This is a genomic window from Sphingopyxis jiangsuensis, assembly GCF_016734905.1.
GTDB classification, from domain to species: Bacteria; Pseudomonadota; Alphaproteobacteria; order Sphingomonadales; family Sphingomonadaceae; genus Sphingopyxis; species Sphingopyxis jiangsuensis.
This window is the reverse complement of record NZ_JAERPO010000001.1, coordinates 1083606-1139380: the sequence shown is the minus strand read 5'-3', so window position 1 is coordinate 1139380 and position 55775 is coordinate 1083606. Positions and strand designations below refer to the sequence as shown.

The window sequence follows — 55775 nt, the reverse complement described above, 5'->3', positions numbered from 1 at the left end:
ATTTGCAATCATTGATCAGAGCCAGGCGATGACGGTTGCGGCGAAGGCGGCGGCGGAGAAGAAGGCCTTCGGGCACCGATCATAGCGTGTTGCGACGCGCCGCCAGTCTTTGAGGCGGCCGAACATGATCTCGATGCGGTTGCGGCGTCTGTAGCGGCGCTTGTCGTAAATATCCTGGCTGGAAGTCCCGCCGGCGGCTAATCCGACCGATGACGTCCGTGCCATCGGTTGCCAGCTTCGGGTATGATTGATAGCGTTCGGCGGCATGGGTAGATTTGTCTTTTTACTCAGTCGTGCGGGGCCCCTTTGGCGTTTTCTCGGAAGCGGTCTGTTGCTGATGGTAGCCGCAGCGACGACGCCCACGGCTTCCGCCTGCGGCACGGACAGCGGTATTCTCATTCGCCATGTTCGATTGATCGACTTTTCCGGAACTGAGCCGAGAATAGACGACAACCAATCGGTGTTGGTCCGGGGCGCGCAAATTGTTGCCGTTGCTCCATCTACCGATCTCGAAGCTTCTGTTGGCGACCGGATTGTCGAAGGTGGCGGCCGGACGCTGGTTCCGGGTCTCGTAGACATGCACGTTCACATCTGGGACGAGGCTGAACTTGGAGCTTATCTTGCCTCCGGCGTGACAACAGTACGCAATATGTCGGGCATGCCCTTCTTGCTCGAGATGCGGGATAGCATCGCAGTAGGGGCTTTGGCCGGTCCGAAGATCTTCACAACGGGGCCAATCCTCAACAGTCGTGGCCCCAACGCCCAACTCAATCATCAGATTGTCGAGACTGCGGACGAAGCCCGAGCAGCAGTGCAGGCGCAATATGACCAAGGCTATAGGCGGATCAAGGTTTACTCGAACCTCAACGAGCCTGCCTATTTGGCAATTCTCGACGAGGCCGCGCGGCTGGAAATGCCCGTCACGGGACACACACCGGAAGGTCCGCGAGCGCGCGGCGTCCCGCAGCAGCGCCCCTTCGCGATCGATTTTGCCGATATCGTCGACGACGGTTTCGAGACGATCGAGCATGTCGAGTCGATTGTCTGGCATGGCTTGAGAAACAGGCATGATCGGGTCGCGGCAAGGGCGCTGGCGCGGCACATCGCAGCGCAATCCGTTCCGGTCACACCGACACTCATCGCATTTGCCAATTTATCGCGCATTGCCGACACGCGGGGCGCACATCTTCACCGAGCCGGAACCGAAACGCTCAATCCGTTCATCGGCTCGACCGAAATGGAGCAGTTCGCGCGATGGTCGTCAGAAGATAGCTCGCGGGCGCGGGAGCAACTCGCCTTTTACCGCGACTTCACCCGGATACTCTCCGAAGAAGGCGTGCTGCTTGTCGTCGGCTCGGATGCAGGCATCGCAACCAATATTCCCGGCGTCGCGCTCCATGACGAGCTTGATTTGCTGATCGAATCAGGTCTCACGCCGTACGAGGCCATTCGGGGAGCGACCGTGAACGCCGCGCACGTGCTGGGCAACGGCACGTCTGTTGGCCGAATCCGACCCGGCTATCGTGCCGACCTGCTCCTTGTGGACGGTGACCCGCTGACGCAGATCGATGTCCTGCGACGTCCCGTTGCTATGGTGGTCGATGGCCGCCTTTTTGACAAAGGCGATCTGGACGATCTTTGGCAATCAGCCGCGCGGACTGACGCCGACCGTACTGCGCGCAACGTTCTCGGCGCGATGGCCGCGCAGGGGACTGTTGTGGAGGTTCCGAACTGAATTGCTGTCGGCTAACTTTACGGCTGGAATGATGGGTTGTGTTTCCTAAAGCCGCCTAACCGCTATCGTTTAGAGTTTCGGACGCCGTCTGGCGGCGGAAAGTCGGTGGTGCCCGACCCGCGGTGGTCATGGGCTGAACTATTGGGAAAGAGGCTTTGTGCCGGTCGTGGGGTAGCCAAGTGCCGCTCAAAACGGACGTGTACGATAGTGGACCGTCTGGATTTGGATCGCGAAGGCGGACGTGGGAAAGGCGCGCGGGCACGCCGTTTCTGCGTTGTTTCCCGGCACTTTAAGTTTGGACCAATGCTGTCCTATCCTGCTCAACGTCCCAACAGACGATCAACTCGGGCTTGTTTGACGCGTTAGACCGGGCCGGCGGTTCGCTGTCGCCTGAACCGCAGAGGCTGTGGCGCTCTATTGGGCAAGCCATTTCTCGGCGCTGTCCGCTTCGTTCATCTCGAAACTTCTGATCTCGATCCCCGGGATCAGCGCTCCTTCGATTGCCGCGGCGTTCCGCAGCCAAGCGGAGTCGCTGAGCACCGCGCATTTATCGAATTTACCGAGGAGGCCGAACAATTTCGGGAGCCGGGTCATTTCGACGCCGATCGCTCCCAGCGTCGGCCACGAAAAGTCCGAGATTCGGTATAGCATGCGTCCGTGTTCGATGCCCTCCGACTGTTCGATCAACTCGTCGAGGGCTTCTCGCATGCTGTCGGCATCGAGCTTTCCGGACAATTCGATATCCATACGACTGGCGGACACTTTGACGATGTTGAGCATGGTTGAATCCTCCGGCTGGCGGGGCGTCGGACGGCGACGCGAGCACGAACAGCGCAGGCGAGGACGGGTTGCCGCCTTTCTTTCATCATAGCGATGACAAACGCACCGTCAAATTGCGGCGGCCGTTTGGCGAATTCACTTGCACGAGCGTTCGATTGTGATCGCTCATGGCACGAGCACTGCGGCACCCTGCAGACGGCCGTGCCGTAAGTCGGCAAGTGCGGCGTTGGCGGCGGCCAGCGGATATTGCGTCGCGTGCGTCCGTACTTCTCGGTACGGCACACCCCGCAGGCATGGACCGCAACGAGGATCTCGCCGGGACCTGGAACGGGCATTGCGCGCTGTTCGCGACGCAACGGGACATCCGGCTCCTCGCACACCATCACATCACAATAACGCGGTTCCGATCTCGACATCCTGATACCTCATGATTTTCAGTATCGTACATGCTATTACAATATCAGAAAAATTATAGGTAATCCATGTGTTGATATTTGTTGAACAGATATAAGTATAGAAAGAGAAAGATAAGACATCTAAACAATCCTTCCTTTTGTCTCTAAATTTTGCTATCTGGATTATATTCGGATGGACTAGGGCGTCACGAGCAGTGATCGACTGGAGAACTTTGTCGATTACGGAATTCTATCTCGCGAGCCATGGAGTCGCCCAGCCTGCCTTTACGCGCTGGTGGCGTTTTGTTCTGCGAGAGAAGGTCATCATCCATCACCGGGCCTCCGATCGCTCGACCGGCCGCGCAACAGGAGGGAATAATGCGCAGTATTCTTCTGCATATTCACGATGACGATTGCCTTGAGCCGCGCAGGCAAGTCGCGCTCGATCTCGCGCGTGCGTTCAGCGGGCACGTGACATGTCTGCAGTCGGCCCCGATCGAAGCCAGCTACGGTGACTATTATGGGACCGCATTTGCGCAGGTAATGCCGATCATCGAGAAAGGTTCATCCGCGCTTCGCAACCGTGTGGAGGGGGCAATGCGGCAGGAGGATGTGCCATGGAACTGGGTGTTCGAAAATTTCGATGCCTATGGCGCGATCCGTCAACACGCCCCCATGCATGATCTGTTAGTACTGGGAGCGTGCGACTTTCGTAGAGGGAGCAAGGGGTATTCCGCGCTGGCGGCAGATCTTGCAATCGATCTGCGTACACCGGTCATGCTGGTCGGCGAAGACTCGGGTGGGTACGATCCTGCCAAGCCGATCGTGCTTGCCTGGAACGGGTCGGCAGAAGCCGCCAACGCCATGCGCGCCGCGGTACCGTTGCTCGCGATGGCGTCGAAGGTCATTGTCGTCACGATCGAGGAAAAGGACGATCACTGGCGAGTTCCGGCCACTGCAGCAGCGGCCTATCTGTCGAGGCACGCCATCGCGGCCGAAGTGGCCGAAGAACCTGTCTTGAAAACAGGAATTGCGTCGACGCTGCGCCACCTTTCTGACCGCTTGGAAGCGGGGTTGATTGTCATGGGCGCCTACGGGCGAACACGCTTTCATGAACTGGTGCTGGGCGGCGTCAGTCGCGACATGTTCAGCAATGTGGCGACGCCCCTGTTCCTGGCGCACTGATCTTCACTTCGGAAAGAGAGAAGCAATGGCAAACATGTCGCAAATCAAACGAGGGTTGGAGAATCAGCTTGCCGAACTTCAGGCGCGTCTTGCCCGGATTGCGGAGGACCTTGCCGAACCGCTCAACCCGGACTCTTCCGAACAGGCGGTCGAGATGGAGGATGACGCGTCGCTTCAAGGCCAGGGAGCATTGATCACGCGGGAGATCGCGTCGGTCGAGCGAGCCTTGGCGCGAATTGACCAGGGCAGCTATGGGGAGTGTGTGCGATGCGGCGGAGACATTGCGCCGGAGCGGTTGGAAGCACGCCCCGAGGCCGCACTATGTATTGCGTGCGCGCGGCGCGAGCAGCATTGAGATTTCGCCGCATCGTCGGACAATGCGGCGAGGAACATTTGACTAATCGCGTACGATGAGGACGTCGCACGGCGCGTCGCGCATGATGGCATGCGCGTTCGAGCCCAGGATACGTCGGCCGATTGTCGCTCTCTGCGCCGCGACGATTATCAGATCGGCACCGATATTTGTCGCGATCTGTGTCACTTCGCTCGCAACATTTCCGGTGGGCGGGAACACATCTGACAGATGGGCGGCAAAGCCATGATCCATGGCGATTTGCCGCAACCAATTCTCGGTTTCGATAAACTCATCGGCCTCCCATTGCGGCGGGAGGTGACGGACATAGGATTCGGGGAGCGATAGGCGCACATGGATCAGCGCAATCGACGGTCCCGACGCATCCACCAGCGTCTTGCAGCGCCGACCGATCAGATCGGTTCCGATAGGGTCTGTCCTGTCGATCGCCGCCAGCAGCCTCTTATACATTTTTGCCGCCTTTCCATAAAGTTCCGGGCCAACTCTGCAGTAACCTTCTTCAGGACTCAGTAGCCGGCCGCATTGCGCGGATACTCTGCGAGGCAAGCTCCTCATCGATGCCGAATTCGGTCAACAGCGTCTGCGCAAGCCGCAAACTCCCCTCAACCGTCTCGGGTATGGCGACGTTCGCGCCTTTTTCGAGCAACCTTTGTGCGTGGGCCGTGTCGCGCGCGCGCGCAAAGATCGGAAGCAGGGGGGCGATGCGGTGGATCTCGCTCGTAAGATTTTCGGTGGCATCCTCGTCTGCAATTGTCACGACGACCGCTGCTGCACGGTCCAGTCCCGCCGCGCGTAGCGTATCCAATCGCGATGCGTCGCCGACGCGCACCGGGCGGCCGGCCGAAGCCGCCGACCACGCCAATGGGGAATCGCGGTCGATTGCAACATAGCGAAGACCCTGCCTGTCGAGTATCTCGGCGATCGTTTCGCCCACGCGCCCGTAACCGGCTATGATGACATGGCCGTCGCATTCGTCGCTCGACACAGTGATCATATTTTCGTCGGCCGTCGGCTTCGCCCAGGCATTCGATACCCTTCGCGCGATTCGGTCGAGCGCAGGCGTCGCCACCATGGTCAGCCCGACCACCATGAGCATGAACTGGCCGACCGGTGCGGGCAAGAGGCCGACCGTCACCGAAAGCCCGACGACGAGAAACCCAAACTCGCCGGCCTGCCCCAATAATATCGCGACTTCCGCAGCGCGGTGGCGCGGCAGACCCCAGACCAAACACAGCCCAAAGTTGATCGTGATTTTCAGAAGTATGAGGCCTGTTGCCGATGCGACAATCCAGGCCGGATTGTCGATCACAAGGCGCCAGTCGATCCCCATGCCGACCGACATGAAGAACAGGCCGAGCATGAGGCCCTTGAAGGGTTCGATGTCGACTTTTACCTGATGTCGGAACTCGGTTTCGGCGACGAGCAGGCCTGCGAGGAAAGCACCGAGCGCCATCGAAAGACCAGCATAGCCGGTCAGCGCCGCCGTGCCGATGGCGAGCACGAGCACAATCGCCACAAAGGCCTCCCGGCTGTTTGTGCCGGAGACGAGGCGCAATAGCGGGCGCAGCGCAATCCGGCCGATGATGTAGATCAGGCCGATGGCCGCTAGCGCTTGAAGCAGCGCTAGTGTGAAGCCAAGCGCGATATTGCCAATCGCAACGGTACCAAGCACGCTCACGGCGAACAGGATCGGGACGACGGCCAAATCCTGCATCAACAGAATGGCGAAGGCCGCGCGTCCCGATGGCGTTCCGAGCCTTCCGCTCTCAATCAGCAGATGGGTGACGATGGCAGTCGACGACAGCGCCAGGCAGGCGCCGAGGATGATAGCGGTTGCGGGGCTATTGCCCCACAAAAAGGCTATTCCCCCGATGACCATTCCCGTGGCGATGACCTGCGCACCGCCGAGGCCGAAGACCTGGCGCCGCATCGCCCACAAGCGTTGAAGCGAAAGCTCGAGTCCGATGACGAAGAGAAGGAATATCACGCCGAGTTCGGCAAAAATGGCGACACCCTCGAGGTCGGTGATCACAAACCAGGAGACCGCGTCGATCTTGTCGGCGAGAAGGCCAAGACCAAAGGGGCCGATTACGCTGCCGATAAAGAAATAGGCGATCACCGGACTGATTGCCCGCTGCAGCAGCGGCACGATCAGGCCCGCGCTTAGAAGGAAAAGCAGAACCTCCCGAAGATAAGGAATGTGGACCGGAATCTCCATTCGCAGATGCGCTCCTTCTTTCTCAGCATAGGAAGTGTGACAGTGACGACACAAGTTTCTTCAGTGCAGGCTCGGGCCGGGACGGGTCAGGACTCAAACCCTATTCACCAAGGAGGAAGCTTGCATATGCGCCGAATAGATAGGTCATCAGCAGCGAAAGGCTTATCCAGCTAATGGTCCCGCGTATGCGGCTGTCGGGCCTGAACAGCAAGGCCACGATGAAAATGCCCGACATGATGACGGCGGCAAAGGCAGTGACAGCGTGGGCGCCGGATACAGAGGACAGCAACGGCCCTGAGCCGTAGACGAGATCGTCGATGGCGATCGCAAGAACATCGAACAGATTGCTCCCGAGTAGATTGCTGATTGCCATGTCGATTGCGCCGATTCGCAAGGCACTGAGGCTGACCACAAATTCGGGGACTGACGTGCTGGCCGCGATGAGCAGGGTGCCGACGAAGGTTGTCTGCCATCCCATCGTCTCGGCAAGTTCGACGCCAATCAGCGGAAGCCAAAACCCGGCTGCGATCACCACGGATGCGGCGGCGACATAGCGCCGCGCCGCCTGTCCCAGCGTCAGCCCTGCACCGACATCTTCTTTCGCAAATGGGCGCGTGACGCGCCGCTGGTAATCGAACGAGGCGCGCATGGCGACGAGATAAAGCAGGATCAGGAAAGGTGTGAACAGGCTGATGTGCAGTACGCGGCCATCGAGGCCAGCTTGATTCAAGAGGATCGCGGCTCCGACCGTACCGATCATGATCACGCCAAATCCGGCCGTCAGAATATGGCCCTGCTCGATGCGTCGGTAAACGGGATGCGTGCGTGACAACTCGTCGAGGAGCACGAGCATCAGGAGATTGAAGATGCAACTGCCGAGCGCGTCCCCCACCGCAATATTTGGCGCATCGGCAACCGTTACTGCGCTCACGCCGGTGATCAGCTCGGGGAGCGAAGTGGCGGTTGCCAGCAGCGAGAGTCCTACCCAGGTGCTCGACAATCCGGTGAGCTCGGCAATCCGATGCCCATATTTGACCAACTTGGGCCCTGCCACGGCGATTAGCGCCGAGCAGAGTGCAAATTTTATCCAGACGGACGCTACATCCATGGAGCTGCCCTTGGGTTGGCGGATATCACAGCAAGCCTGACAACATAAGCGCGACGCCGGAAACAGCTCCAATTGCCGGGACGATGCGGGGGATGGAAAATTCGGCGGCCGGCGCTGTTGTCCGGCTTTTCAACCGCAGGAGCGCCAAGTTTACGAGGATGAATACGATGAGAACAATCTGCGATGTCCGTTCGGCGAGCGTTTCGATGGGAAGGGCTTGCGTCAGCACGGCGATAATCAGCACGACCAACGCCGTTGCGACGATTGGCGTCCTCGTCAGCGGTGAAATCGCGGAGAGTTGTCGAGGAAGGTGGCCACCGCGCGCCAGCCCGAAAAACACGCGGGAGGCCATGATGATCTGGATCAGAATTCCGTTCATCGTCGCGACGATCGCGATGACCACGAACAGATCGCGCAGCAGCGTCGGCGCATCTGCGAACACCAGCGCCAGCGGCGCTGCACTCCCCGCCAGTTCGACCATCGGGACGCTCAGGATCACGGCCGTCGTCGTGGCCGCATAGAGCAGGGTTGCAATCACGAGGGTCAAGATAATCGCGCGTGGATAGGTCCGCGCGGGCTCCTGCACCTCTTCGGCCACATTGACCATGTCTTCGAAACCGACGAAGGCAAAAAAGGCGAGCAGCGATGCGGCGCCGATCCCGGCCCATGTGTCTGAGCTGAAGTCAGGAACCAGGTCTGCAGCCGCTGCACCGGTTGATCGGGTGCCAGCAAGACCCCAGCTTATGACGAGCAGCAGTCCTGCTATTTCGACAAGCGTTACGATTGCGGCAACCGTCACCGACTGTGCAATCCCCCATGCCGCTAGCAGGCCCATGGCAACCACTACAGATATGGCGAGCACCGACACGGGGAGGCCTGTGATTCCCTGAAGATAGGCCCCCGCCCCGATAGCGATGGCAGAAGCCGATACAATTCCCGATAATGCCACCAGCAGGCCCACAGGCAGTGTCAGCCGCCGCGTTTCGAATCCGGCTTCGACATAAATGGCTTCACCTGCGCTGACCGGAAAGCGGCCGGCAAGCTCGGCGTAGGAGAGCGCGGTAAAGGCGGCGACGACAGCGGCGATCAGAAAGGCGAGGGGGGCGTGCGTGCCGGCATCCTCGGCGGTCGCGCCGACGAGAACATAAATCCCGGCTCCAATGGTGACGCCAAGCCCATAAAGCGTCAGCAGCGGCAAATTCAATGCACGCAGAAGGGTGGGCTCAGAAGGCTCGGAATCGAAGTTCCGGTCGGTGCCAATCTGGTCCAACGCGATTGCTCTCCCATGTCTATCGAGCCGCACCGACGGCCGTTCCCGGTTCGCGCTCAGTGGGCGAGGAGCAATGCGAAGCGCCCGCAACGCACGAGATATTGCGTCGCTCCTCCGAAGATGGTCTCGCGCATGCGATGGTGGCCAAAGGCACCCATGACGATCAACTCGGCGTCCATCGCCTCAGCCTCTTTTTCGATGCGCTCTTCGGCCTTTAGTCCGACCCGCTGCGCCACTCTGCTATTCGCCTTGATGCCGCGGCGCGACAGGAACAACAATGCGTCGTCGGCGGACGTTCCCGAAGTCTCGCCAACCGAAAGCAGCAGGATTTCGCGGCTGGCGCTGAGCAGCGGCAAGGCACCGCGCAGCGCGCGGGCGGCCTCGTCACTGCCGTTCCAGGCAATGAGCATTGGTGCATCGGCGGGGATCGCTTTCGAATGGCCGGGAAGTGCGAGCACGGGAGCCGGCGTTGCAAGCGCAAGATCGGCCGCCAGCATTGCCGGTCGTCTGCGATCATCCTTCCCCGCCTCGGGAAGGCCCACGATCGCGAGGTCTGCCAATATAGCGGCGCCGGCCAGAGACGGTATCACACCGTCGCGTGCGCCCAGAATGTCCCACGACAGATCGTCAGCGTCGAGGCGCTCGCGTAGGCGCGCATCGAGCAATGCGTCGTCCTGTTGCGCCTTCGCAAAGGCCTCGGCCGCAATCTGGGCGCCGCCAAAGGGGTCACCGACCAGATATTGCTGAAACGGCGTTGCAATCATCACCGAGAGATGAGCGCCATGGCGCTTCGCCAATCCTATGGCGGCATCCAGCCGCCTGTCACAGGCTGTATCATGGTCGGCATGAACGAGGATGCTGCGCATGATTATCTCTCCCTCGCCATGAGTATAGCATGGAACGCATCGATTGTCGGTCGGGGCAAGTGATGGAAGTCGTAAGATTTGCTGTGTCTACAAGGAGCTTCTTGATTGCCGTGCGGCAACCTCGCCAGGGGAGGTTGCCGGCGCCGCGCGGTCAGCGGCCAATATCGACATCGACACGGGCTCTCTATCCTGATGGACGATATCCCGCATGCGCTGCCCACAGGAGCATGTTTTGATTATTGAAAAGCATGTTTGAAGTTTGTATATTCAGTTCTCCAAATTATAAATGATGTATAATACATCATAGAGGGGCTGAATGATCACATCGCAACAAATGCGGGCTGCCCGTGCCCTGCTGGGGATCGATCAGCGACAGCTTGCCGAGTTGGCGGGTTTGTCGCTCCCGACGATCCAGCGAATGGAAGCATCGGATGGTCAAGTGCGCGGTGTTGTCGACACGCTCGTGAAGGTGATTTCGGCGCTTGAGACCGCTGGCATCGAGTTGCTCGGTGAGAATGCGCCGAGCATCGGAACCGGACGTGGCGTCCGTTTCCGCGACACTCTCGTCCCGTCGAGCGAACCGCCCGACAGGTCCGGACGATCCCAGCTCTCGCCCCGCTACGCGGGCAAGTCCGGCGTGCAGTGAGCGCGCGAAGCCTGACACCCAAGCTGTTGAGCGTGTGGCGCGAGGGCTATTCCTTCGCTACCTTTCGCGCCGATGCGCTTGCCGGCCTGACGGTTGCGATCGTGGCGCTGCCGCTTGCGATGGCATTGGGTATCGCAAGCGGCGCGTCCCCCGACAGGGGGCTCGTCACCGCCGTGGTCGCGGGCTTCCTGATCTCTGCTCTTGGCGGGTCGCGCGTCCAGATCGGAGGGCCGACCGGTGCGTTCGTGGTCGTCGTCTTCAACGTAATTGCTGCCCACGGCTATGACGGATTGCTTATAGCGACGCTGCTGGCAGGACTGATCTTGATTGCCGCGGGCGCGCTCGGCCTCGGGCAAATGATAAAATATGTCCCGCATCCAGTGGTTACCGGTTTCACGGCAGGCATCGCGGTGATCATAGCCTCGAGCCAGGTCAAGGATTTCCTCGGCCTTTCGGTCGCCGAAGTGCCGGCGGACTTTCTTGCAAGGTGGCACACCCTTTTGGAAGCGCTCGACACGTTCGATCCAGTGACGCTGGCGGTCGGCATCGCGGCACTGACAATCATCGTCGGCCTGCGAAGACTGGCACCACGGTTCCCGGCATTCCTGATCGCGATCGTGGCGACGTCGGCGGCCGTCGCGCATTTTCGACTGCCGGTCGACACCGTAGGCACAAGCTTTCCCGGCATAACCGCCGGTCTGCCGGTGCCCTCCATTCCCGATCTGTCGCTCATGCGCATCAGCGCTTTGCTGCCTTCGGCCTTCACCATCGCCTTTCTCGCCGGAATCGAAGCATTGCTATCGGCCGTCGTAGCCGACGGTATGGCCGGAACCCGGCATCGCCCGAATCAGGAACTCGTTGGACAGGGCGTCGCGAACCTCGGTTCGGCTCTGTTCGGCGGACTTCCGGCAACCGGTGCGATCGCGCGAACTGCGACCAATATCCGATCGGGAGCAAGAACGCCCGTCGCAGGCATCGTGCATGCAATGGCGATTCTGTCCTTCATCCTGTTTGCCGGGCACCTCATGTCCTTTGTGCCAATGGCGTCGCTCGCGGCGATTCTTTTCATCGTGGCCTGGGGCATGAGCGAGCATCGGCGGTTTCTGCTACTGCTCCGGATGCCCAACAGCGACAGGGCCGTGCTGTTGCTCACCTTCATATTGACGATATCGGTCGACCTGACGGTCGCTATCGCGGTCGGCGTTACGCTGGCTTCGCTTCTCTTCATGGCGCGGATGGCGGAGGCGGTGGAAGTCGGGCGCGGCATGCCGACCGAGTCAGGTCGCGACGCCGAGGACATCGACCAGCGCGATGATCTGCCACCGGGGGTTGAGGTATTCCGCATTGCTGGACCCTTCTTTTTTGGCGTGGCCGGTGAGTTGCTCGACACGCTTCGCCGGCTCGGCGAGGCACCACGCGTCATCATCCTGCGTATGCGGCTCGTTCCGCTGCTCGATGCCAGCGGTGCGCAGGCAATCGCGGACTTCGTTGATCAGGCTTCGGCTGCGGGAGCATATGTCATCCTGTCCGGCGTGCAGTCGCAACCAGCGGCAATTCTTGCGCGCATGCGCCTTGGGGAGGGTGCGAGCCGGTTATTCTATGCCTCCGATTACAAAAGCGCGCAGGCGCTCGGTATCGAACTGGCGGAGATTGCCGAAATCTGACGGCGCTGGCCGCAGAGCAAAGTCAGGAGCCTGCGCAGATATACAAGGAGCGGTACATGAACGGTGACGAAGAATATGTTTACGACGAAGAGAGTGGCGAGTGGGTGGCGGCTTCCGAACTGGTCCGGCTCCGTGAAGCCGCCAGTCATGTCGATGTGCGCGATGCCGCAGGCAACCTCCTCGCCGACGGCGATAGCGTCGTTCTTGTCAAGGATCTCGCGGTCAAGGGCGCAGGCAGAACCCTCAAGGTCGGAACGGTGATCAAGTCAATCCGGTTGACCGGCGATCCGCAGGAGATTGATTGCCGACACGAAAGCATCCGGGGGCTCGTTTTGCGTGCCGAGTTCGTCCGAAAACGTTGAACCTCCGGCGGGCGCCGCGCGCCTTCTACCCCGCATCGAACCGGTTCGCCCTTTCCTTCATGCCTCCGCTGATCGTCGCCGGACGGGCCACCAGCATATAGCTGGATGCACCCAACCTTCGGAACACAGGGAACGCGCCGCTGCGCACAAAACGGCGCTCCTGTTCGCGCGCCGACCCGCCGCAACATCTTGACGATGTCCAATGCTCGCGTCGCTGCGGGATCGGACGCGGCTCCGCGAGACGCTACGCAATAAGTCGGCATGAAAGGTCATCGCGCTGTGCCTTAAGCCCACCATTACTTCCGATCTGAAGCCGCCTAACCCTCCTCCACGATCCTAGGGCTGTGTCTCTTGAATTCTCAGCGGGATTTTCAGGTAATGGACGCCATTGTTTTCGGCTTCGGGGAAGCGCCCCGCGCGAATATTGACCTGGATTGAAGGCAGGAGGAGCTTCGGAGCCGCAAGCGTTGCGTCGCGTGCCTCGCGCATGGCGGAAAATTCATCTTCCGAAACGGATTCATGGACGTGGACGTTGCTGTTTCGCTGTTCGGCAACGGTCGTCTCCCAGCGATATTCATCGCGCCCCGGAGCCTTGTAATCGTGACACATGAAGAGCCGTGTCTCCGGCGGCAGTTTAAGAAGGCGGCGAATGGAGCGATAAAGTGTTCGTGCGTCGCCGCCCGGGAAATCGGCACGCGCCGATCCATAGTCAGGCATGAACAGCGTATCGCCGACGAAGGCTGCATCCTCGACGCGATAGGCGACATCTGCGGGCGTGTGTCCGGGAACATGCATGACCTCAAACGTCAGTTCGCCGACCTTGAACCGGTCGCCATCGGCGAACAGCCGGTCGAAGTCCGAGCCGTCGGGCGTCATATCGTCAAGGCCGAACATAGGACCGAAGATCTTCTGAACATCGCGGATATGCTCTCCGATGGCAATGTCCGCGCCCGTCTTTGCCTTGATATAGGGCGCAGCCGACAGATGGTCGGCATGGGCATGGGTTTCGAGGATCAGGACGATCCGCCACCCCTCATCGGCCGCGGCCTGGAGAATGCGATCGGCAGATCCGAATTTGGCCGCGCCACTGGCGAGGTCGAAATCGAGAACCGGATCGATAACCGCCGCCTCCTTACTGGCCGGGTCGGCGACGAGATAGCTGATCGTATTGGTCGCCTCGTCGAAAAATGGTGTGATGACGGCTTTGGCTTGCATCATGATCTCCTTATCCTTGACAATATATTAGAAGTATCTAAATTAGCAATACCTGATGAAAGGAATTGCGATGCTGCGCTCACCGATGAACCTCGCAAACTTCGAGGCGAAGGCTGCAAAGGTCGCCGACCTGCTGAAGGCGATGGGTAATGCGCGCCGCCTGATGCTGCTCTGCAAGCTCGTCGAACATGGCGAAGTGGCTGTCGGGGGCCTCGCGCACGATGTGGGCTTGTCGCAATCGGCATGTTCGCAGCACCTCGCCCGGATGCGCGACGAAGGACTGGTGGCCTTCCGACGCGAAGGCCAGACGCTCTGGTACAGGATTGCCGATCCCAACGCCGAGGCGCTGCTCGCGACACTCTACAAACTTTATTGCAAGGATTGATTCAATGTCCCTACCGATCATCGACGCTGATAAAGCACGAGAGCTTGTCGATCGCGGCGCGACCCTTGTCGACATTCGCGAGCCCGATGAATATGCGCGCGAGCATATCCCCGGGGCGAGGAATGTTCCGGTCGGCCGTCTCGGGGATCTTCCACCAGGCTCGCTGGTCTTTCACTGTCGCTCGGGCGCACGAACGTCGGCCAACCAAAACATTCTTTTCAGCGCTTCGCGCGGCGCGCCGTGTCACATCCTTGGCGGCGGGCTCGATGCATGGCGGCGTGCGGGTCTGCCGCTTCGTCTCGATCGGCGGCAGCCGCTTGAAATCATGCGCCAGGTCCAGCTCGTCGCGGGCGGCCTGGTGTTGGCCGGAATTGCGCTCGGCCTGACCGTGTCCCCGGCCTTTCTCGGGATTTCAGCCTTTGTGGGGGGCGGACTGATGGCGGCTGGCGCGACGGGATGGTGCGGTATGGCGCTGCTGCTTGGCCACATGCCGTGGAACCGTGCTGCGCGTTCCGGCTGAATATCGTGTCGCTTGCCGATATTCTGCCGGTCGTCGCTTCGGGGGCACTGATCGGCCTCGTGCTCGGGCTCGTGGGCGGCGGCGGATCGATCCTCGCGGTCCCGCTTCTCATTTATGTCGTCGGCGTCGATTCGACCCATGAAGCGATCGGGACCGCGGCGGTCGCTGTCGCGGTCAATGCTCTCGCCGGACTCGGCGGTCATGCACGCAGGGGCAATGTCAAATGGCCCTGTGCTTTCACTTTCGCTCTGGCTGGCGTCGTCGGTGCCGCGATCGGGGCAGAATTGGGAAAATCCGTCGACGGTGCGAGGTTATTGTTTCTGTTCGGTCTGTTGATGGTCGGTGTCGGGCTTTCCATGCTGCGCAAGCGCAAGAGGCCCGACGATCCGGGGGTGCGTCTCACGCGACGCAGCGCCCCCCATTTGCTTCCACGTCTCGTGCCGATCGGCTTCGGTGTTGGCCTGGGGGCTGGATTTTTCGGAATTGGTGGCGGATTTCTGATCGTGCCCGGCCTGATGGCAGCGACCGCGATGCCGATTGTCGCGGCCGTCGGGACTTCGCTGTTTGTCGTCGCCGCGCTCGGGACAACGACCGCGATATCCTATGCACTATCGGGGCTCGTCGACTGGGCACTCGTCGGATTGCTGATGGCTGGCGGAGCGGCGGGTGCCGTTTCGGGGATCGCGATCGGGCGCATTATGGCGGAACGCAAGTCGTTGCTCGAAAGACTCTTCGCTGTCCTCGTGATATCTGTCGGCATCTACATCCTGATCGGGGGCGCCTGAGCAGGGGGGGGCGCGAGCTGGGGCGAGGCTTCGAATTTGGCGGGGGATGACGCATGGCGGCGCGCTTGGTCGAGATTTTCTTGCCCGACGAGCAAATTGGAGAGCTCGAACTGGTGCTCGGACGCCATAGCCGGCGCTATTGGCGGGAGACGGTGCCGGGCGGCCAGGAGAAATTTAGCTGCATCGTCCAGCAGCGATATGCTGAGCGCCTGCTTGAGGACCTTTCCTCGAAATTCGGCGATATGCCTGACTTTACAGCCTATGTGTCGCAGCTTGAGGCGGTGTTGCCGCCGGTTGTCGAAAACGCGGAGACCGAATTGCCCGCGCAGGGTGCGCTGCGACCTCCGACTGCCCTCGAGCGTTTCTTCAGCCGCGACCGGATCAGCACCGATGAGCTATACGACGATATCGAAGAAAGCCTTCACGTCACGCCAAGCTATCTTCTGACCGTCGTGCTGTCGTCGACCATTGCGGCGCTGGGCATGCGCAGCGGGCAGACCGCGGTCGTGATCGGCGCGATGATCATCGCGCCGCTCCTCGGGCCGACGATGGGCGTCGCGCTCGCTGCGACCGTCGGTAATGGCAATCTCGGACGAAAGGCAGCAGCGACGTTGCTCGTCGGCTCGATATGCGCGGTCATGGCAGGATTTGTTGTCGGATTGAGCGTTTCGATCGACCCGCTCGTCGATGAATTGCGTAACCGCACGATCGTGCAGCCCGCCGATATCGTCCTCGCGCTTGCTTGCGGTGCCGCCGGAGTCCTCGCTTTCAGCCGCGGAGCCTCGCTTACGCTGGTCGGGGTGATGATCGCCGTCGCGCTCGTTCCACCGCTAGCCGCCACCGGCATCTTTCTCGGGATCGGCGAGCCTGTTGTCGCAGGCAACGCGCTTTTCCTGTTCGCGGTCAATCTCGTCTGCGTGAATGTCGCCGGAATCGTGATGTTTCTCGTACAGGGCCTCCCGCCCAAGAGTTGGCGGATGACCGGCGGCGTTCTGGGGCTCTGGGGTCTTGTCCTCTTCGCACTCGCGTCATTTGCAGCGGGCCGACTGATTTTCGGCCTGGGATCGATTGAAATGGTCGGGCGATATCTATTGGGCGGTCTTTGAGCCGTTGGGCTCAACGGGCTACACGGCCGCGCCACCGAAATCGCTCACAAGAAAAGATGCCGCGACGCCAACCATGATGAGGGCAAGCAGCCACCGTAACATGACAAGATGGCGCGGGTGCGAAAAATAGGCTCGCGCCTTGCTGGCAGCGAAGACGACCGCAAAATGGATGGTCGTTGCGATTGCCGCACTCGTTGCTGCCAGCGTGAGGGCATTGACTGGATTTAATGGCTCGCCGCCTAGAAAGCGCGGAACCATGACAAGGAAGAAGAGGTAGGATTTCGGATTGAGCAGATTGATCATCATTCCTGTCGCGAATGCGCGCCGCAGCGAATGGTGACGCTCGGGAAGGTCCATATTGCTTGCCGCGCTCCGCCACGTGTCGAATGCCAGCCACAGCATCAGGGCGGCGCCCGCGACGCGCAGCACCTTTTGCAGCATCGGGATCGTCTCGAGCAGGAGAGCCAGGCCCAGCGCCGCAAGCAGCGCGTTAACAAGCAATCCCAGTGCTACGCCGGCGACGGCTGCGGTTCCGCTACGCCGGCCTTCGGCGGCCGCAAGTCCAGCGAGCCAGGCCATATTGGGGCCTGGCGTGAGTTCGATCAAAAGGACCGCTAACGCAAAGCCGAGAAGGTCCAAAACCGCCGATCCTTTCGCGCCTTGATGGCGGTGCTCGAAACCGTCCGCCCATATCCTTCAGTGCATAATGCAATTTGAACGCGGTCAATGATTGGGAGGGGCCCCTGCTATTGTGCAGGAATATGCAGGAGATGGTCGATGCGCAACATTCTGGTTCATGCTGACGAGGATCCAGGGCTCGTGGCCCGGATCGAAAGCGTACTCGAAATCGGGCGGCGAAACCGTTCGCACCTCAGTGTGCTGGTCGCGACGCCTTATCGGCATTTCGTTGCCATGGACCCGTTCGGAGGCGCTTATCTGCTTAGGGACCGGATCGAAGAGGCACTGCGGAGCGCGGCGGTGGCCGCAAGCCCGCCGCGCGGACGCGCCAAGGCGAAATGACCATTGCCGCCGAGATCGATGCGCTGATCCGGCGCCTCGAGGCGTCGCGATTTGCAATGGTTGCATCACGGACCGGCTTAATCTGTTGGTTCGCTCGCAGGATAATGTCGTGACGCGCGGTCTCGGCAGCGTGCGCGGTTACGCCCGCGAGAAACGGTCGTGCGGGTTATGCAACGTGGTCAAGATGTCGATATCGCATTAGCGCTGGCGCCATAGGCGAACGCGCGTTTTCCGAGGCGGCGCCAATGCGTCAGATGCTGCTCGCGCGCTTCGCCGCGCCATGTCGCGGCGGCTTCGACGAGCAGCCCGAGAATGACCGCGCGGTCGTCGCCGGCGAGTTCGACGAGGTCACGCCCGCCAACAACGCTGCCGCGGCCTTCGAGGAACTGCGCAGCGAGATATCACTCCTTCAAGCCGCGATCGAAGGGCTTGCCGCTGCGAAGGGGAAGCTCCCCGACTACTCACCTACGCTTCGCACCATCGAGGCGCGCCTCGATCGAATCGATCAGCAAATCAAAAGCATCCACGGCAAGCTGGCTATGTGGCTCCCACCAATGACCTTAGCTGCCGAAAACGACCAGGCATCGCGATCCTGTGGTGCCGAGGATCGCAAATCCGTTGGCGAGGCTCGCGAGGCACTCGCAAGGGAACTTGGCAGCGTCGAGGGCATGATGAAGCAACGTCGGTCGAACCGACGAACAGGGCCGGTGGGTGATTTTGGCGGCTACCGGCAGTTTCTTGGCAGGAATGTTTGTGGCACTCGTTGGAGTGGCCATTCGGCCTTTAACGGCAATGCTACAGCTGCTCAGCAGCGATTGGCCCGTTCACTGGAATTTGGAAGTATGGCGGCAAGGCGGCCCAGGAGCGTGTTTTACCGGCCGTCGGGGTGGAAGCGACAAGTCGGCACGCGTCCGTCGCTTCTGGCAATTTTGCCGCCACATCACCCCGCGATTGGAGGCACTATTCGGCGCGGTGAGTGCTGTACTCCACAAGCCGCTAACCCCAAAAATAACAAAAGAAAAGTAACCGAATCTGGTGGCGAATTCGCATTGAAATCAGACGCGAATTCTCATAGACCGCCAATGCCGAAGCAGCTCTCCCATAGGCTGATTCGAAAATAGTAATCGGTGTGTGGAGAATATCATGAATCTGATCAAGAAAGTCGCGCTGTCGATTGCGGCGACCTCGTTGATTGCGGCGCCTGTCGTGGCGTCGGCTGCCCCCGCAGTGAACGGCGCTCGTGCGCTCGCAGCAGTTGACGGTGAGAGCGAGCTGGAAGGCAGCAGCTGGATCATCGCAATCATCGCTCTCGCTGCGATCGTGGGTGGCATCATCATTGCGTCGGACAATGACGACGACGCTCCGACCAGCCCGTAATTTCCGGCTGATTGGTACTTTTGAAGGGGCTCCGGAGTTCATCCGGGGCCCTTTTTCGTTGGTGGTCATTGTTGGATGTTTGGCATATCTGAAGTTCGGGGGCCGACAATCTGATGAGTGAGCAGTGGTAAAGCTGCCCCTCCAAAGGATCCTTGCGCAATTGGACCAATCCCATGCCGGAGCATCTTGACGAAAAGCATTGGGTCACGGTTGGCAACCATGCATCGGTGATCCCGCCGTCACGGCTCTCGAAACGGCAGCAAAGGGCCTTGCCAGCATTGCGGGTAGCTCGCAGCGGATGAGCAACGGTCCCTTCGGATTACCGCAGCGGCATCCTCAGGAAGGCGCTCGATCCAAGCGCAAAGGCCGCTGAAAAGTCATAAAACGTTATATATTACAGATAGTTGGCGGAGCGGGAGGGATTCGAACCCTCGATACGGTTTTGCCGTATACTCACTTTCCAGGCGAGCGCCTTCGACCACTCGGCCACCGCTCCGCATAGGCACCCGGTCATTTCGTGCGAAGCACGGAGCGTGAATCGGGTGCCGAACCAATTCGCACTGGAAGGCGCGCCCTAATCGCTCGGAGGGGCTTTCGCAAGCCGGTTGGCGGTGGCAGACAGGCGCGATGAGACAATTGCTCCTTGCCGCCGCTGCGGTTTCGCTCGTCCTTCCCGTCCATGCTCCGCTCCTCGCCGACGAAGCGGCATCGTCGCCGGGGCAGATCGTCGATGCTGCTCCCGCCGATGACTGGATTGCGATCGCGCCGTCCGACCTGCTGGTGATGGACCTGGCGGCGGACGCCATTGGCAACCCGCGTCGCGTCGTCATCCAGCTGATGCCGGCGCCGTTCAGCCAGGGCTGGATCGACAATATCCGCAAGCTCGCCGCCGCGCACTGGTGGGACGGGACGAGCGTCAATCGCGTGCAGGACAATTATGTCGTGCAGTGGGGCGATGCGACCGAGGAAAAGGCGCTGCCGGAGGGTTTGGTGACAGTGCCAGAGAGAAAATATGAAGCGCCGTTCGAGGATGATTTGCAGGCTGCATTGCGCGCGAAATTGAAGTCTGAGGAGGCGGAACTGCTAGCTGCCTTCCGTCAACCGCGAGACAAGAAGATTCGGGCGATTCAGTTGGCAATCCCTCGCGATCCATTCGCCGAAGAGACGATCGTTTTTCGCGGCTGGCCGATTGCCGTTGATCGTCAGGATCAGTCCGCGTGGCCCATCCACTGCTATGCCATGGTCGGCGTCGGCCGCAATCTGTCACCCGACACGGGTACGGGGGCCGAGCTTTACACGGTGATCGGTCACGCGCCGCGGCACCTCGATCGCAATATCGCGCTCGTCGGACGGGTGATCAGCGGCATCGAACATTTGTCGAGCCTGCCGCGCGGGACGGGAGCGCTTGGCTTTTACGAAGACGCGGCCCAACGCGTTCCTATCGTGTCGGTTCGTCTCGCGAGCGAATTGACCGGTGGCGACCGCCTGCACTTCGAATATCTGTCGACCGAAAGCGACAGTTTCGCGCGTTACGCCGACGCCCGCGCGAACCGCCGCGACCCCTTTTTCATCCGGCCCGCCGGCGGCGCCGACATTTGCAACATTCCCGTCCCGGTGCGACCGGTTGCTGCGGAGTAATCGGCTGTGGAGGATTTCACCATCGCCACGCCGCTGTGGCGCTGGCAGTCGGCGACCGCGCCGGGAGCCTGGCATTTTCTGACCATTGCGGGAGACGCAGCCGACGGCATACGTCTCGCCGCCATGTCGGGCCAATGGCTCGACGGGAGGGGCGGCTTCGGGTCGGCCAAGGTGCGCGCGGCGATCGGCGACACGGTGTGGAACACATCGGTCTTTCCGCACAAGGAAAGCGGCGGATGGCTGCTCCCGATAAAGGCGGCGGTGCGCAAGGCCGAAGCGCTGGCCGATGGCGATATGGTGACGGTTACGATCAGTCTTTAGGCGGTTCCGGCGTCCGCGAATCGCGCGCCTGCGCCTTGCGCTTGCGCAAGTTCGCGCGCAGCGCCTCGGCGAGGCGGCGTTCGCGTTCGAGGTCGGCGGGGGAGGGCGGCTTGCTCACGTCCCGCGCATTCGTCCGAATTCGGCGCCCCGTCAAGCCTCGCACCTTGACAGGCGAGGGTCGCCCCGCCATAGGCCGCGCCTGCCCCGCACACATCGGTCGCGGGCGTCCCGGACGCTGCTGTAGCTCAGTGGTAGAGCGCACCCTTGGTAAGGGTGAGGTCGAGAGTTCAATCCTCTCCAGCAGCACCATTTTCCGTCAGATGCGCGCGGCGAGCAGCCAGTCGTGGAACAGCTTTACCGCCGGCTGGCGCAGCGCGCGCGGGCGGCAGACGAACCAATAGCTGTACGGGCTGTCGACGTCGAAATCGAACAGGCGGACGAGGCGCGGGTCGTGCGCGTCGTCGAAGTGGTGGCCGTGCATGAAGGCGACCCCGATCCCCTGCGCTGCGGCTTCGAGCATCAGCGGCCCCGAATCGAAGAAGTCGATTCCGGCAGGCTCGAGATAGGGCATGCCGATCGCCTTTTTCCACTCGCTGAAGGTTTCGGGCATTTCGCGGTGGAGCAGGATGGTCAATCGCTGCAATTGTTCGGGAACCGCGATCACCCGGTCGCCGTCGGTCAGCGTTCTGGAGGCGATAGGGAACACCTTGTCCTGGTCGAGCCGCGCGGCATAGAGCGCGGGGTCGATCGAACGCGCGAGCGCGATGGCGACGTCGATGCCGTCGCCGAGGCGCGCCTCGGCGTGCGACATGGTGTCGATATCGATATGTAGCTCGGGATGCTCGCGCCTTAGTTCGGGCAGGCGCGGGAAGAGCCGCTGCTGCGCGAACAGCGGCAGCACGTTGAGGTGCAGGCGCAGCGACGCGTCAGGGCTGCCGACGCGGGCGATCGCGGCGCGCAATTCGTCGAGGATCGGCGACAGCTGATCCTGCAACTCGCGCCCGGTCTCGGTCAGCTTGAGCCCGTGATGATGGCGGTTGAACAGCGGCCGGCCGACGGCATGTTCGAGCGTCTGGATGCGGCGCGACAGTGCGGGCATCGACAGGCCGAGCTCGCTCGCGGCAGCTTTCACCGTGCCGTGGCGGGCGACCTCGAGGAAGGCCTCCATGCTGCTCAGGGGAGGAAGGCGTGGCATAAGTATCTCTGCCTAATGATGACATGGGGCGCGGTGACAAGCCAGAATTATTGTGCACTGCGGCATAAATTGGCGCTTGGTGCGGGGTCGCATTTCGGGAACCCGCTTCCTATCTTCCGCATTCTGACCATTTTGCAGGAGAAACGGCGTGGCCGAAGCAGCGGCAAAAGAGAAGACCGTCAAACTGCAGGTCGCGAATGCGCGCGCCGAGGAAAGCGGCGGCGGCATCGCGCGCATTCCACGCTCGGCGATGGCCGAACTCGGCGTTACCGAAGGTGACGTCATCCAGATCAGCGGCAAGCGGCAGACCGCCTCGCGCGTCGTTGCGCCCTATAGCGAAGACGAAGGTCTCGAGGTCGTCCGCCTCGACGGACTCCAGCGGGCCAATGCGGGCGCGGGCGCGGGCGATATGGTGACGCTGAGCCGCGTCGAAACGCGCCCCGCGACGCGCGTCGTCTTTGCCCCAGCGCAGGAGAATCTCCGCCTCCAGGGGTCGGCGCTCGCGCTCAAGCGCAGCTTTTTCGGGCGGCCGCTCGTCGCGGGCGATACGGTAGCGACGGCGGGGCAGCAGCGGCTTCCCGCGGGCGACATGCCGCCGCAGCTCCGCCAGATGCTCAACGCGCCAGCCTACGCGCTTGCCGAGGTGCGTCTGATCGTCGTCTCGGCCGTGCCGAAGGGCGTCGTCTTCATCGACGAGAATACCGAAGTCGAACTGCTCGCCGAATATCAGGAACCGCACGATGCGCGGCGCACCGACGTCACCTATGACGATCTTGGCGGGCTTGGCGAGACGATCGACCAGCTGCGCGAGATGGTTGAGTTGCCGCTGCGCTATCCCGAGTTGTTCCGCCGCCTCGGCGTCGACCCGCCGCGCGGCGTGCTGCTCCACGGCCCGCCGGGAACGGGCAAGACGCGCCTCGCGCGCGCCGTCGCGAACGAGAGCGAAGCGCAATTCTTCCTGATCAACGGGCCGGAGATCATGGGCAGCGCCTATGGCGAGTCCGAGAAGCGGCTGCGCGACATTTTCGAGGCGGCGGCGAAGGCCGCGCCCTCGATCCTCTTCATCGACGAGATTGATTCGATCGCGCCGAAGCGCGGGCAGGTGACGGGCGAGGCCGAGAAGCGCCTTGTCGCGCAGCTCCTCACGTTGATGGACGGACTCGAGCCGCGAACCAATCTGGTTGTTATTGCGGCCACAAACCGTCCCGATGCGGTCGACGAGGCGTTGCGGCGTCCGGGCCGCTTTGACCGCGAGATCGTCATCGGCGTTCCCGACGAGAGCGGGCGGCGCGAGATATTGGGCATCCACACGCGCGGCATGCCTCTCGCCGACGATGTCGACCTCGCCGAGCTCTCCCGTACGACCTTCGGCTTTGTCGGCGCCGATATGGCGGCGCTGACGCGCGAGGCGGCGATTGAGGCGGTGCGCCGCATCATGCCGAAGATCAACCTCGAGGAAGGCACGATTCCGCCCGAGGTGCTCGACGAGGTACGCGTCACGCGCGACGATTTTCTGGGGGCTTTGAAGCGTGTCCAGCCGTCGGCGATGCGCGAGGTGATGGTGCAGGCGCCCAAGACGCGGTGGAGCGACATCGGCGGGCTCGATGCGGCGCGCGAGAAGCTGATCGAGGGAATCGAGCTGCCGCTCAAAAATCCCGAGGCCTTCCGGAGACTGGGTATCCGTCCCGCCAAGGGCTTCCTGCTCTATGGTCCGCCGGGAACGGGCAAGACCTTGCTCGCCAAGGCGGCGGCGCGCGAATCCGATGCCAATTTCATCGCGATCAAATCGTCGGACCTCTTGTCGAAATGGTATGGCGAGAGCGAGCAGCAGATCGCGCGGCTGTTCGCGCGTGCGCGCGCCGTCGCGCCGACGATTGTGTTCATCGACGAACTCGACAGCCTCGTCCCCGCGCGCGGCAGCGGCACGTCGGGCGAGCCGCAGGTCACGGAGCGCGTCGTCAACACGATCCTCGCCGAGATGGACGGGATCGAGGAGATGCAGTCGGTCGTCGTCATCGGCGCGACCAATCGCCCGAATCTCATCGATCCGGCGCTGCTGCGTCCGGGGCGGCTCGACGAGCTCATCTATGTGTCGGTCCCCGATGCCGAAGGGCGCAGGCGCATCCTCGAGATCCATACGAAACGGATGCCGCTCGCCGAAAATGTCGACCTCGACGCGCTCGCGAAGCGCGCCGACCGCTTCACCGGCGCCGACCTCGAGGATCTGGTGCGCAGGGCCGGGCTTGCCGCGCTCAAGCGGTCGCTCGACAGCGACCTCGTGACGATGGACGACTTCGACGCGGCGATGAAGGACACGCGCGCCTCGGTGACCGAGGCGATGGAGCGCGACTATGAAAAAATCCAGGGCGAGATCAAGCAGAATGCCATGAGCGTCGATCCGATCGGTTTCTTCGCGCCCGGGATGCTCAAGCCCGTGCGCGATTCAAAACATGGCGAGGATCCGAAGGCCTAGCGCGGCGTCTCCGCGGGCGCGGGTGCGTCGGTGCGCAGCGCCGACCACCCCCACAGCACGAGGATCGCGCAGAATCCGGCCATCAGTCCGTATGCGACCATCGCGTGCCAATTGTAGAGCAGCACGCCGATCGCCGGCGAGACGATATAGGCCGACCCGTTGATCGACGCGGTCATGCCCGCGACCGCGCCCTGGTCGCGGCGCGGTACCGCGAGCGACGCGCCCGCGGTAAAGCCCGGGCGGAAGAGGCCGAAACCGAGCGAGGCGAGCGCAAAGCCGATGATGATCGCGTGCAGCCCCTCGGCAAGCCCCGTCATCAGCGTCCCGGCCGCGCCGAGCGCCGCGCCGACGAGCACCGCGGTGCGCGGCGTCAGCTTGAGCAGCGGGATGAGCCCCCATTGCGCGAGCAAGGTCGCAAAGGCACCCGCCATCATCACGATGCCGGTCATCGCCGCGCCTTCGTCGGGGTCGCTGCGCAGCGCGAGCCGGTCGAGGATCAGGAAGCCGATGACGCCGAGCATCATCGCCTGTGCCTGTCCGCCGAGCAGTCCGGCAACGAGCCACGGCCGTGGGCGGCGGTCCGACCAGCGGAGCGGCGGCTGGGGGTCGGCGCCCTCGGCTTCCTCGCCTTCCTCGTCGTCGCTGCGTGACGTGTCCGAAAGGCCCGCGGTGGGGTAGGGCGCGATTGCCCCGCGCGCGGCGAAGCGCGGCGTATCGCTCGGAAGCCGCCAGCGCAGCATCACGAGCACGAAAATCCCGATCAGCGCGAAGACGAGCAGCGGCCCCGACAGGCCGACAAAGGGCAGGATGAAGAAGGGCGCAACCGCAGGACCAATCACGGTGCCGAGCCCGAAGGAGGAGGAGACGAGCGACAGCGCCTGCGTGCGCTCCTCGGGATCGGTGCGCGCCGCGACATAGGCCTGCACCGCCGGCGGGGCGGCCGAGCCGAGCGCGCCGTACAGGCTGCGGAACAGCGCGAAGAGAAGGAAGGTCGCCCCCGCGGCGAGCCAGCCCGACAGCCCGGCCCACAGGATCAGCCCGCACAGTGCCATCGACGAGAGAAATCCGGTGATGCCGAGCGCCATCAGTGCCTTGCGTCCGCGCTTGTCCGACTGGCGCGCCCAATGCGGGGCGGTCAGCACCCAGAGCAGCGCCGACCAGCTGAAGGCGAGGCTGACCCAGACATCGGGGATATGGAGCTTGGCGCCGATCGCGGGGAGGATCGATTGCATCGCGGTATTGCCTGCCGCCGCGACCAGCATGATCGCGAACAGCACCGCCATGCGGTCGGCAGGGATCGCGCGCGATAATGTCGCCATGTCGCGCTCCTCCTCTTCGTGCGCCGCGCGCCCTCCCTACAACGGCGCGCCCGTCTGTCCACCGCGAAACGTGACTCTTTCCTTGCGCTTGCCCGCCGCATTTGCCACGCTTTTGGGAACGCCAACAACGCGAAAGCCATCATGACCAATCCGCGGGCGCAGGCCCAAGCATCGAAAGTCGCGCTGTCCCGCCGGATGCGCGAGCGGCTCAGACGGTTTTTCGGACCGTGGGGCATGTTCGTGAAAGGCTTTATCAAGCATCCGGTGATGGTCGGCTCGATCGTGCCTTCGTCCCCGACCCTGATCCGCCACATGCTGCGCCCCGTCGACTGGAAACGGACGAAGCTCTTCGTAGAATATGGCCCGGGCGTCGGCACTTTCTGCCGCCCGATCCTCGAGCATCTGCCGGGCGACGCGACGCTGATCGCGATCGATACCAACGAGGATTTCATCGACTATCTGCGCAAGGATATCCGCGACAGCCGCTTCATCGCGGTCAACGGGTCGGCGGCCGATGTCGAGGCGATCATCGCGGCGCACGGGTTCGATCATGCCGATTATGTCGTCTCGGGCCTGCCCTTTTCGACGCTTCCCGCGGGTGTCGGTCCTGCGATCGCCGCAGCGACGCACCGCGTGCTGCGTCCCGGCGGCGCTTTCCTCGTCTATCAATTTCGTGCCCGCGCGCGCGATTATCTCGCGCGCCATTTCGAGCGCATCGACAACGCGTTCGAATGGGTCAATGTGCCGCCCTGCTACCTCTTTTGGGGCTGGAAAGACTAGGATTCACTCGACATCGAGGTCGGGTTCAGCGAGCCCGAAGTTGAGCCGCCGCGACACGGTATAATCGACCGCGCCGACAACGAACCATGCAAGCGTCCAGCGCAGCCGGGTGAGCCACGAAGCGCTCGCCTTATGGCCTTCGCGCGTCACGACGCGCGATTCGGGCTGCATCCGCGCGACGAAATCGCGCATCGTTGCGGCGAAACCGGCGTCGGCGATGCGCAACATCGCCTCGACATTGACGAACAGGCTGCGGACGTCGAAATTGGCGGTCCCGATATAGACGACATCGTCGATGACGATCAGCTTCATATGCAGGCGGCATGGCCGATATTCCCACACTTCGGCGCGCTTGCGGAGCAAATAGCCGTAGAGCAGGCGCGAGGCGCCGATCGTCGCCGCATTGTCGGACTTGCCCGCCATGACGAAGCGCGCACGCCCGCGCGCCGCGACGCGGCCGAGCCGGCGGAGCATGCCTTGCCCCGGCGAGAAATAGGCCATCACCATGTCGACCGTACGCGCGGCGTCGAGGTCGCGGCGCACCGCCCGCGCCCAGGGCGACAGCCGCTGCGTCGGGCCGCCGACGAGCCACTCGACCGGCGTATCGTCGACGGGCCATTCGCGGATTATGCGCCGGAGCATCAGCAACTTGCCGTCATGGTTCACCGTATAGTCGTGGACCGCGTCGAACCACCGTGCAATCCGCGCCACCGCCGGTCCACGAACCGAAAGGCCGAGATCGAACCAGCACCGGCTGTCATGCTCCGACAGATAGGCATCGGCGATATTGAAGCCGCCCGTGAGTGCGACCTCTTCGTCGACGAGTATGAGCTTCTGGTGATTGCGGACCAGATAGCTTGAGCGCCAGCGGCGCGAAAAGAAGGTCACGCTTCCCCCCGCTTCGCGCAGCGGCGCAAAAACATGGTCCGACAGGTCGGCGGAGCCGAAGCTGTCGATGATCATCCGCACGCGCACACCGCGCCGGGCGGCGGCAACGAGCGCGTCCAGAACGCGCGTGCCTGCGCCGTCGGCCTCGAAAATATACATGATGATGGCGATGCTGCGCGTCGCGCCCGCCAGCATCGCGAGCAGGCGTTCGCGCCGCACATCGCCGTCGACGATGACCTCGAGGTCGTGCCCTGCCACCTTTGCGCTTATCACCTCGGTCTCGCTGGCGGGGCGGAGGGGGTCGGTCATGCGCTGCTCATAGGCTGCGCGCGCCGCCTGCCGCAAGCCGGGGGTTCGATTGACATTGGCGCCCCTCCCTGCTAGCGCGCAGCGCTTGCCGCCACGCCTCTGGCTAGCCTCTCCTCAATCCAAGGAATTATCATGGCCCGCGTTACCGTCGAAGATTGTGTCGACAAGGTTCCCAACCGTTTTGACCTGGTTCTGCTGTCGGCGCACCGCGCCCGCGAAATCTCGGGTGGTTCGGAACTGACGGTCGACCGCGACCGCGACAAGAATCCGGTCGTCGCGCTGCGCGAAATCGCCGAGCAGACGATTCGTCCTGCCGAACTTCAGGACACGCTCGTCGGGTCGATGCAGAAGGTGGTCGTCGACGATGACGATACTCCCGACGAAATCAGCTCGATCTCGCGTTCGGCCGAGGCGCTCCGCCTGACCGCGGCGGCTCCGCCGCGCAGCCCCGCGGGCGGCGGGGGCGATTTCGACTGATCGTCGAAGCCGAGCAACAATCGCCAAGGGGGCCGCGGGAAACCGCGGCCCTTCTTGCTTCAGACGAGATGCGCCAGTCGCGCGATCCGAATGGTGTTCGACGCCAGCAACGGCGCGACGATCGTTGCCATCCGTGCGGCGCGTGGCGAACCGGCCTCGATATTGAACAGGCTGTTGGCGATGACGTCGGCGATCTGCACGCCTTCGGACCGGCGGCTGTCGGCAAGCGAGGCCTTGCCCCATCCCGCAAGCCCTTTCTGGATCGTCGCGCGCACGCGTTCGAGGATCGCCGGGTCGTAGCGCCCGTCGTCGATCACGACGTCGGTGCAGACACCGCCGGTCTCGGGGAGCCAGCTTGCGATCGCGAGGTCGAGCAGCGCGGCATAGATCGCAAGATCGGTTGGCGGCGCGCCGCCGCTTTCCGCTTCGAGTTCGCTGCGCCGCGCCACTGCGACCCATGCGCGGCCACCTGCGCGGTCGAAGAGTTCGAGCAGATAGGCGCGTTCGGTGAGGCTGATCCGGCTGCCCTTGAGCTCGCCGCGCAGCCCGGTCACCGCGCGAAAGCGTTCGTGGATCGCCGCGGCCGTCTCGGGGGTCAGCATTACGGCGGCAAAGGTCATGGCCCCCGCGTTGAACCCGCCCGATTCGTCGCAATAGATTGTCATTGACCCGCGATCATTGCGCGGCGGGACAGGGGTAACGCTTTTTCATCAGCGCCTCGAATGCCGAATAGACGCTGACCGAGCGTCGCGCCGCGGGCGGATAGCTGCGCAGATGCCCCAGCCATTCCTCGGGCGTCAGCGAACCCGATTCGGGCGGGCAGCTCGTCGTCGGGCGTCCGGCGCGCCGCTGCGCGTCGATCCGCGTCTTGTAACGATGGCCTGCGGCGATGACCTCATTCTTCAGCCGCACGCCATCGGGCGTGGCGATGGCGAGCGGGCCGAGCCGGGAGATCGAGTCGGCGCGCGCGAGAAAGGCGGCGATGCTCATGTCGCCGGGGGTCATCGCGGTAAGCGTGACGCCCGCGCCGAGGGCAAGGAGGGCCGAAGCCATGCGCGCCTTGGTTGGCGCGATCATGCCGTCAGCCGGTTGCTACGCCGCCCCCTCATGCGCCCCGCTGCTTCAATCAGGCGCCCTGCGGATTGGCGCCGCCAAAGGGGCGCGGCTTGCGTTTGATCTGCGGGAGCGAACCGGCGTGGCCCTTGATCGGCGTTCCCGAACGGTCGCCATCGCTTTCGCGGCCGATGTCTTCGCCCTTGATCGCGCGCTTGGCTTCCTCGCCCGACAGCGTTTCATATTCGAGCAGCGAGGCGGCGAGCAGGTGCAGTTGGTCGATATTGTCGGTGAGCACCTTGCGCGCGGTCTTTTCGCCTTCCTCGACGAGGCGGCGGACCTCGGCGTCGATCAGCTTTGCCGTTTCCTCCGACATATTCTGCGCGCGCGACACGCTGTGGCCCAGGAATACCTCGTCCTGATTGTCGCGGTAGCGCAGCCAGCCGAGCTTTTCGGACATGCCATATTCCATGACCATCGAGCGCGCCATGTCGGTCGCCTGCTGGATGTCGTTCGATGCGCCGGTGTTGAGTTCGTCCTTGCCATAGATCAGCTGCTCGGCGATGCGGCCGCCGAAGCACAGCGCGAGCCGCGCCTTCATCTGCTTCATATTGGTCGAATAGCGGTCGCGTTCGGGGAGGTTCCACGTCACGCCGAGCGCGCGACCGCGCGGGATGATCGTGACCTTGTGCAACGGGTCGTTGCCTTCGACGTGGAGCGAGACGAGCGCATGGCCCGCTTCGTGATAGGCGGTGGCCTTCTTCTCGTCCTCGGTCATCACCATCGAGCGCCGCTCGGCGCCCATCATGACCTTGTCCTTGGCTTCCTCGAACTCGTTCGAGGCGATCAGGCGCTTGCCCCGGCGCGCCGCGAGCAGCGCCGCCTCGTTGCAGAGGTTGGCAAGGTCGGCGCCCGAAAAGCCCGGCGTGCCGCGCGCGACGCGGCGCAGATCGACGTCGGGCGCGAGCGGCTTCTTGCGCGTATGCACCTCGAGAATCTTCTGGCGACCCTCGATGTCGGGGCGCGGGACGACGACTTGCCGGTCGAAGCGGCCGGGGCGCAGCAACGCAGGGTCGAGCACGTCGGGGCGGTTTGTCGCGGCGACGATGATGATGCCCTCGTTCGCCTCGAACCCGTCCATTTCGACGAGGAGCTGGTTGAGCGTCTGTTCGCGCTCGTCATTGCCGTTGCCAAGGCCTGCGCCGCGGTGGCGGCCCACAGCGTCGATTTCGTCGATGAAGACGATGCACGGCGCGTTGCGCTTCGCCTGTTCGAACATGTCGCGGACACGGCTGGCGCCGACGCCGACGAACATTTCGACAAAGTCCGAGCCCGAAATGGTGAAGAAGGGAACGCCCGCTTCGCCCGCGATAGCGCGCGCGAGAAGCGTCTTGCCGGTACCGGGCGAGCCGACGAGCAGCGCGCCTTTCGGGATCTGGCCGCCGAGCTTCGAGAATTTGGTCGGGTCCTTCAGAAACTCGACGATTTCCTCTAGCTCTTCGCGCGCTTCGTCAATGCCCGCGACATCGTCGAAGGTCACGCGGCCCTGCTTTTCGGTGAGCATTTTCGCGCGCGATTTGCCAAAGCCCATCGCGCCCGAGCCATTATTCTTCTGAACCTGCCGGAAAACGAAGAAGGCGATGCCGAGGATCAGGATGAAGGGCAGCGACTGGAGCAGGAAATACATCCAGATATTGCCGGTTTCCGCAGCCTTGCCGTCATATTTGACGTCGTGGGTATTGAGTAGCTTGAGCAGTTCGGGATCGCGCACGACATTGGCGGTGAAGCGCTCGCCTCCGGTAAGCTCGCCCGTGACGCGATCATCGGAAAGAACGACTTCCTTGACCGCGCCCTCTTCGACCTTCTGGCGGAACTCGGAATAGGCGAGCGTCTCGCCTACAGGCTGCGAGGCGCCGCCGAAGACCGATGCGACCATGAGCATGGCGAGCAAAATGCCCGTCCAGATCATCACGCTCTTCATCCAGGGGTTGCCCTGCGGTTCCTTGTCGTCCTGCATCGGAATCTTTCCAAACGCGCGCGAAATGCGCGCTCCTACCTGCACAAGATAGGATAATCGGGTTAAATGACAATGAGGCAATCAGCCCTTTTTCGGGGGTGTCCGGCGCGGCGCCGCCGAAATGCGCCAGATCGTGCCTTCGAGCCCGCGGACGGTGTCGATCAGCAGGCTCCCGATCATCGCGCGTCGGCCATCGCGCATCGCGGCGATCACGCCGTCGAGCGTCGCGCCGCGGATCGACAGATGCGGCGCGTGCGCGTGCAGGCGGGCGCTGACAATGCGGCGGAAAATCTCGGGCGGATAGCCATCGTCGCGGATGACCGCGACGTCGGAGGCGTCGGGCCATGATGCCATCAGCCGCTCGGCCGCCCAGTCGAGCGCGTCATCGGCCTCGGCAAGCCATTCGGCCGAACGGGCGGCAGCCTCGGCATCGAGCGCTGACTGCGATTTCAACGCCTGACGCAGCCGCGCGCGGTCGAAGCGATTATCGCTGTTCGACGGATCGTCGACAAAGGGCAGGTCGTGGTCGAGCGCGAGATCCAGAAGTTGCGCGCGGCGCCAGCGCAGAAGCGGGCGCAGGATCGTGCCGTTGCGCGCGCGGATCGCCGCCAGCCCGCCGACCCCGCTGCTGCGGTTGAGCCGCATGACCATCGTTTCGAGCTGGTCGTCGGCATGATGCGCGGTCGCGATGAAATCGACCTTGTGCGCGACGCGCCATGTTTCGAGCAGCCGGTAACGCTGCGCGCGTGCCGCAGCCTGGAGCGAGCCGCGGATCGGTTCGGGCGGGACCAGAATGGCGTGGGGGATATGCTCGCGCGCGCAAAATCCGGCGACCATGCGCGCCTCGTCGTCCGATCCCTTGCGAAGGCCGTGGTCGACCGTTGCTGCCCGAACCTGACCGGGAAGCAAGCTCGCCATCAGCCAGAGCAACGCCATGCTGTCGGGACCGCCCGAAACGGCGATCCCATAATCGCGTCGATGCCAGTCGGGGCCGACGAGCGCGGACAGATCGAGCGCGAAGCGCTCGATCGCCGCGTCGGCCTCAGCAGCCGGCTTTTGCTTTTGCGGCGGCTGCATCGCTGCGGACATCCTGCGGGGCCTTGTCGCCATAGACGTCGTCGAGCTCGCGGAACGCCTTGCACGCATCGGCCTTGCGGCCGAGCTTGTCGAGCGCGATGCCCATGTACATCAGGCTGTGCGGCGCGCGCGCGCCGTTCGGCCGATCCTTGTAATTGTTATAGAAGGCCACCGCGGCAAGGCTGGGCTTCCCTTCGTCGAGATAGGCGCGGCCAAGCAGATTTTGCGCATAGCTTGCCAGATTGTGGCTCGGCCATTTGCCCACCACCTGTTTAAGCTGCGCCTGCGCCTCGGGATAGAGTTTGGCGTTCCAGAGCCGGTAGCCATAATTATAGCTGTCCTCGACCTCATTCCCGCTCGCCGGGATTTCGACCTGCTTGACGAGCGCGAGACGTGCGGCGTCCGGGCTCGCGGGCTTCCTGGCCGGAGCGGTGGTTGCCGTGCTGTTGGTTGCCGTCGTCGCGGTTGCGGCCGGCTTGGGTGTCGCGGTGGGCGCCGGCGTCAGACTGGCCGGCGTCGCTGTGGTGTCGGGGCTCGCCAGCCGCTTGTCGATGTCGGCCTTATAGGCGGCGAATGCCTTTTCGAGTTCGCGAAGCTGGAAGGCATTTTGTTCGGTCTGCCCGGTGAGTGACTGGAGCTGCGCTTCGAGCGCGTCGACGCGCGCGGTAAGGTCGATGACCGGCGCGTTGGCACGGGCGCGCTCGCCCGGCGTGTTGTCGGGTGCGATCTCGCCTTCGAAAAAGGTCGGGCTGCCGCCGGGAAACACCGTGCGCTGCACCGCGCGCATTTCCTTCTCCAGCCGCTCGACGCGCTTGTCGAGCCCTGCCTGCTGTGCCCCCGCACCCGGTGCGATCGTGGCGAGCGCAATGGCACTAGCCCCCGCGACAATCAGTCTGTTCTTCATCATTTGCCGTTGGCCCCTAGCCATTAACCATATTGAGAATGTTTCCTAACGCCGCAAACGGCGTCAGTGCAAACCAAAATCAGTCCAGAATCGACGGCAGGCGCGCGCGATCCGACGTTCAGCCGACGTCAGCCGGGGCGACGTTGCGTTCCTGCCGCGTCGCCGCTGGCGGAGCCGCCGCTTCGCGTAAGAAGGTCCGCCGGCTTGAGCGAGACGCCCTTTACGAGCGTATCGGCAGGGCCGATCGCCCCGACATCGCGCCCGCCGACCGTGACTTTCAGCGCTTGCGGAATGCTCGTGCGCAGCGTGAACTGTTCGATATAGGCGGGCGGAACCTCATAGGTCTCGCCCGGGTCGAGCGTGCGCCAGTTTTCTGTCTTGCCCTCTGCATCGTCGAAACCGATCCAGACTTCCGAAAGTCCGGTCAGCACGACCGGGGCATCGGGGGCGACATTGGCGCCGTTGGGGGCCGCGGCCTTTTCGACCGACGGCGCGGCAGCGGGGGCTTCGGATGCATCGGCATCGCGGTTCTGCGCAGCGATCAACGCTTCGTCGGGTTCGACCGACAGGAAGCGCCAGACGCCATAAGCCGAGGCAAGAAGCGCTGCGACGATGACGACGGTCCAGACGAGGCGCGGCGTCGGCAGGCGCGCCGGGTCAGTCGGCTCATAGGCCTCATAGGCCGGGCGCGCGCCATAGTCGTCGTCTTCGAGCTCCTGACGGACCGACGCACCGATCTCGGCTTCGGGAAGGTCGACGGCGCGGGCGTAGGCGCGCGCGAAGCCGGTCACATAGGTGCGGCCGGGAAGTTCGGAAAAATCGGATTTCTCGAGAGCGGCGAGGTGGCGCTGCGTGATGCGGGTGCGCGTCGCGACGTCGGCGAGCGAAAGCCCCGCCGCTTCGCGTGCCAGCCGAAGCCGGTCGCCCGTGCGCGTGATCGCCAGTTCGCCTTGGGTGGCGACCTCTTCCTCATCCATTGCTGTCTCCGTGACGATCGACTGCAACCCGGTTCGACCGCTTTACTGTTCATCGCATCGACGGCGCGCGAAAGTCAAATGGAGTTCGGTGGACGGCAGGCCAAATGGACGAAGATTTCGGCCTGTCTGAAAATGTTTAGCCGAAATCTGTCAGGCTAAAGCACATATTTGCTGAGGTCCGTGTCGCCCACGACATCGGCGAGTTGTTTGTCGACATAGGCGGCGTCGATTTCCAGCGTCGTGCCCGCCATGTCCTCGGCGGTGAAACTCACCTCTTCGACGAGCCGCTCCATCATCGTCTGCAGGCGGCGGGCGCCGATATTCTCGACCTTTTCATTCACCTCGGCGGCGAGGTTCGCCACACGCGCAATCGCCTCGCGCGTGAAGCTCAAAGTCACGCCCTCGGTCGCGATCAGCGCCGAATATTGTTCGGGGAGGCCTGCCTTGGTCTCGGTCAGGATGCGTTCGAAATCCTTTTCGCTGAGCGCGCCGAGTTCGACGCGGATCGGCAGGCGGCCCTGGAGTTCGGGGAGCAGGTCGGAAGGCTTGGCGACATGGAAGGCGCCGCTCGCGATGAACAGCACATGGTCGGTCTTCATCGGCCCATATTTGGTCGCGACCGTCGTGCCCTCGATCAGCGGCAAGAGGTCGCGCTGGACGCCCTCGCGGCTCACCGATCCGCCGCGCACGTCGCTCACCGCAATCTTGTCGATCTCGTCGAGAAAGACGATCCCGTTCGCCTCGGCATCGCCGAGCGCGACGCGCGCAACATCGTCCTGGTCGAGGCGCTTGTCCTGCTCTTCCTCGAGCAGCCGCGTCCACGCTTCCATCGCTTTCATGCGGCGGCGCTTCTTGGGGCCGCCGCCAAGCGCCTTGCCGAGCATGTCGGAGAGGTTGATCATCCCGACCTGCCCCGGCTGGCCTGGTAACTCGAACGGCATCGACGGCGTATCGGTCACTTCGATCTCGACGTCGCTGTCGGCCAGATGGCCGTCGCGAAAGCGCTGGCGAAAGCTTTCGCGCGTCGCCTCGCTCGCGCCCTTGCCGGTGAGCGCATCGAGCAGCCGGTCCATCGCGGCTTCCTCGGCGGCACCGCGCACCGCCTCGCGGCGGCGGTCGCGTTCGAGCCGCACCGCTTCCTCGACAAGGTCGCGCGCAATCTGTTCGACGTCGCGGCCGACATAGCCGACCTCGGTAAATTTGGTTGCCTCGACCTTGATGAAGGGCGCGTCGGCAAGTTTGGCGAGGCGCCGCGAAATCTCGGTCTTGCCGCAGCCGGTGGGGCCGATCATCAGGATGTTCTTGGGACTTACCTCGTCGCGCAAGTCGGGGCCGAGCTGCTGGCGGCGCCAGCGATTGCGCAGCGCGACCGCGACGGCGCGCTTTGCGGCGTCCTGTCCGATGATATGCGTGTCGAGCGCGGCGACGATCGCCTTCGGGGTCAGATCCTTGTTCATGCTTTTCAGGCCTGGATTTCGATGAGTTCTTGGGTGAACTGGTCGTTGGTATAGACGCAGATGTCGGCGGCGACTTCCATCGCCTTGCGCGCGAGGACGGCGGGGTCCTTCTCATATTCGGCGAGTGCGCGCGCTGCCGAGAGCGCGAAGTTTCCGCCCGATCCGATCGCCGCGATTCCGCCCATGGGTTCGAGTACATCGCCGTTGCCGGTGATGACGAGCGTCACCTCCTTGTCTGCGACGATCATCATCGCCTCGAGGTTGCGCAGATATTTGTCGGTGCGCCAGTCCTTGGCGAGTTCGACCGCAGCACGCAGCAACTGGCCATTGTGGCGCTCGAGCTTGGCCTCGAGACGCTCGAAAAGCGTGAAGGCATCGGCGGTCGCACCCGCAAAGCCGCCGATCACGCTGCCATCGTGGAGGCGGCGTACCTTTTTGGCATTGGGCTTCATCACCGTCTGGCCCATCGACACCTGCCCGTCGCCGATCACGACGACCTTGTCGGCGTTGCGGGCGGAAAGGATGGTGGTTCCGTGCCAGGGCGCGGCACTCTGCGCATGAGGGTCGGTCATGCGGCGGGATATGGGCGATGGGCGCGGGCGCCGCAAGGGGAGGGGTCTGCGAAGCGCGTCAGGCGGCCCAGGCGAGCAGGGCGCGCGCGCCTTTTCGGAGGTCGAGAAGGTTGGGGTCGTCGAACTGGGCAGCTTGTCCGACCAGGATCGAAACCTCCGCGACGCGGCAATCGCCTGCCAGCGGTAGCAAGGTCATCATTCCCTTGGCGTTCGCGACCGTGGCGGGGTCGAATGGCGCCACCAGATGATGCAGGTGAAAATAGGGACCGCGCACGAGCTCGCTGGCGGCATTGGGATCGATACTGCAGTCGCGTTCATCGCGCGTCGGCGACAGATGGGCCACTTCGAGTGCTTCGTCCAAATGCAGCGGACGCTCGCGCCCATAATCATAGAGGCGATAGGTGGTGTCGCAATTTTGCTGGACCTCGACGATCGTCAGGCCCGCGCCGATGGCGTGAATCGTACCGGCCGGATTGTAGATGAAATCATCGACATGGGCGCGTCGCCAGTCGATCATGTCCATGATCGATCCGTCGAGCGCGGCTGCTCTCAACGCCTCGTGATCGGTGTTCCGGTTCAGGCCGACGCCAATTCGCGCATCGTCATCGCCCGTGACGACAAGCCAGCATTCGTCTTTGCCGCATGGCGCCCCTGTTCGCCGCGCGACCTTGTCGTCGGGATGAACCTGGATCGACAGCCGTTCGCTCGTGAACAGAAACTTCAACAGCGGCGAGCGCGTATCGTCGGGTGGCGGCAGGAACCAGATCTCGCCAATCCGTCCATCGCCAAGATCGCCGAAGTCCTTCCCCGGATGCCTGCGGCCCCAGGGCTTCTCGACGATGCGCCGTTCGAGCAGCCGGAAGCCGGCCTTGCCGTTTCGGAACGCGTTCGAGGGGGCATACATGGCGTCAGGCCGCCCGCGGGATTCGATTGGGAGCGCTCTGGCCGGGCTGGTCGGGCCACAGGCCGCGCGTGTCATAGACGAACTTGTCCGCCCGCTCTTCGAGCGGGATCGACTTGAAAAGTTCGTGATCGACGAGCACGATCAGAAGGTCGCATTTTGCGAGCGCCGTGTCGAGGTCGACGAGCGTTGCACCCGTACCCGCGAATTCCATCGGCAGGCCGCGTGCATAGGGTTCGACGATCGCGATCTGTTCGCCGAAGCGGCGCGCGAGGGCGGCGGCGACCTCGACCGCGGGGCTTTCGCGAAAATCGTCGATGTTGGGCTTGAACGCGAGACCGAGGCAGGCGACCCGCGCCCGCGGGTGCTGCGTGATCAGCATTTCGGCGGCGCCGATGACGTGCGCGGTCTTGGCGAGATTGACCTCGCGCGCGGTGCGGATCAGGCGGCTCTGGTCCGGCGCACCGTGGACGAGGAACCAGGGATCGACCGCAATGCAGTGCCCGCCGACGCCGGGGCCGGGCTGGAGGATGTTGACGCGCGGGTGGCGGTTGGCGAGGCGGATGACCTCCCAAACATCGACGTCCAGCGCCTCGGCCATCATCGACAGCTCGTTGGCAAAGGCGATGTTGACGTCGCGATAGCTGTTTTCGACGAGTTTCACCATCTCGGCAGCGCGCGCCGTGGTGGTCACGCACGCGCCGCGCACAAACTGGCGATAGAATGTCATCGCGCGCCGCGCGCAGCGCGGGGTGATACCGCCGATACAGCGGTCATTGTCGACGAGTTCGACGAGGATACGGCCGGGCAGCACACGCTCGGGGCAGTAGGCGATGAAGATGTCGGCAGCGCCCGCGCAGGTCCCCGGCACCTTGAGGTCGGGGCGTAGCTCGGCGAGCAACGCCGCGACCGTCTCGGTCGTCCCGACGGGCGACGTCGATTCGAGGATGACGAGGTTGCCGGGAACGAGGACGGGCGCGATTGCGCGCGCTGCGGCCAATACGTGGCTGGTGTCGGGGCGATGCTCGTCGTCGTGGGGTGTCGGGACCGCTATCACGAAGGAATCGGCGGCGGTCACCTTGGTCGATGCGGTCAGCACGCCGCGTGCAACGACGCCTTGGACCAACCCGTCGAGGTCGATTTCCTCGATATGCACCTTGCCGCTGTTCACCGTGTCGACGACCGCCTGGCTGACGTCGACCCCGGTCACGCGGCAGCCCGAGCGCGCGATCAGCGCGGCGGTCGGCAGCCCGATATAGCCGAGCCCGAGGACGCAGACGCTCTGTTCGGTATCAATGGGCACGCGCGATGATCTCCGCAATTCGCGTTGCCGCCTTGCCGTCGCCGAAGGGATTGTGCGCGCGGGCCATGGCGGAATAGGCGGCATCATCGTCCAAAAGGCTGAAAATTTCGGAAACGATGCGGTCCTTGTCGGTGCCGACAAGCCGCGCGGTGCCCGCCACGATCCCCTCGGGGCGTTCGGTGGTTTCGCGCATCACCAGCACCGGCTTGCCGAGCGACGGCGCCTCTTCCTGCACCCCGCCGCTGTCGGTGAGCACAAGGTGGCTCATCGTGAGCAGGCGGACGAAGTGCGGATAATCGAGCGGATCGATGAGCGCGACGTTGTCGAGCCCGCCAAGGATTGGCTCCATCGCACTCCGGACATGCGGATTCGGGTGTACGGGGAAGATCACCGCGAGATCGGGGCGGGTGGCGATTGCGGCGATGGCGCCGGCGATTGCCTTCATACCCTCCCCGAAATTTTCGCGCCGGTGCGAGGTGACGGCGACGATCTGCTTGCCCGCGAAGCGCGCTGCCAGCGGGTCGAGGCCGGCGGCGAGTGCGGGTTCTTCCTCGATCCGAGCGCGCGTCGCCAGCAGCGCATCGATCACCGTGTTGCCGGTAACATGGATGCGCTCGGCCGGGATATTCTCCGCGCGCAGCGCGGCGGCCGCGGTCTCGGTCGGCGCGAAATGCATATCGGCGACGGCTCCGGCGACCTTGCGATTTACCTCTTCGGGCCAGGGTTGATAGATATCGCCACTGCGCAGCCCCGCTTCGATGTGGCTCACCGGGATCTTGCGAAAATAGGCGGCGATCGTTGCCGCCATCGTCGTCAGCGTGTCGCCGTGGACGAGGACGCGGTCGGGCTTTTCGTCATCGAATGTCTTGCCGAGGCTTGTGACAAGGCGAGCGAGCAGCGCGTCGAGCGTCTGGTCGGGAGTCATGACGTCAAGATCGACGTCTGGCGTAATGCGCGCTATGCCCAGCACCTGGTCGAGCATCTCGCGATGCTGCGCCGTTACGCAGACGCGCACGTCGATGCCCGACTGCCGATGCAAGGCGTGGACGACCGGGAACATCTTGATCGCTTCGGGACGGGTGCCGAACGCAATGGCTATCTTGTTGGTAACGCGACCTGTCGTTGGATGCGATTCCAAGGGCATAAACTAGTGGCCTTCTCAGGGAGTCTTCAAACCACCTTAGCGCAAAGCTCTTGCCGGTCGCTTAACTTGGCTCTAATCGCCGCGCCGTTCGCTACGGGATTCTCGGGCACCGGCCTGAAGCATGTTTCCCCGCACTGCATGGCATCCATCAAGGGGCGGATGGAATGTCTTTTTTGGTAAGATACTGAACAGCTTGTACAGGCCAATATGTCCTTTCTAGATTTCCTGAAGCGTCGGCCACGCGAGGACCGGGTGCTCGAAGCGCCGTCGCGGATTCCTTTCGGCCAGCGTGTCTACGCTATTGGCGACATTCACGGGCGCGACGACCTGTTCTGGCGGCTTCTGGAAAAAATCGAAGCCGACAATGCGGCACGCGAAAAGGCTTATACGACGCTGATCTTGCTGGGCGACCTGGTCGACCGCGGACCGGATTCGGCGGCAGTCGTGGAACGGGCGCTCTGCCTGGGACCACCGTTCGATATGGTCAGGTTGTTGATCGGCAATCACGAGGAATGTTTTCTGGCGGCGCTTTCGGGCGATCCGCGGCGCGTTCGTTATTTCATTCGCATTGGCGGCGACGCGACCATCAAGAGCTATTGGGGCGACGATGCTTCCTATTCGGCAGCGGATTTCGACGAGGTTGCAGCACGCCTTCCGAACCTCGTTCCGCAATCGCATGTCGATTTTCTTGGGCGCGGCGAAGACATGATCCAGATAGGTGACTACGTTTTCGTGCACGCGGGCGTGCGGCCTGGCGTACCGCTGGACCGGCAGCAAATCTCCGATCTGCGCTGGATTCGCGAGGAATTTATCGAGGGTCATCATGATCATGGCTTAACGGTCGTCTACGGCCATACCATTTCGGACACCGTCGACGAAGCGTGGGGGCGCATCGGGATCGATACCGGTGCCTATCTGACAGGTCGGCTGACTGCGCTAGGGCTGGAAGGTTGCGAACGGTGGATCCTCGATACCGCAGATTTGCAGGCGCAATAGCGCGCTTTCGAATTCGGATGGGCAATCGAAGCTTGGCTTCGCCGGTCCCACAGCATAGCAGTTACGGATAATGAATTTGGGATGGAAGTGCGTTGATGAAGCCTAAGACCAAGCCTGCGAGGTTCGAAGACATTTCCGCACGCCGCTCGATCTGGATATTGGGCGCTTTCGTCGCCATCATCGCGCTGATGGGCGGCGGATCGCGCTACGATATCGCATCGACCCCTCTTCTGCGCGCGTTTGCGACATTTTCCGCTTTCGCCGTGATCGCGCTCGCTCCGCTGCAGACCTGGCGCGCTATGCGCATTCCGTTTATATTGCTGGCGGCGCTGGCGATCTGGATGGGAATTCAGTTGATTCCCTTGGCCCCGGGGCTGTGGTCGGAGTTACCGCTGCGGGGCCAGATTTTCGCGATCGATCAGTTGCTGGGCATGCCCGACCGCTGGCGTCCAATCAGCATGGCGCCTTCGCTGACGGTCAACAGCCTTTTGTCCCTCACCGTCCCTTTCGCAGCATTGCTGGTCGCGGCGACGCTCCCGGCCGCTGAACGGGTCCGTCTATGGTGGGCAATTTGGGGCTTGGGCGTGGCTTCGGTCGTTTTCGGTCTGCTGCAGATCATGGGCGGGCCGCGCAGTATTTTCTATCTCTACCGCATCACAAACGACATGTCGCCAGTCGGTCTTTTCGCCAATCGCAATCACCATGCACTGATGCTGTCGCTGTCGATCCTAGCGGCCGGATGGCTGATTTCCAACGAAGTCCTGCGGCGGAAGCGCCGCCCGTTGCTGATCCCGGCGATGATTGGCAGCATCGTCGTATTTCTTTTGTTCACGCTGATTATCGGTTCGCGAATGGGGCTTGTAGGCGGCGCTGCCAGCGTCATCCTGGTTTATGTCGTCGTGCGCTGGTCCTACCGTTTCGAGCCCAAGCCGATCAATCAGATATCGGCTCGCCGGGGTGGCCGCGGCTCGCCGCCGGGCCGCGACAACCGCGCAAGGCGCATTTTCCGGACGCTTCTTCCCTTCGTACTTATCGCCGGCTTGGCGACGCTCTTCTATTTTTCGGGGCGCGAGAATGCGGTCGGCCGCCTGTTCGATGGCGACGGGGTAGAGGAAATTCGCGTCGCTACCTTCGGTACGATCACCGCCATGGTGAAACAACAATGGTTGTTCGGCACCGGTTTTGGCTCTTTCGCTCGCGTCTATCAGATCGTCGAGCCTGATTCAGCGCTTCGCGAAGCCTATCTCAACCAGGCTCACAACGACTGGCTTCAGCTGCTGATCGAAGGCGGTTTGCCGGCCGCCCTGATCTTTGTCGGGGGCGCCGTCTGGGTTGCGTATGGGCTCATCTCCGCCTGGCGTGGCCGCCCAGCGCCGATGCGCGGCGAATTGGCCGAAGTTGTGATGCTCGCAGCCGCGTTCGCCTTGCTCGTTACGAGTTCGGCGCTCGATTATCCGCTCCGCGTACCGTCGATCATGATGACTGCGGCGCTCCTGATCGTCATTCTGGTTCGTTGCCGCGACGAACTATTCAATTCCAACCCTCAAGCTAAAGCGGCTTTCGTCACCTGATGTTTCGGCCTATGGGCGAACAAATTTTTCGAAAATTCTAGGCTTATGGATGTATAATATGCCTCGCTTGCGTCACCTTTTCGCTTATGCGCTGCTCACGCTGGCGGGATGTTCCGGCAAACAACCAGTGGCGACAGTTCCCGCCAGCGGCGTGACCCTTCTTGAGGCGCTTCCGCAGCCGACAAGCGGAGACGCGCGGCAGGCAACCCGCCAATCATATGTCGGTTCATTTACCGAGCTGACGGTCGATGTTTATGGCGTGTCTGATCTTCAACGCGACATATTGACCGACGGTGAAGGCAAGTTTTCTTTTCCCCTGGTGGGAACATTGGAAGGGGCGGGCAAGTCCCCGACCCAGCTGGCCGCTGAGATCGAAGACCGGCTTCGCGGACGATTTGTGCGCGATCCTCAGGTAACGGTGAATTTCAAGGCAACCTCGGCGGCGACGCATTTGCTTTCGCAGGCCGTTACCGTCGATGGCCAGGTGCAGCGTCCCGGCCAGTATCCGTTGGTCGGCCGCGCGACGCTGATGCGCGCGGTTTCGCTGGCGGGGGGGCTGACGGAACTGGCAAAGCGCGACGAGGTGCTCGTGTTCCGCAAGGTCGACAACCGCCAGTATGTCGGCATCTATAACTTGGAAGCGATCAGGCGAGGCAACTATGCGGACCCGGAAATTTTTCCGAATGATGTCGTGATCGTGGGCGATTCGCCGCAGCGCCGTCTTTTCGAAGACATCATCAAGGCCGCGACATTGCTGAGTACTCCGCTCATCGTCCTGACCAATCTGACCAACAACAATTGATCGAGCGATCGCATTTTCTGAACGGATGATATTGCAGATGGATACCGTAAATACCGGGCGCTCGATTGCGAGGCTGGAGGCGCCGGCGGGACAGGGCGAAATGGCTGCACCCTATCAAGGCGGGTTCCTCGACATGCATATGGTCGAAAAGGCCTTTGTCGCGCTGCTGAACCACAAGGCCTGGGTGATCGGCAGCATTCTCGCCTGCCTGTCCATCGGGCTCGTCGTCACCTTTTTGATGACACCCCTGTATACGAGCACTTCGCGGATCGAAATTTCGCCGCAGGCTCCGGTGGAAACCGACGTGAAGGGCGCGCGCGAAAAGACGATCTCGAACGAGATCGCCTTTTTCAATACGCAGTACAGCCTCCTGGAATCGCGGTCACTCGCGGCCCGCACGGTCCGTGCGGGCAATTTGCTCAACGACAAGGAATTCCTCGCGCACTATGACTTGACGGGCGGCGAGGAAGGCACGCCCAACAGCGCGCAGCGCACGCGGATGGCCGAGCGCGCAGAAAAAATATTGCTCGATGCCGTAAGCATTGAACCTGTGCGCCAATCGAGCCTAGTCGACGTCTCCTTCGCAACGCCGTCGCCAGCTTTGTCGGCTAAGCTCACCAATCTTTGGGTTCAGCAGTTCGTCGCCGCAAATCTCGACCGTCGTTTCGCGGCGACCAGCGATGCAAGGCGCTTTCTCGAACAGCGTATCTCCTCGCTTCGCCGCAACCTCGAGGATTCCGAGCGCGAGTTGATAACCTATGCCGCAAACAACGATATCATCACGCTGGAAAGCCGCGGCGATCCTGCGAGCGGCCGGTCCGTTGGCGACCGGACCCTTATTGCCGCCGACGTGGAGAAGATCAGCACCGCGCTTTCGAATGCGCGCGATGCACGAATCGCCGCCGAAAGCCAGTTGAGCAGCTCGGTTTCGTCGGCCGACTCATCCAGCAACGCGTCGGTCAGCGCGCTTCGTCAAAGGCGAGCTGAGCTGACTGCGGAGCTGGCGCGTCTGACGACCACCTTTGGCGAGGAATATCCCGAGGTTCTGGCCAAGAGGCAACAGCTTGCCGCCCTTAGCCAGTCAGTGGTTACCGAGACGCAACGTTCGCGCGCGCTCAATCAGGAGAGCTATGCAAGTGCGTTGAAGCGGGAAAGGGAGTTGCAGTCCGAACTGGATCGTCTCACCGGAAAATATCGCGACCAGCAGCGCCGGTCGATCGAATATGCCATTCTCCAGCGCGAAGTAGATACCAACCGACAACTCTATGACGGCCTGTTGCAGCGGTATAAGGAAATCGGCGCCGCGGGGGTGGGAACCAACAATATCGCGGTCGTCGATATGGCGGCTCCGTCACAGGTTCCCTCCAGCCCTAAGCTGATCCTGAATATCGTGTTAGCGCTGATCGCGGGATTCGGGATCGCTGCAGCGATTGTCTTCATGTTCGAGCAGCTCGATCAATCGATTCGCGATCCGAGCGAGGTTAGCGATCGCTTCGGGCTTCCGCTGCTCGGATCGATCCCCCAGGTGGATTCCGAAGAGTTCGAAACACTGCTGCTCGACAAAAAGTCGATGGTCTACGAAGCCTATTTCACGGCCCAGACCAATTTGACCTTTCTGACAAGTCACGGCGCGCCGCGCAGCTTCATGCTGACCTCGACGCGGCCCGCCGAAGGCAAGAGCAGCTCGGCATTGAGCCTTGCGAGCGTTTTCAGCCAGACGGAAAAAAGGGTCATCCTGATCGACGCCGATATTCGCAGTCCGTCGCTGAACGAGCTGCTCGATATCAAGAATGGCGCCGGGCTGAGCAATTATTTGACCGGTTTCGACAATGTCGGCGAGCTGATCGCCAAGTCGCCCGAATTCGGCTTCGACTATATGCTGGCAGGGCCGATGCCGCCGAACGCGGCAGAATTGTTCAGCTCGTCGCGCCTCGGTGAATTGATCGAGTTGCTCCTGCGCGACTATGACCATGTCATCCTCGATGCTCCGCCGGTTCTTGGACTGGCCGATGCGTCCTTGCTCGCGCGACCGGTCGAGGGCGTCATTTTCACGATCGATGCTTCGAGCAGCAGTTCGAGGGCCATCAAGTCGGCGCTCAATCGCCTTCGGCAGACCGATGCACACATCTTTGGCGCGCTGGTGACAAAGGTTGGTCGGCGAAACGAGATCTACGGTTATGGCTACGGTTATGGCTACGGCTATGGTTATGGTTATGGCGCGGACAAGAACCGCAACAGCGACGATTGAATTTAGCGAATGACGCGGCGCGGCGATGATGTATGAAAAAGTCGGTTAAGTCCTCTCTGTTGATCGTATCCGGTCTGCTGGCGGCAGGTGTCGTCTGGGCCCAATCGGCCGTTATCGTTAATCAACGACGCGCGCCGGCGAAGGCCGCCATGATCGGCATTCCCCCGCAAGGGTGGGTTAAGGCATCGCTGAGCCGTGCCTTGCTGGGCGCGCGGCTGATCAAGGATCCGAAATCGGTCCCGCAGTCATTGGAGCGTCGCATGGCGCAAGATGCTTTCGCGGCAGAGCCGCTTGCCACTTCGGCCTTGCCGGTGCTGGTCCAGTCGCTTGCAGCTGACGGCAAGAAACGCCAGTCGCGGCGGCTGTTGACTCTGGCCGGAGAACTCACCCGCCGCGATAACCTGGTCAATGCCATGCTGATCGACGAGGAGTTGAAACGCGAGCGGCCCGAACGGGCGGTCCGGCTTTTGGCGCGCGCCATGTCGGTCGATTACGATGCACGATACTTCTATGTCGAACGCATGGCGACCGCGACAGCGAGCTCGGGAGCGATGGCTGTCCTTGCACCAATGCTTGGCCAAAATCCCAATTGGAGCGCAGATTATTGGGCAGCGGTGCTGCGAATTCCGGCGGTCATTCCGCAGGCGGGGCGGATACGCCTGCGCATTGCCGGCCCACCCTGGAACTTGAAAGAGCCTACTCAGACGGACTTCGATCTGGTTGCTGAACTTGCTGGCCGCAATGAGCCGGCTCTTGCCTATGACGTCGCCCGCGCGCTCGGGATGCAAGCGCCGCGGGGCGGCGAGTTGTTGGCGGGTTCGCGGTTCGATCGCGAGCCGCATTTCAGACCCTTTGAATGGGATTTGCTCCAGACCGGTGATATCGGAACGACGATCGAACCGAAGAGTCGCACCCTTTCGATTTCGAGCCTTCCGGGCGCGTCGGGCATCGCCGCCCGCCAGCTTGTGTTCGTTCCATCGGCAGGACCCTATCGCTTGCGATGGAAGTTGTCGGGACTAAACAACAGCCTGGGCGCGACGTTGAAATTTCGGCTGACCTGCGTCGAATCGGGAAAGGCCCGTACCCCGGTGGCTGTCGTTGCGCTGAAGGACGGGGCAGGCAGCGCAATCGTCGCGATCGCAAACTCGGCCTGCAAGTGGTATTCGGTCATGCTCGAGCTCGATGCGGTCGACACTGCGACCGGCACGGACATCGCTATCCAGCAACTCAGCCTACGTCGCGATTCCGGGGGTGCGGGCAACGCGTCGGCCGCGAACGCCGGAAACTGACATTCCCCAGCGGAGATTTGCATGCGCCGTAAAGTTTTCGTGACCGGTACCGCCGGCTTCATAGGGTTTCATCTGGCCAAATTATTGCTTGCCGAGGGTTTTGAAGTCGCTGGCTTTGACGGGATGACCGACTATTATGACGTCGATCTCAAACGTCGACGCCATCAGATACTGCTCCAGAATCAGCATTTCAGTGCCGTCGAGGCGATGCTGGAAGATCGCGAACGGGTCGATCTGACGGTCGACGAATTCCGCCCGGACGTCATCGTGCACCTCGCCGCGCAAGCCGGTGTCCGCTACTCTCTCGAAAACCCGCACGCTTATTTGTCGGCGAATGTCATCGGCACGTTCAACATCATGGAAGCCGCGCGTCGCAACCATGTCAGTCACTTGCTGATGGCTTCTACATCGTCGGTCTATGGTGCGAACGAGGACATGCCCTTTCATGAAAATGAAAAAGCCGACACCCAGCTGACCATATATGCGGCGACCAAGAAGGCCACGGAATCGATGGCGCACGCCCATGCGCACCTGTGGAACGTGCCAACGACGATGTTCCGCTTTTTTACCGTATACGGCCCATGGGGCCGCCCCGACATGGCACTCTATAAATTCGTTGATGCCATCCTCGATAACCGGCCGATCGACCTCTACAACGGCGGGGACATGTACCGCGACTTCACCTATGTCGAGGATCTGGTGCGCGGCATCCGCCTCCTCATCGATGCGGTTCCGGAACGCCCTGCATCGGCGACAGAGATCGCGGAAGGGGACAGCCTGTCGCCGGTCGCGCCTTTCCGCATCGTCAACATCGGTAACAACGACAAAGTCAAGCTGCTCGATTTCGTCGCGGCGATCGAAACATCGCTCGGCAAGAAGGCCCGCCGAAACCTGATGCCGATGCAGATGGGCGATGTTCCTGCCACCTGGGCCGACGCCAGCCTGCTCGAACGACTGACCGGCTACCGCCCGCAGACCGACTTCCGTGACGGGGTCGAGAAATTTGTCACCTGGTACAGGGATTATTTCCGCAAATGATTTCCGATCAGATCGCACCGCTGCCCGATTTCGATACGGCTGCCATCGCCGTCATCGGCCTCGGTTATGTGGGCTTGCCGCTTGCGGTCGAATTCGGCCGCGTTCGGGCGGTTGTCGGCTTCGATATCAATAGCGACCGTATCGCAGCGCTCCGGATGGGGCGTGACGATACAATGGAGACGACGTCGGACGAACTCGCCGCCGCCGCGCATCTCAATTTTTCGGACAATACGTCCGATCTTGAGCAAGCTCGTATCTATATCGTGACGGTGCCGACGCCGATTGATGCGCATAAACGCCCCGATCTGTCGCCGCTTGTGAAGGCGTCGGAGACGGTTGGCCGCGTGCTCAAACGCGGCGACATCGTAATTTATGAAAGCACCGTCTATCCAGGCTGTACCGAGGAAGATTGCGTACCGATCCTTGAACGAGTGAGCGGCCTTAAGTTCAACCGGGATTTTTTTGTCGGCTACAGCCCCGAACGGATTAATCCGGGCGACAAGGAGCACCGCCTCCCGACCATCCGGAAGGTGACGAGCGGTTCGACGGTTGAGGCCGCCGAATGGGTCGATCGCCTTTATGCTGAGATCATCACCGCTGGAACCTTCTGCGCCGAAAGTATCAAGGTCGCCGAAGCGGCAAAGGTGATCGAAAATACGCAGCGCGACCTGAACATCGCGCTGATGAACGAGCTGTCAATCATCTTCGGCCGGCTCGGCATCGACACGCACAGTGTGCTGGAAGCCGCAGGAACCAAGTGGAATTTCCTGAAATTTACGCCGGGACTAGTCGGAGGGCACTGTATCGGCGTCGACCCCTATTATCTGACGCACAAGGCGCAGGCGGTCGGCTATCACCCGCAAGTCATCCTGGCCGGGCGCCGCGTCAACGACGGCATGGGCGGGTATATTGCCGGCCAGGTCATCCGGTTGATGATCAGACGAGGCCTTCCTGTCCAGAGCGCGCGCATCCTCGTGCTGGGGCTGGCATTCAAGGAAAATTGCCCAGATATCCGCAATACGCGAGTCATCGACCTGATCAGCGAGTTTCGGGACTATGGTGCGCAAATCGACGTATATGATCCATGGGTCGACGCAGACGAAGCCCGCCACGAATATGGAATCGAGATTCTCGACGCCCCGCAGGGCGGTTATGATGCGGTCATCCTGGCGGTGTCGCATCGTGAGTTTGTCGATGCGGGCGCGCAGGCCTTGCGCAAGTTCGGCAATGCATCGTCGGTGCTGGTCGACATCAAGGGGACGCTGGGCTTCGACGAGAGCGATTTGCGCATCTAATTTGTAAACCGGGGCAGGGGAACCGATGCAACTGCGCAGTCTCATCCAACTAACCGCGAGCGTGGGCGCCATCGGTTTGCTCGATCGGATTGTGGCGGTCGGCCTTGGTATCATCTTCGCGCGATGGCTCGGACCGAATGAGTTCGGGACCTATGCTTTTGTCGTCACCGCTATTGCGCTCTTATGCATTCCGGCAAAGCTCGGCATCCCCGAATTGCTCACTCGCGATATTGCTGCCTCGCGCGGCAGCGCCGAGCCGCTCGCGCTTGGGCGTTCGATACTGAAGGGGTTTGCGGTCGTGGGCGCGGCCTCGTTCGCCATCGTGGCCGTCGGCCAGCTGGTTCTTCAGTTCACCGCCGATACGCCGATTAGCCGGCTTATGAAAATCGGCCTTTGGATGGTCATTCCATCCGCCTTTTTCGAGGTTGTGGCAGGAATCATACGCGGCCTTGGCCGGACCATTGCCTTTCAGCTCTATGGTTCGGTGCTATTGTCAGGGGCGACCCTCGTGATCGGCGCATCGGCAATGCTGCTGCTTGATCTTTATACGGCAAGAATCGCGATCGAGACGCGTTTTGCGGCATTTACGCTATTGCTCATGGTCTGCTGCGTTCACCTTGTGCTGATCCTGCGTCGTTTACAGCCCGTCGCTGGCGGTCGCGTTCTGGGAACAGGGGTTATAATGTCCACGGGCTCACGCTTCATGTTCAACTCGGTGATCAACATGGCACTGATGCGTGTCGATCTCCTGCTTCTCGGCATCCTTGCGACCGAAGAGGCCGTGGGGCTTTATCGCGTCGCGGCGGAGGGTGGGCTTCTGGTCGCCTTCGGCTATACTGCGGTGACGACGGTTCTGGCTCCCGAATATGCGCGGATCCATTCGGTCGGAGACCGTGAAAGGCTTCAGAAAACCGTGCGTCACGCAACCTGGCTCATCTTGCTGATCGGGGGGCTGATCGCGCTTCCGCTCATTTTCGGATCGCATCTCTTCATTGCGGTCGTGTTCGGCGAATCCTATGTTCCGGCCAGCCTTGCACTTTCGATCATCGCGGCGGGGTACCTGGTCTCGTTCCTGTTTGGCGACCCCGTCTATATTCTGAATATGACCGGGCATCATGACAGGGTGACATTGCTCGTTGCGATCAGCCTCGCCTTGTCCCTGTTGCTGTGCCTGATCCTGATCCCGCCCTTGGGTGGAACCGGGGCGGCTATCGCCGCATCGGTCGCCCTGATTTGTTATCGCTATCTGGCCTGCCGCGCGGTTTTCCAGAGATTGGGTGTGAATTGTGCGATCTTTGGCAAACTGACGACCTTAGGCACGGTGCCTGACCGTGTGGCGTGATCCGGCGGCACGCAACGAGCATACTGCCGTGGCGAGTGAGGCGCGATCCCGAAATTACTCATTCCCTAGATTGGACTGAAATTGACCAATGCCCTCCACAGTTTTCGATCGTCGAGCCAGGGGCTGACGAAAGTGTCGCGGTTCGTGACCAACCGGCAACTGCACAAGCTGGCGCGCGAGCATCATGCCGCCGGTTACCCGCAGTTGGCGATCTTTTCGCACGATCACATCGGACATATTATCAACATCGAAGGCCGGTATGAAGATGATTATTTGCGCGCAGCATTTGGGTGGCTCGGTCGCTTCCTGACGGATATGGATCAGCTGGTGGCGCTCGATATCGGGGCAAACATCGGCAATCACTCGGTGTTCTTCTCAAGATATTTCCACGCCGTGCATTCGTTCGAGCCCAATCCACGCACGTTCGAGCTTCTGAGGTTCAATGCGGCTCAGACCATAAATGTGACGCCGCACCGACTGGGCCTCTCCGATGCCGAAGTCTTCGGGACGCTACGCGAAAATCCAACCAACATGGGTGGGACATTCATCGAGGTCGCCGCGCAGGGCGTCGTTCCCGCTGTCGATGCAGGCATATCACTGGCGACGCTGGACCGGTTCGCGGCCGACCACGCGCTTGGCCGAATTGGCTTTATCAAAATCGATACCGAAGGATTCGAGGCGCGTGTCCTTCGCGGCGCGCGTTCGGTTATCGCTGCGCATAGACCCGTCATCATGTTCGAACTATCGCCCAGCGATTTCGGGCCGGATGGTTCGGATGTGGTCAACCTTCTTTCCGATGCGGGTTATGATTTCGTCTCGGTTGAAAGAAACTTCGATTTTGGTGAATCGAGGTTCGGCCGCTACACAGGTTTCCTGCTGCGAACCCTTTTCGGAGACCGGCTCGACGTGCGGCCGATCGGAAAGATCGCGCCCGCCTTTTACCAGATGATCGTCGCTGTGCACCGCGATCTAGGTGTGGTCTGAGAAATGTCGGATGCCGGCGCCGCTCCGCTTTTCACCATTTTTACCCCGACGCACAATCGGGCCCATACCTTGCTGCGCTTGTATGAAAGCATCGCCGCGCAGGAGTTTCGGGACTTTGAATGGGTGATCGTCGACGACGGGTCGACCGATAACACCCGCGAATTGGTCGCGCGATGGATCGACGAAGCGGATTTTCCGATCCGGTATTTTCATCAATCGCACGGGCACAAAAAAACAGCCTATAATTACGGCATTCGCGAGGCTCGTGGCGAGTTGTTCCTATGCTGGGACAGCGATGACGCCGCGCTCCCGCACGCGCTGCGTCTGTTTCGCGATGAGTGGCTGGCGATCCCTGAGGCCGACCGCGGCGCCTTTGTCGGCATCACCGGCCTTTGCTGCTATGAGGATGGCAAAATTTTCGGCGATACCTATCCGCAGAGTCCCTATGACAGCAATCCGGTCGAATCGACGCTGTGCGACCGCATCCGGGGCGATAAGTCTGGTTTCCAACGCGTCGATATTCTGCGTCGACATCCTTTCCCGGAATTTATCGAAGGCCTTGTTCCTGAAGGGGTTGTGTGGAACGCGATCGCCCGAGAATACAAGACGCGGTACATTAATGAACCGGTGTTGATCTATCACGTCGAACAGGATTCGATCATCAACAGCACAAACACGCTTGCCAAGATTCGAAGCATGGCGGTCGGGCGTGGTTACTTCGCTGCCGAGTTTCTCACGCATGACTGGCGTTGGCTTTTCCGGGCGCCGGTCGAGGTGCTCAAGATCGCGGCCAATCACACGCGCTATGCCTGGCACATGTGGCGAAGCGGAAGAAAAGGCGGCTTTCCGCCCCAAAGCATAGGAGGCTGTTTGTTGAAGCTGCTTGCTTGGCCTGTGGGATTTCTTGCGTTTCTCTATGACGAAAGACGGTTGCCGCGAGCATGATGTCTTTTTGTGACTTCTTCCAACAATCTGTCCCACTGACCCAGAATTCTGTCGAGTGAATAGGTTTCCGTCACGTCGCGCGCACGCTCCCCAAGCGCACGCCGCCCGTTGCCGTCGGTCATTAGGCTCTGGAGCGCCTCCAGAAGTCGAGCGGACTGGTTGTCGTCCGAAAGCAGCAGAAGGCGCTGGCGGTCGTGGCTGAGCTCGGCCGGGCCGGTCGGAATGTCGAACGCCACCGACGCGACACCATGGGCCATGGCTTCGAGCAGACTGTTGGGAAATCCCTCGGTGCTCGACGACAGAAGATAAATATCGGCGCGCTCGTACCAGGCGCCGAGATTTCCGGCAAAGCCCGGAAGAAATATTCGGTCGTCCAATCCCTTTTCGGCGACTGAGGTCTGCAGTCCGGCGCGGCGCGGCCCGTCGCCTAGCATTACGAGAACCCAATTGGGAAACCGGTTCGCCAGCACGGCAAAGGCGTCAATCGCAAGCTCTGGTCGTTTTACAGTATCCACCCGACCCACCCAGAGCAGAACGCGCGCCGCGTCATTAACGAGCGACGATGGCGGTACAGCGGGTTCGGTGTCGATCATCGGTAGAAGGATCGGGTTCGCTATGATGGCGGTTTCCGTCCAGGGCGCGCGGCGGCGCATCCAGGCTGCCATGAGCTGTGTCTGTGCAACCAGCGCCGCGGCGAAGGGATATGTAAGTCGACGTAGCAAGCGATAGGAAAGCGGCAGGGGAGGCGAAAGAAGTGGCGGGTATGTGCGCTCGCAGGCGACCACCGGCACGCCGGTTCCGAGCGCGGATATCAGGGCGGCGACATTGACGTGCGACAGAAATGAAACGATGACATCGGGTCTGATGCTCCTTATGAGCCGCCGCAACGTCATAAGTCGTGCCAACCGTCCCGCGGTAGGCGCGCAATGATCAGAGAGAAAATCCAGATGAACCGACTCTGACAATGGATAGACGCAATTTCCGCGCGCCGAAAAGGTCGGCATGAGCTTGACATCGTGACCGCGCGCAGCCCACGCATTTGCGAGCAGCGCGGCAACCCGTTCTGCTCCACCTCCCTGCATTGAAGATACCAGAAATAATATTTTCATTTCAATGTTTTGACCTTTGAATGATTAGTGGTAGTCTAATATGAACAATCGGCAGAATTATCAAGAGTCTCTTCCAAAAGACTATCGATCATACATTGTTCCTATTGTATTATCTGTTATCATTTCTTTGATGCCGTGGCCTGATATTATCATGTCAGGTACGCGTGGTATATTGCAAGACAGAGAAGTCTATATCCAAAAGATCATCTACAAGGATAATCTTTTGGATTATTTTTACTTCGATAGCTACCTAGACTATTTCACTTCCGAATATTCCTGGTGGTTTCTGATGAAACTCCTGGAGGATGATCTGCTTCCGGTAACGTACGATACCGTTTTTCAAATTATATCGACCGTATTTTTGGCGACGGCTGCGCTTATCGTCTACAGGCGTGGTGGACTGCTTCCGCTTATTTTTCTTGCAAACCCCCTCATCTTCGAGCTCGCTTATTCGCAGCTGCGGTCGGGGTTGGCGATCAGTATTCTCTATCTCGTCTATCTCTTCTTGCGGCGATCGACCTATATTGCCGTCGCCCTATGCCTGTTTGCAGCCACGATCCATACGACGATGATCATTTTCCTCGCGATTTATGTCCTTTGCCTGATGACCGACAGCGAAGGCGGGCGTTTGTCGCGCTGGCCTTTGGGGCTACGCCTCGCGCTGATACTGGGCGCAGGGGTTGTCATGGGGCTGGTGATCGGACCGCTTCGTGAGGTCCTGCTGACACTGATCGGCGACCGGCGAGCCGAATATCTGGACCTGTCGAGCAGCCCCCTCTATCTTAGCTTCTGGGTCGGCCTCTTGGGACTTTTCCTGATCGACTATCGCGACACCTTTCGCTCGATCGAGGGCCGGTTTTCGCTGTTCATCCTTTCGCTCGTAACGGTGAACGTCTTTACCGGCGGCTATTCGCTTCGCTTCTTGGCGCTCGGTTATCCTTTCGTCATTTCGACGGTGTTGATCGCCAAGCCGTCGGTGAAGATGTTCGCGATTCCGGCGATGTCGATCTACACGATCGCGCAGTGGATATATTATTTCTCCACAATTTCAGGATGACGCCGCATGTCGGGACATGTGCTTCACATCATCACGGGACTCGGGACCGGCGGGGCCGAACGATCGCTTTTCAATCTGGTGACCTCGAACCTCGACAACCGGTTCACGCATGATGTCGTGTCGCTGGCTGGCATGGGGCACTACGGCCCTATCTTGCTGGAACGGGGCATATCGGTCGAGGCGTTCGGCATGAAGGGGGCGGTCGGGCTTCCCGCAGCGCTGTTCGGGGTGCGTCGGGTTGTTCGACGGACACGCCCCGACATTGTCCAGGGATGGATGCCGCACGGCAACGTGATCGCGTCAATGGCAGCTTCGATGGCGGGCCGGCGGGTTGGCCTCGCGTGGAACGTCCGTCAATCGCTTTACGACCTGCGCGCCGAGAAGCGCGCGACGCGATGGATGATCCGCGGTCTAAAAGCCAAGTCCGCGCGACCGGATGCGATTATCTATAATAGCAACCAGGCCCGTGCGCATCATGAAGCCATGGGCTTCTCCGCGCGCCGCGGTATCGTCATTCCGAACGGCTTCGACACCGAGCGATGGAAACCTGATGCGCGGTGCCGGGCGGCGCTGCGGACGAAATTGGGCATTGGCGATGATGTGCCGCTCGCGGGTTTTGTTGGTCGCTTTCACGCGCTTAAGGACGTCCCGACCTTCATGGCAGCCTGCGCGATCGCGATGGTGGAAAACCCGCAGTTGCATGTGGTCATGATCGGTGATGGTCTGACCCGCAACACGATTGCGCTGCAACCGCATTTCGCCGATCTGCCGGCACAGCGATTCTTTGCCCTGGGCCCGAGGGACGACATCGAGGCGATATTGCCCGGCATGGATTTCTTCTGCCTGTCGTCTGTGAGCGAGGCATTTCCAAACGTGATCGGCGAAGCGATGGCGAGTGGCCTGCCATGCGTGGCGACCGATGTAGGGGATTGTGCAAGGCTTCTCGATGGCAACGGGCGAATTGTACCGCGCGGCGACGCCGCGGAAATGGCCGTGGCGATAACCGATCTGGCGCGGATGAGTGTTGCGCGCCGCGCTGAAATCGGCAAAGCGGCGCGAGCGCGGATCGAGGCTAGCTACAGTCTCCGGGCTACCGTTGCTGCCTATATGCAACTCTATGATTCAATGATGAAAAGAGAAGTCTAATGTGTGGTTTTGCAGGGTTTCTCGATCGGGCGGGATTTGCCGACGGCGAAGCCGTGCTGCGCCGGATGGCCGATACGCTCGTGCATCGTGGGCCGGATAGCGACGGCTATTGGGTCGATGGAGAGGCTGGGATCGCGC

At 61.8% G+C, this 55775-nt stretch carries 56 protein-coding genes, 2 tRNA genes and 1 pseudogene (1 of these 59 only partly in view); 32 read left to right on the top strand and 27 right to left on the bottom strand.

Annotated elements, in window-relative coordinates; translation table 11 throughout:
* Positions 1-15: 15 nt before the first annotated feature.
* A pseudogene (locus JI743_RS05515) lies at positions 16-168 on the bottom strand (transposase); the annotation flags it as partial.
* Between the two features lie 97 nt (positions 169-265).
* Here JI743_RS05515 and JI743_RS05510 point away from each other — a divergent pair.
* Complete coding sequence (locus JI743_RS05510) at positions 266-1735, top strand: amidohydrolase family protein (protein ID WP_201926688.1); 1470 nt, start codon at positions 266-268, stop codon at positions 1733-1735.
* A gap of 414 nt (positions 1736-2149) precedes the next feature.
* Here the strand turns inward: JI743_RS05510 and JI743_RS05505 are convergent, their stop codons facing one another.
* On the bottom strand, positions 2150-2515 hold the full coding sequence (locus JI743_RS05505) for a SpoIIAA family protein (protein WP_201926686.1): 366 nt from the start codon (positions 2513-2515) through the stop codon (positions 2150-2152).
* A 773-nt stretch (positions 2516-3288) separates the two neighbouring features.
* Here JI743_RS05505 and JI743_RS05500 point away from each other — a divergent pair.
* Both JI743_RS05500 and JI743_RS05495 read left to right on the top strand, forming a co-directional pair.
* A complete protein-coding gene (locus JI743_RS05500) occupies positions 3289-4095 on the top strand; it encodes a universal stress protein (RefSeq protein ID WP_201926684.1) in 807 nt (268 codons plus the stop codon).
* 25 nt (positions 4096-4120) lie between these two features.
* Positions 4121-4450 (top strand): TraR/DksA family transcriptional regulator, encoded by a 330-nt coding sequence (locus tag JI743_RS05495; RefSeq protein ID WP_201926682.1) that lies wholly within the window; start codon positions 4121-4123, stop codon positions 4448-4450.
* A gap of 42 nt (positions 4451-4492) precedes the next feature.
* Here JI743_RS05495 and JI743_RS05490 read toward each other — a convergent pair whose 3' ends face one another.
* From JI743_RS05490 to JI743_RS05470, 5 genes are all read right to left on the bottom strand, one after another.
* Positions 4493-4918 (bottom strand): universal stress protein, encoded by a 426-nt coding sequence (locus JI743_RS05490; RefSeq protein WP_201926680.1) that lies wholly within the window; start codon positions 4916-4918, stop codon positions 4493-4495.
* 49 nt (positions 4919-4967) lie between these two features.
* Entirely contained in the window at positions 4968-6686 is a 1719-nt protein-coding gene (locus JI743_RS05485; protein WP_201926678.1) for a cation:proton antiporter domain-containing protein, read from the bottom strand.
* Positions 6687-6786: 100 nt separating this feature from the next.
* Entirely contained in the window at positions 6787-7794 is a 1008-nt protein-coding gene (locus JI743_RS05480; RefSeq protein ID WP_201926676.1) for a sodium:calcium antiporter, read from the bottom strand.
* 25 nt (positions 7795-7819) lie between these two features.
* Entirely contained in the window at positions 7820-9064 is a 1245-nt protein-coding gene (locus JI743_RS05475) for an APC family permease (protein ID WP_201926674.1), read from the bottom strand.
* A gap of 56 nt (positions 9065-9120) precedes the next feature.
* Positions 9121-9930: a universal stress protein gene (locus tag JI743_RS05470; protein ID WP_201926672.1), complete on the bottom strand. Its 810-nt coding sequence runs from the start codon at positions 9928-9930 to the stop codon at positions 9121-9123.
* Between the two features lie 316 nt (positions 9931-10246).
* Here JI743_RS05470 and JI743_RS05465 point away from each other — a divergent pair, with 316 nt between their 5' ends.
* The 3 genes from JI743_RS05465 to JI743_RS05455 are packed head-to-tail and all read left to right on the top strand — an operon-like array spanning position 10247 to position 12602.
* Positions 10247-10576, top strand: a complete 330-nt coding sequence (locus JI743_RS05465; RefSeq protein WP_227339906.1) for a helix-turn-helix domain-containing protein — start codon at positions 10247-10249, stop codon at positions 10574-10576.
* Complete coding sequence (locus JI743_RS05460) at positions 10573-12240, top strand: SulP family inorganic anion transporter (RefSeq protein WP_201926670.1); 1668 nt, start codon at positions 10573-10575, stop codon at positions 12238-12240. Before JI743_RS05465 ends, JI743_RS05460 begins: the two co-directional genes overlap by 4 nt.
* Before the next feature lie 56 nt (positions 12241-12296).
* Positions 12297-12602, top strand: coding sequence for an alkylphosphonate utilization protein (locus JI743_RS05455; RefSeq protein ID WP_201926669.1), 306 nt, complete (start codon positions 12297-12299; stop codon positions 12600-12602).
* 336 nt (positions 12603-12938) lie between these two features.
* Here the strand turns inward: JI743_RS05455 and JI743_RS05450 are convergent, their stop codons facing one another.
* Positions 12939-13817 (bottom strand): MBL fold metallo-hydrolase, encoded by an 879-nt coding sequence (locus JI743_RS05450; RefSeq protein WP_201926667.1) that lies wholly within the window; start codon positions 13815-13817, stop codon positions 12939-12941.
* Between the two features lie 85 nt (positions 13818-13902).
* Here JI743_RS05450 and JI743_RS05445 point away from each other — a divergent pair, with 85 nt between their 5' ends.
* From JI743_RS05445 to JI743_RS05430, 4 genes are read left to right on the top strand one after another with little or no spacing between them, the layout of a single operon-like run.
* Positions 13903-14202: an ArsR/SmtB family transcription factor gene (locus JI743_RS05445; protein WP_227339904.1), complete on the top strand. Its 300-nt coding sequence runs from the start codon at positions 13903-13905 to the stop codon at positions 14200-14202.
* A gap of 4 nt (positions 14203-14206) precedes the next feature.
* Positions 14207-14722 carry a rhodanese family protein gene (locus JI743_RS05440; protein ID WP_201926663.1) on the top strand — a complete coding sequence of 172 codons (516 nt, stop codon included), beginning with the start codon at positions 14207-14209 and terminating at the stop codon, positions 14720-14722.
* Positions 14695-15507 (top strand): sulfite exporter TauE/SafE family protein, encoded by an 813-nt coding sequence (locus JI743_RS05435; RefSeq protein ID WP_330901958.1) that lies wholly within the window; start codon positions 14695-14697, stop codon positions 15505-15507. The genes JI743_RS05440 and JI743_RS05435 overlap by 28 nt, the downstream gene beginning before the upstream one ends.
* 53 nt (positions 15508-15560) lie before the next feature.
* Complete coding sequence (locus JI743_RS05430) at positions 15561-16613, top strand: TIGR00341 family protein (RefSeq protein WP_201926659.1); 1053 nt, start codon at positions 15561-15563, stop codon at positions 16611-16613.
* Between the two features lie 18 nt (positions 16614-16631).
* On the opposite strand, the gene JI743_RS05425 is transcribed toward JI743_RS05430, so the two are convergent.
* The gene (locus JI743_RS05425) at positions 16632-17219 is read right to left on the bottom strand and encodes a LysE family translocator (protein ID WP_269090299.1); all 588 of its coding nucleotides are present in this window, start codon (positions 17217-17219) and stop codon (positions 16632-16634) included.
* 171 nt (positions 17220-17390) lie between these two features.
* On the opposite strand from JI743_RS05425, the gene JI743_RS05420 reads away from it, so the two are divergent.
* Complete coding sequence (locus JI743_RS05420; RefSeq protein WP_201926657.1) at positions 17391-17633, top strand: hypothetical protein; 243 nt, start codon at positions 17391-17393, stop codon at positions 17631-17633.
* A 179-nt stretch (positions 17634-17812) separates the two neighbouring features.
* Here the strand turns inward: JI743_RS05420 and JI743_RS05415 are convergent, their stop codons facing one another.
* A complete protein-coding gene (locus JI743_RS05415) occupies positions 17813-17938 on the bottom strand; it encodes a hypothetical protein (RefSeq protein ID WP_314817355.1) in 126 nt (41 codons plus the stop codon).
* Between JI743_RS05415 and JI743_RS15320 the strand changes: the two genes are divergently transcribed.
* Both JI743_RS15320 and JI743_RS05410 read left to right on the top strand, forming a co-directional pair.
* Positions 17879-18754 (top strand): hypothetical protein, encoded by an 876-nt coding sequence (locus JI743_RS15320; protein ID WP_314817056.1) that lies wholly within the window; start codon positions 17879-17881, stop codon positions 18752-18754. The genes JI743_RS05415 and JI743_RS15320 overlap by 60 nt on opposite strands.
* 22 nt (positions 18755-18776) lie before the next feature.
* Entirely contained in the window at positions 18777-19010 is a 234-nt protein-coding gene (locus JI743_RS05410; protein WP_201926655.1) for a hypothetical protein, read from the top strand.
* A gap of 405 nt (positions 19011-19415) precedes the next feature.
* On the opposite strand, the gene JI743_RS05405 is transcribed toward JI743_RS05410, so the two are convergent.
* A tRNA-Ser gene (locus JI743_RS05405) sits at positions 19416-19506 on the bottom strand.
* A 131-nt stretch (positions 19507-19637) separates the two neighbouring features.
* Here JI743_RS05405 and JI743_RS05400 point away from each other — a divergent pair.
* Together JI743_RS05400 and JI743_RS05395 are read left to right on the top strand one after the other, a co-directional pair.
* Positions 19638-20648, top strand: coding sequence for a peptidylprolyl isomerase (locus tag JI743_RS05400; RefSeq protein WP_201926653.1), 1011 nt, complete (start codon positions 19638-19640; stop codon positions 20646-20648).
* 6 nt (positions 20649-20654) lie between these two features.
* On the top strand, positions 20655-20969 hold the full coding sequence (locus JI743_RS05395; protein ID WP_201926651.1) for a DUF1905 domain-containing protein: 315 nt from the start codon (positions 20655-20657) through the stop codon (positions 20967-20969).
* Here JI743_RS05395 and JI743_RS15275 read toward each other — a convergent pair.
* Positions 20959-21087 carry a hypothetical protein gene (locus tag JI743_RS15275; protein ID WP_269090309.1) on the bottom strand — a complete coding sequence of 43 codons (129 nt, stop codon included), beginning with the start codon at positions 21085-21087 and terminating at the stop codon, positions 20959-20961. The genes JI743_RS05395 and JI743_RS15275 overlap by 11 nt on opposite strands.
* Before the next feature lie 116 nt (positions 21088-21203).
* Here JI743_RS15275 and JI743_RS05390 point away from each other — a divergent pair.
* Positions 21204-21278, top strand: a tRNA-Thr gene (locus JI743_RS05390).
* A gap of 7 nt (positions 21279-21285) precedes the next feature.
* On the opposite strand, the gene JI743_RS05385 is transcribed toward JI743_RS05390, so the two are convergent.
* Positions 21286-22164 carry a LysR substrate-binding domain-containing protein gene (locus JI743_RS05385; protein ID WP_201926649.1) on the bottom strand — a complete coding sequence of 293 codons (879 nt, stop codon included), beginning with the start codon at positions 22162-22164 and terminating at the stop codon, positions 21286-21288.
* A gap of 148 nt (positions 22165-22312) precedes the next feature.
* Between JI743_RS05385 and JI743_RS05380 the strand changes: the two genes are divergently transcribed.
* Entirely contained in the window at positions 22313-24637 is a 2325-nt protein-coding gene (locus JI743_RS05380; RefSeq protein ID WP_201926647.1) for a CDC48 family AAA ATPase, read from the top strand.
* On the opposite strand, the gene JI743_RS05375 is transcribed toward JI743_RS05380, so the two are convergent.
* Positions 24634-25956, bottom strand: coding sequence for an MFS transporter (locus tag JI743_RS05375; protein WP_201926645.1), 1323 nt, complete (start codon positions 25954-25956; stop codon positions 24634-24636). The genes JI743_RS05380 and JI743_RS05375 overlap by 4 nt on opposite strands.
* A 141-nt stretch (positions 25957-26097) precedes the next feature.
* On the opposite strand from JI743_RS05375, the gene JI743_RS05370 reads away from it, so the two are divergent.
* Positions 26098-26736, top strand: coding sequence for a class I SAM-dependent methyltransferase (locus tag JI743_RS05370; protein ID WP_201926643.1), 639 nt, complete (start codon positions 26098-26100; stop codon positions 26734-26736).
* Between the two features lie 3 nt (positions 26737-26739).
* Here JI743_RS05370 and JI743_RS05365 read toward each other — a convergent pair whose 3' ends face one another.
* Positions 26740-27933: a phospholipase D-like domain-containing protein gene (locus JI743_RS05365; RefSeq protein ID WP_201926640.1), complete on the bottom strand. Its 1194-nt coding sequence runs from the start codon at positions 27931-27933 to the stop codon at positions 26740-26742.
* A gap of 132 nt (positions 27934-28065) precedes the next feature.
* On the opposite strand from JI743_RS05365, the gene rpoZ reads away from it, so the two are divergent.
* Positions 28066-28410: a DNA-directed RNA polymerase subunit omega gene (gene rpoZ / locus JI743_RS05360; protein WP_201926638.1), complete on the top strand. Its 345-nt coding sequence runs from the start codon at positions 28066-28068 to the stop codon at positions 28408-28410.
* A 59-nt stretch (positions 28411-28469) separates the two neighbouring features.
* Here the strand turns inward: rpoZ and JI743_RS05355 are convergent, their stop codons facing one another.
* The 11 genes from JI743_RS05355 to wecB form a co-directional block, all read right to left on the bottom strand.
* Positions 28470-29075 (bottom strand): DUF3800 domain-containing protein, encoded by a 606-nt coding sequence (locus JI743_RS05355; RefSeq protein ID WP_201926636.1) that lies wholly within the window; start codon positions 29073-29075, stop codon positions 28470-28472.
* A gap of 10 nt (positions 29076-29085) precedes the next feature.
* Entirely contained in the window at positions 29086-29463 is a 378-nt protein-coding gene (locus JI743_RS05350) for a hypothetical protein (protein ID WP_227339894.1), read from the bottom strand.
* A gap of 73 nt (positions 29464-29536) precedes the next feature.
* Positions 29537-31480 (bottom strand): ATP-dependent zinc metalloprotease FtsH, encoded by a 1944-nt coding sequence (gene ftsH / locus JI743_RS05345; RefSeq protein WP_201926632.1) that lies wholly within the window; start codon positions 31478-31480, stop codon positions 29537-29539.
* An 81-nt stretch (positions 31481-31561) separates the two neighbouring features.
* Positions 31562-32569, bottom strand: coding sequence for a tRNA lysidine(34) synthetase TilS (tilS, locus tag JI743_RS05340; RefSeq protein WP_201926630.1), 1008 nt, complete (start codon positions 32567-32569; stop codon positions 31562-31564).
* The gene (locus tag JI743_RS05335; protein ID WP_236659695.1) at positions 32523-33464 is read right to left on the bottom strand and encodes a tol-pal system YbgF family protein; all 942 of its coding nucleotides are present in this window, start codon (positions 33462-33464) and stop codon (positions 32523-32525) included. Before JI743_RS05335 ends, tilS begins: the two co-directional genes overlap by 47 nt.
* Positions 33465-33589: 125 nt before the next feature.
* Positions 33590-34438 carry a helix-turn-helix domain-containing protein gene (locus JI743_RS05330; protein WP_201926627.1) on the bottom strand — a complete coding sequence of 283 codons (849 nt, stop codon included), beginning with the start codon at positions 34436-34438 and terminating at the stop codon, positions 33590-33592.
* A gap of 155 nt (positions 34439-34593) precedes the next feature.
* Positions 34594-35895, bottom strand: coding sequence for an ATP-dependent protease ATPase subunit HslU (gene hslU / locus JI743_RS05325; RefSeq protein WP_201926625.1), 1302 nt, complete (start codon positions 35893-35895; stop codon positions 34594-34596).
* Positions 35896-35900: 5 nt separating this feature from the next.
* On the bottom strand, positions 35901-36467 hold the full coding sequence (gene hslV, locus JI743_RS05320) for an ATP-dependent protease subunit HslV (protein ID WP_201926623.1): 567 nt from the start codon (positions 36465-36467) through the stop codon (positions 35901-35903).
* Positions 36468-36525: 58 nt separating this feature from the next.
* Positions 36526-37371 carry a class I mannose-6-phosphate isomerase gene (locus tag JI743_RS05315; protein WP_227339890.1) on the bottom strand — a complete coding sequence of 282 codons (846 nt, stop codon included), beginning with the start codon at positions 37369-37371 and terminating at the stop codon, positions 36526-36528.
* 4 nt (positions 37372-37375) lie between these two features.
* Positions 37376-38671 (bottom strand): UDP-N-acetyl-D-mannosamine dehydrogenase, encoded by a 1296-nt coding sequence (gene wecC, locus JI743_RS05310; protein ID WP_330901946.1) that lies wholly within the window; start codon positions 38669-38671, stop codon positions 37376-37378.
* Positions 38661-39731 (bottom strand): non-hydrolyzing UDP-N-acetylglucosamine 2-epimerase, encoded by a 1071-nt coding sequence (wecB, locus tag JI743_RS05305; RefSeq protein WP_236659781.1) that lies wholly within the window; start codon positions 39729-39731, stop codon positions 38661-38663. The genes wecC and wecB overlap by 11 nt, the downstream gene beginning before the upstream one ends.
* A 291-nt stretch (positions 39732-40022) precedes the next feature.
* Here wecB and JI743_RS05300 point away from each other — a divergent pair, with 291 nt between their 5' ends.
* The 10 genes from JI743_RS05300 (at position 40023) to JI743_RS05255 (ending at position 52325) form a co-directional block, all read left to right on the top strand.
* Positions 40023-40811, top strand: coding sequence for a metallophosphoesterase family protein (locus JI743_RS05300; protein ID WP_201926619.1), 789 nt, complete (start codon positions 40023-40025; stop codon positions 40809-40811).
* Positions 40812-40906: 95 nt separating this feature from the next.
* On the top strand, positions 40907-42382 hold the full coding sequence (locus tag JI743_RS05295; RefSeq protein ID WP_201926618.1) for an O-antigen ligase family protein: 1476 nt from the start codon (positions 40907-40909) through the stop codon (positions 42380-42382).
* Between the two features lie 49 nt (positions 42383-42431).
* Positions 42432-43184, top strand: coding sequence for a polysaccharide biosynthesis/export family protein (locus JI743_RS05290; RefSeq protein WP_236659693.1), 753 nt, complete (start codon positions 42432-42434; stop codon positions 43182-43184).
* 100 nt (positions 43185-43284) lie between these two features.
* Positions 43285-45432, top strand: a complete 2148-nt coding sequence (locus tag JI743_RS05285) for a GumC family protein (protein WP_201926616.1) — start codon at positions 43285-43287, stop codon at positions 45430-45432.
* A gap of 32 nt (positions 45433-45464) precedes the next feature.
* Positions 45465-46721 carry a hypothetical protein gene (locus JI743_RS05280; RefSeq protein ID WP_201926614.1) on the top strand — a complete coding sequence of 419 codons (1257 nt, stop codon included), beginning with the start codon at positions 45465-45467 and terminating at the stop codon, positions 46719-46721.
* A 21-nt stretch (positions 46722-46742) separates the two neighbouring features.
* Complete coding sequence (locus JI743_RS05275; RefSeq protein ID WP_201926611.1) at positions 46743-47759, top strand: GDP-mannose 4,6-dehydratase; 1017 nt, start codon at positions 46743-46745, stop codon at positions 47757-47759.
* The gene (gene tviB / locus JI743_RS05270; protein WP_201926609.1) at positions 47756-49054 is read left to right on the top strand and encodes a Vi polysaccharide biosynthesis UDP-N-acetylglucosamine C-6 dehydrogenase TviB; all 1299 of its coding nucleotides are present in this window, start codon (positions 47756-47758) and stop codon (positions 49052-49054) included. Before JI743_RS05275 ends, tviB begins: the two co-directional genes overlap by 4 nt.
* Positions 49055-49079: 25 nt before the next feature.
* Positions 49080-50396 (top strand): oligosaccharide flippase family protein, encoded by a 1317-nt coding sequence (locus JI743_RS05265; protein ID WP_201926607.1) that lies wholly within the window; start codon positions 49080-49082, stop codon positions 50394-50396.
* Between the two features lie 81 nt (positions 50397-50477).
* On the top strand, positions 50478-51380 hold the full coding sequence (locus JI743_RS05260; RefSeq protein ID WP_201926605.1) for an FkbM family methyltransferase: 903 nt from the start codon (positions 50478-50480) through the stop codon (positions 51378-51380).
* A gap of 3 nt (positions 51381-51383) precedes the next feature.
* Entirely contained in the window at positions 51384-52325 is a 942-nt protein-coding gene (locus JI743_RS05255) for a glycosyltransferase family A protein (RefSeq protein ID WP_201926603.1), read from the top strand.
* Here JI743_RS05255 and JI743_RS05250 read toward each other — a convergent pair.
* Positions 52295-53434 carry a glycosyltransferase gene (locus JI743_RS05250; protein ID WP_201926601.1) on the bottom strand — a complete coding sequence of 380 codons (1140 nt, stop codon included), beginning with the start codon at positions 53432-53434 and terminating at the stop codon, positions 52295-52297. The genes JI743_RS05255 and JI743_RS05250 overlap by 31 nt on opposite strands.
* A 151-nt stretch (positions 53435-53585) precedes the next feature.
* On the opposite strand from JI743_RS05250, the gene JI743_RS05245 reads away from it, so the two are divergent.
* The 3 genes in view from JI743_RS05245 to asnB are tightly spaced (at most 6 nt apart) and all read left to right on the top strand, a layout consistent with a single transcriptional unit that may run on beyond the window.
* Complete coding sequence (locus JI743_RS05245; protein ID WP_201926599.1) at positions 53586-54491, top strand: EpsG family protein; 906 nt, start codon at positions 53586-53588, stop codon at positions 54489-54491.
* A gap of 6 nt (positions 54492-54497) precedes the next feature.
* Positions 54498-55637 carry a glycosyltransferase gene (locus tag JI743_RS05240; RefSeq protein ID WP_201926597.1) on the top strand — a complete coding sequence of 380 codons (1140 nt, stop codon included), beginning with the start codon at positions 54498-54500 and terminating at the stop codon, positions 55635-55637.
* Positions 55637-55775 carry the 5' end (the start) of an asparagine synthase (glutamine-hydrolyzing) gene (gene asnB, locus JI743_RS05235; RefSeq protein WP_201926595.1) on the top strand. It continues 1805 nt past the right edge of the window, so only the first 139 of its 1944 coding nucleotides appear in the window; its start codon is at positions 55637-55639; the stop codon falls past the right edge of the window. Before JI743_RS05240 ends, asnB begins: the two co-directional genes overlap by 1 nt.

Excerpts from the sequence above, each read along its gene's own strand:
- JI743_RS05510 (WP_201926688.1), top strand. The coding sequence starts at position 266 with ATGGGTAGATTTGTCTTTTTACTCAGTCGTGCGGGGCCCCTTTGGCGT.
- JI743_RS05505 (WP_201926686.1), bottom strand. The coding sequence starts at position 2,515 with ATGCTCAACATCGTCAAAGTGTCCGCCAGTCGTATGGATATCGAATTG.
- JI743_RS05500 (WP_201926684.1), top strand. The coding sequence starts at position 3,289 with ATGCGCAGTATTCTTCTGCATATTCACGATGACGATTGCCTTGAGCCG.
- JI743_RS05495 (WP_201926682.1), top strand. The coding sequence starts at position 4,121 with ATGGCAAACATGTCGCAAATCAAACGAGGGTTGGAGAATCAGCTTGCC.
- JI743_RS05490 (WP_201926680.1), bottom strand. The coding sequence starts at position 4,918 with ATGTATAAGAGGCTGCTGGCGGCGATCGACAGGACAGACCCTATCGGA.
- JI743_RS05485 (WP_201926678.1), bottom strand. The coding sequence starts at position 6,686 with ATGGAGATTCCGGTCCACATTCCTTATCTTCGGGAGGTTCTGCTTTTC.
- JI743_RS05480 (WP_201926676.1), bottom strand. The coding sequence starts at position 7,794 with ATGGATGTAGCGTCCGTCTGGATAAAATTTGCACTCTGCTCGGCGCTA.
- JI743_RS05470 (WP_201926672.1), bottom strand. The coding sequence starts at position 9,930 with ATGCGCAGCATCCTCGTTCATGCCGACCATGATACAGCCTGTGACAGG.
- JI743_RS05465 (WP_227339906.1), top strand. The coding sequence starts at position 10,247 with ATGATCACATCGCAACAAATGCGGGCTGCCCGTGCCCTGCTGGGGATC.
- JI743_RS05455 (WP_201926669.1), top strand. The coding sequence starts at position 12,297 with ATGAACGGTGACGAAGAATATGTTTACGACGAAGAGAGTGGCGAGTGG.
- JI743_RS05450 (WP_201926667.1), bottom strand. The coding sequence starts at position 13,817 with ATGCAAGCCAAAGCCGTCATCACACCATTTTTCGACGAGGCGACCAAT.
- JI743_RS05445 (WP_227339904.1), top strand. The coding sequence starts at position 13,903 with ATGAACCTCGCAAACTTCGAGGCGAAGGCTGCAAAGGTCGCCGACCTG.
- JI743_RS05440 (WP_201926663.1), top strand. The coding sequence starts at position 14,207 with ATGTCCCTACCGATCATCGACGCTGATAAAGCACGAGAGCTTGTCGAT.
- JI743_RS05430 (WP_201926659.1), top strand. The coding sequence starts at position 15,561 with ATGGCGGCGCGCTTGGTCGAGATTTTCTTGCCCGACGAGCAAATTGGA.
- JI743_RS05420 (WP_201926657.1), top strand. The coding sequence starts at position 17,391 with ATGCGCAACATTCTGGTTCATGCTGACGAGGATCCAGGGCTCGTGGCC.
- JI743_RS15320 (WP_314817056.1), top strand. The coding sequence starts at position 17,879 with ATGCGTCAGATGCTGCTCGCGCGCTTCGCCGCGCCATGTCGCGGCGGC.
- JI743_RS05410 (WP_201926655.1), top strand. The coding sequence starts at position 18,777 with ATGAATCTGATCAAGAAAGTCGCGCTGTCGATTGCGGCGACCTCGTTG.
- JI743_RS05400 (WP_201926653.1), top strand. The coding sequence starts at position 19,638 with ATGAGACAATTGCTCCTTGCCGCCGCTGCGGTTTCGCTCGTCCTTCCC.
- JI743_RS05385 (WP_201926649.1), bottom strand. The coding sequence starts at position 22,164 with ATGCCACGCCTTCCTCCCCTGAGCAGCATGGAGGCCTTCCTCGAGGTC.
- JI743_RS05375 (WP_201926645.1), bottom strand. The coding sequence starts at position 25,956 with ATGGCGACATTATCGCGCGCGATCCCTGCCGACCGCATGGCGGTGCTG.
- JI743_RS05370 (WP_201926643.1), top strand. The coding sequence starts at position 26,098 with ATGACCAATCCGCGGGCGCAGGCCCAAGCATCGAAAGTCGCGCTGTCC.
- JI743_RS05365 (WP_201926640.1), bottom strand. The coding sequence starts at position 27,933 with ATGACCGACCCCCTCCGCCCCGCCAGCGAGACCGAGGTGATAAGCGCA.
- rpoZ (WP_201926638.1), top strand. The coding sequence starts at position 28,066 with ATGGCCCGCGTTACCGTCGAAGATTGTGTCGACAAGGTTCCCAACCGT.
- JI743_RS05355 (WP_201926636.1), bottom strand. The coding sequence starts at position 29,075 with ATGACAATCTATTGCGACGAATCGGGCGGGTTCAACGCGGGGGCCATG.
- JI743_RS05350 (WP_227339894.1), bottom strand. The coding sequence starts at position 29,463 with ATGGCTTCGGCCCTCCTTGCCCTCGGCGCGGGCGTCACGCTTACCGCG.
- ftsH (WP_201926632.1), bottom strand. The coding sequence starts at position 31,480 with ATGCAGGACGACAAGGAACCGCAGGGCAACCCCTGGATGAAGAGCGTG.
- tilS (WP_201926630.1), bottom strand. The coding sequence starts at position 32,569 with ATGTCCGCAGCGATGCAGCCGCCGCAAAAGCAAAAGCCGGCTGCTGAG.
- JI743_RS05335 (WP_236659695.1), bottom strand. The coding sequence starts at position 33,464 with ATGATGAAGAACAGACTGATTGTCGCGGGGGCTAGTGCCATTGCGCTC.
- JI743_RS05330 (WP_201926627.1), bottom strand. The coding sequence starts at position 34,438 with ATGGATGAGGAAGAGGTCGCCACCCAAGGCGAACTGGCGATCACGCGC.
- hslU (WP_201926625.1), bottom strand. The coding sequence starts at position 35,895 with ATGAACAAGGATCTGACCCCGAAGGCGATCGTCGCCGCGCTCGACACG.
- hslV (WP_201926623.1), bottom strand. The coding sequence starts at position 36,467 with ATGACCGACCCTCATGCGCAGAGTGCCGCGCCCTGGCACGGAACCACC.
- JI743_RS05315 (WP_227339890.1), bottom strand. The coding sequence starts at position 37,371 with ATGTATGCCCCCTCGAACGCGTTCCGAAACGGCAAGGCCGGCTTCCGG.
- wecB (WP_236659781.1), bottom strand. The coding sequence starts at position 39,731 with ATGTTCCCGGTCGTCCACGCCTTGCATCGGCAGTCGGGCATCGACGTG.
- JI743_RS05300 (WP_201926619.1), top strand. The coding sequence starts at position 40,023 with ATGTCCTTTCTAGATTTCCTGAAGCGTCGGCCACGCGAGGACCGGGTG.
- JI743_RS05295 (WP_201926618.1), top strand. The coding sequence starts at position 40,907 with ATGAAGCCTAAGACCAAGCCTGCGAGGTTCGAAGACATTTCCGCACGC.
- JI743_RS05290 (WP_236659693.1), top strand. The coding sequence starts at position 42,432 with ATGTATAATATGCCTCGCTTGCGTCACCTTTTCGCTTATGCGCTGCTC.
- JI743_RS05285 (WP_201926616.1), top strand. The coding sequence starts at position 43,285 with ATGGCTGCACCCTATCAAGGCGGGTTCCTCGACATGCATATGGTCGAA.
- JI743_RS05280 (WP_201926614.1), top strand. The coding sequence starts at position 45,465 with ATGAAAAAGTCGGTTAAGTCCTCTCTGTTGATCGTATCCGGTCTGCTG.
- JI743_RS05275 (WP_201926611.1), top strand. The coding sequence starts at position 46,743 with ATGCGCCGTAAAGTTTTCGTGACCGGTACCGCCGGCTTCATAGGGTTT.
- tviB (WP_201926609.1), top strand. The coding sequence starts at position 47,756 with ATGATTTCCGATCAGATCGCACCGCTGCCCGATTTCGATACGGCTGCC.
- JI743_RS05265 (WP_201926607.1), top strand. The coding sequence starts at position 49,080 with ATGCAACTGCGCAGTCTCATCCAACTAACCGCGAGCGTGGGCGCCATC.
- JI743_RS05255 (WP_201926603.1), top strand. The coding sequence starts at position 51,384 with ATGTCGGATGCCGGCGCCGCTCCGCTTTTCACCATTTTTACCCCGACG.
- JI743_RS05250 (WP_201926601.1), bottom strand. The coding sequence starts at position 53,434 with ATGAAAATATTATTTCTGGTATCTTCAATGCAGGGAGGTGGAGCAGAA.
- JI743_RS05245 (WP_201926599.1), top strand. The coding sequence starts at position 53,586 with ATGTCAGGTACGCGTGGTATATTGCAAGACAGAGAAGTCTATATCCAA.
- JI743_RS05240 (WP_201926597.1), top strand. The coding sequence starts at position 54,498 with ATGTCGGGACATGTGCTTCACATCATCACGGGACTCGGGACCGGCGGG.